Raw genomic sequence first — 57,671 nt, 5'->3', positions numbered from 1 at the left:
CAGCCCGCCTGCTCGTATTCGGCTCTGGCCGCGTCGATTTCGTCGATGTGCTCGATGGCCCAGGCCCGCAGCACATCGACGGCGGCACTCAAGCTATGGCCGAGCGGTGTCAGCGTGTATTCGACGGTGACCGGCACGGTCGGATACACCGTGCGCGACACCATGCCGTCGCGTTCCAGACCGCGCAACGTCTGGGTGAGCATCTTCTGCGTAATGCCCTGCACCTGCCTACGCAGCTGCGAGAAGCGCAGCGTTCCCGGCTTCAGGGCCAGCAGCACGAGCCCGGTCCAGCGTTCACCGAGCCGATCGAACACCGCGCGGGACGGACAGTTCAGGTTGAAGATGTCGTATGCCATGAGATCGTTGGTATCCACCAGGTACCTATACCACTAATTACTGCCTTCTTTCATCTGGAAACCAGCCCTCTTAGTGTCGTTTTCGTAGCAATGACCAGGAGGAAGTCAGATGAAGGCCCTTGCAGCAACCGGTGATCCGACCTTGGTGCGGTTCGTCGAGGTCACCGAACCCACGGCCGCCCCCGATGCGGCGGTCATCCGGGTCGAGGCGTTCTCGGTGAACCGCGGCGAGATTCTCGCCATGACCGGTGCCTACGGCACGCCGACCGTACCGGGCACCGTCATGGGACAGGACGTTGTCGGCCGGGTCGTCGCGGCCGCCGCCGACGGATCGGGGCCCGCCGTCGGAACCAGGGTGGTCGGCCATGCCGAGGGCGGCGGGTGGGCCGAGCGGGTAGCCGTCCCGACCTCCGCACTGGCCGAACTGCCCGACACCCTTGCCGCCACCAGTGCGGCCGCCTTGCCGCTCGCGGGTTTGACCGCATTGCGTCTGCTTCGGCACGTCGAGGCCCCGGCGGGCAAGCAGGCGCTGATCACCGGCGCATCCGGCGGCGTCGGTCATTACCTGGTGGAATTGGCAACGGCCGCAGGCATTTCGGTGACGGCGGTGGCAGCATCGCCCGAACGCGGCGCCCGGCTGGCCGAACTCGGCGCGGCCGTCGTCCATGATGTCGCGGACGCCGACGGTCGCTTCGATGTCATCTTCGAATCGGTCGGCGGCGATGTCTTCGCCGCCGCGCTCGCCCGGATCGCACCCGGCGGTACCGTGCTGTGGTTCGGTCAGGCCAGCCTGCAACCGATCCGGCTCAGCTTCTTCGAATACCTTGCGGTCACACCGTTCACGCTGCGGCATTTTCCGCACTGGGTCGCCGACACCACCGATGCCGAGGATCTGCGCGTGCTGGTCGACCTGACGGCTACCGGTCGCCTGCATCCGGAACTCGGTAGGGTCGCCGACTGGGCCGAAACGGCGAGCGTGCTCACCGATCTGAACAACCGCCGGATCCGCGGCAACGCGATCCTCACCATCGCCTGAAGGAGCGATCATGTCGACCACCGAGCAGACCCGCGCCACCATCCTGGCCTATATCGAGGCACTCGGATCCGGTGACGCCGCACGCGCCGCCGGGTTCTTCACCCCGGATTCGACCTGGACCCTGTTCGGCGAGCTGCCGACCGCGCGCACCTGGACCGGCCCCGAGGAGATCTTCGGGCAATTCGTCGCGCAGATGATCGAGCGGATGGACGTGTCGCAGCCGATCGGACAGGAGGTGCGGACCGTGCTGGCCGACGGTGCGCAGGCGGTCGCCGAATGGACCACCCGCGCGACCACCAAGGCGGGCGAACCGTATGCCAATAATGTGGCGATCGTCTTCCGGGTCGAGGACGGCAAGATCGCCGAAGCCCGTGAGTATTTCGATACGGGCTATGCCCAGCGCACGCTGTTCGCCTAGTTGCCCGTGACGGTCAGGTAGATAAGGGCCACGTTCAGCAGGCTGATGATGATGGCGACGAGCCAGGCCAGGCCGGTGGTTACGCGATGGTTGACGTCGGCGCCCATCAGGATGCGGTCGCTGGTGAAGCGGACCAGGGGGATCAGGGCGAAGGGGATGCCGAAGGACAGCACTACCTGCGAAATGATCAGTGCGCGAGTGGGATCGATGCCGATCGCCAGGATCAGGATGGCCGGGATCAGGGTGACCAGCCGCCGAACCAAGAGCGGAATCTTACGGTTCAGCAGGCCTTCCATGATCATTGCCCCGGCATATGCGCCGACCGACGTCGATGCCAGCCCGGAGGCCAGCAGGCCGATCGCGAGCAGTAGCGCGGCGACGGGACCGAGCGCATCGCCGACAGCGGCGTGCGCACCCTCGAGGGTGTCGACATTCTCGCGGCCGCGCAGGGTATTCGCGGCCATCAGCAGCATGGCCATATTGACCGTGCCCGCGAGCACCATGGCCAGTCCGACGTCGTATCTGGTGACCCGCAGCAGCCGTGCCCGCAGCGGACCCACTTCGGGCTGACCGTGCCGATCACGGGCCAATCCGGAGTGCAGGTACACCGCGTGCGGCATGACGGTCGCGCCGATCATGGCCGCCGCGAGCAGCACACTTTCCGCGCCCTGGAACCGCGGCAGCAGACCACCGACGGTGCCGGAGACCGACGGCGGCGAAATCACAACGCTGGCCAGGAAGCCGATGGCGATGACGGCGAGCAGACCGGTGATGACCCGCTCGAACGGCTTCTGCCCGCGCTGGTTCTGCACCAGCAGCAGTGCCATCGAAACCACACCGGTGATCAGTCCGCCGAGCAGCAGCGGCAGATCGAACAGTAGCTTCAGCGCGATCGCGCCGCCGACCACCTCGGCCAGGTCGGTGGCCACCGCTACGGTCTCGGCCTGCACCCAATAGGCAAGGCGTACCGGACGACTCGACTTGTACCGCACCGCCTCCGGTAGCGACATCCCGGTGACCAACCCCAGCTTCGCCGATAGGAACTGCACCAGTCCAGCCATCACATTGGCCATCACGATGACCCACACGAGTAGGTAGCCGAACTGAGCGCCCGCGCTGATATTCGACGCCACATTGCCGGGATCGACATAGGCGATGGCCGCTACGAAGGCTGGACCGAGCAAGACGGTGACGGATCTCGCCCGGGTCGTCACGTTCCGCGCCGACTCGACCAGGGTTGTACTCATAGAACAGAATTTTACGGGTTCCCGAACTTTTTGTTTAGCACTATCTATATAAAACAGACCGCCCCGGTTGTGTACAAGGTCACAATCGGGGCGGTCGGTTGGGAAGCGCGGGGATCGACTCAGAGACCGAGGCCCTTGGCGAGGGTGGGCCAGGAGGCGTGCAACTCGTCATTCCAGTAGCCCCAGGAGTGGGTGCCATTGGGACGGAAGTTGAAGGTGGCGGGGATGCCCAGCGAATCCAGCTTGGCCTTCATGTTGTTGGTGCAGTAGTTGGTGCCCGCCTCGATGACACCGCCGATCAGGATCTGGTTGGCCAGACCGCCCGAGCCGGGCAGTGCGTACTGACCGTCCAGGGTGTCGTACGGGCCGGGCAGACCGTTGCCGGTCGAGATGTAGAGGTCGGTGCCGCGCAGACCCTCGGCGTTCACGTAGGGATCGTTCGCCGTCCACTCCGGCCCACCGATCGGGCCCCACATGTTCTCGACATTGCCGCCGCCCCAGGTCTCGACGGTCAGCCTGACGAACTCCGAGCCGACCGGATCACTGGTCTGGGCGCAGCCGCTGTAGGCCGCGGCGGCCTTGTAGAGGCCCGGCTTGGCGATCGGCAGCGCGAGCACGGTGGTGCCCGAGGTGGACAGCCCCGCGATCGCGTTGGTGCCGTTGGTACCGAGCGCGCCGTCGATCAGCGGCGGCAGCTCCTCGGTGAAGAAGGTCTTCCACTTGTTGCGGCCGAGAACCGGATCGTCCTTGATCCAGTCGGTGTAGTAGCTCCACTTGCCGCCGATGGGCTGCACCACATTGACGTTCTTGTCGCCGAGGAACTTCAGCGCATCGGTCTTGGCCACCCAGGACGCGCTGTCCTCACCGCCGCCGGCACCGTTGAGCAGGTAGAGCACCGGGCGCGGCGCCGAGGCGTCGGCGGGGCGCTGCACGTCGACCGGGAAGGTCCGGTCCATGGCGGCGGAGTAGACATACAGGCGGATGCTGCGGTCGCCCTTGTACTCCGCCTTGGTGATCTTCGAGCCGTCCGGCGCGACCGGGTTCGCCAGCAGCGTCTTGGAATCCATGATCGGATCAGCCGTCGCGGTAGATGCGCCGAAGCCGGACATGACCCCCGCGAATACCGCGGTTGCCGCGATCACCGCCGCCGCACGTGTGCCGCGACGCCGGATCAGACTACGCATCAATTTCACACCTTCACTTCGTATTGTGATTACGGTAGGGCTTCCCCTTGCCGCGGGCATGCACCGCGGCCGACCATACGGCCTATTTAGTCGTGACGATAGTGGACATCGTTACCGCAATGTTGCTCCATCATGCCTGAACGGCCGGAATGTGATTATGGTCGCCCCGGATATCGCTGACCGTATTCGGCCAGCCCGCCGAGGGCTCGGATCCAATGTTCGGCGAAGGTCTTGACCTCGTCACCGCCGAATACCTCGGCCGCGTAGTCGAAGCGAACGAGCAGGCCCTCGGCGGTGGCGTCAGCGGTGATATCGAGCAGCAGATCCCCGGCCGGTGCGTCGGTGTGCACGCGCGCCGGGCGCAGATCTCGATAACGCAATCCGCACCGGCCGGTGGGGAGTGCGCTCAGGGCGGCGGCGGTATCCGGATTGAGATAACGCAGCAGGCCGTACCCGACGCCATAGGACGGCACGGCACCGGTGAGCCGTTTGACCTGCTCGATCGCGACACCCGCCGCGTGACCACCGACCAACGCCTCCTGGATGTTCACCCCCGCCAACTGCAGCGGGAGCGGGTAATCGGTGGTGAAGGCGCCGACGAGGGTATCGGTCTCGGCCATCGCCCGGCTATCGGCGTGCAGCCGGACCACCGGGCCGATGGCTTCGGTGACGGTTTCGCCCGCGGAGGTGATCTGGGCGAGCGCGAGGGCGGTGAGCAGGACTTCGTCGACGCTGACACCGTGTGCGGCGGCCGCGGCGACGACGGCGGCGGTGCCCTCGGTGGTGATCGTCAGCGAGACCCGGCGCCGCGAGCGCAGGTTCTTGTTCGTGGCACCTGCCTTGGCGGCGGGAACCACGCTCAGGGTGTGGTGCCACCACGCCATTTCCTCGATTGCCGCCGGGCCGCTCGCACCCTCGGACAGGACTCTCAGCAAGTCGGATAGTCCGGACTCGGGAACGGCGGGCGTGCGGTGTCTGCCGCGCGACCAGGCCAGTGACAGCTTGTCGATGATGGTGCGCCAGGAGGTGTCGTCCACGACGAGGCCATTGGCGACGATGACCATGCTCGTGGGCACCTCGCGGCCGCCGACCAGTACGAAGCGGATATTGCGGCCATGTGCCGGATCGAGTTCGCTGGCGACCGCGCGCACCACATCGTCGACCGGCGGCGGGGTCTGATCGATGCCGTACTCCAGGCCGAGGAAGGCCTCGTCGAGCCGCTGTGCCTCGGCCGGGATCTCGAAGACCGGATCAGTACCCGCACCGTCGCGGTGCAGGCGGACCCACAGCATCGGATGCTGTTCGAGCACCGTATCGACGGCGAATTGCACCGCCTCCGGTGAGTAGTTGGGCGGGATCTCGAGGGTGACGACGCGCAGTTCGACGCCGATATCCAACAGCCGCACGGCATTCGGGGTCAGCGATAGCGGGATGGGCGCGTCGTCGGGTTCGTCCGGGCGGTGCGGGACGGCGAATTCGATCGGGTCGTCGTCGTGGATGACCGCGAACGGGACGCGCTCGGGTTTCTCGGCAATCTCGGGTTCGTCGTCGTCGAGATCCAGTGCCGGGGCCTCGACCGTCGGGGGCAGCTCATCGGGCGCGGCCGTGTCCTCCGTCGGTTCCGGGACATCGATAGGTATCGGGACCAGGACCGATGTCGGGTAGTCGTGGTCGAACGCGGCCGGATCGGCGAGCGGTGCCGCGTACTCGTATCCCTCCGGTACGGCGGCGGGTTCGACCGGCGCGAATGCCTCGGCTTCGGTTGGCTCCGCGGCATCCTCGACCGGCTCCGGCGCTGCGAGCAAGGCGGCCAGGACCGGTCCGATTTCGGCGAAGGCCGCCGGAGACGTCATCAGCTCGTGGGTCGCCTCGACCGGATGCTCGTTGATCGTGCCGTCGACGTACGGCCGCCAGGCCCGGGATTCGGCGGTGTGGCCGGCGGCGCTGAAGAACTCGAGCGTGCCGTGGAAAACCTTGTGCTGATGGTTGATTCCGAGCTCTACCGAGCGCACCGCACCGCGGTAGCTCTGACGCAGTCGGTCCGGGGTCAGCAGCGCCAGTTCCGGCGGGATGTTGGCGTACAGCACCGCGAGCGCCTCTTCGGTGAGGTTGCGGATATTGCTGTCGCCCAGCATGTCCGGGCCGATGCCGAGTTCGGCGAAGGCCGAGCGCAGCTCCGCCCAGAAGTCGGCGATATTGCCGCCGGTGCGACTGTCCAGCATGGCGAGTAGCGCGACTTCGGCACCCGCGGACTGCAATTCAACCGCGACCGCATGGGCCAGCGCACCACCGAGCGACCAGCCGAGCAGCCGATACGGCCCCTCGGGCTGCACCGCGCGGATCTCCTCGACATAGCGCCGAGCCATCGCATCCAGCGAATCCGGCCGGAAGTCGGATTCGGACAGCGCGGGCGATTGCACACCGAAGATCGGGCGGTCGGCGGGCAGATACTGGGCGAGACCGGTGTAGCACCAGGACAATCCGGCCATCGGATGGATACAGAACAGGGCTTCGCCGGTGCCGTACCGGATCGGCAGCAGCACATCGAGTGCGGCCTCGGCGTTCAACCCGTATTCGTGGGCCTCGGTGTCATCGGCCGCCATGATGCGCTGGGTGAGCGCGGTGACGGTCGGATCGGTGAAGAACCACTGCACCTGGACCGCGATACCGGTCAGCTCGCGCAGCCTGTGCACCGCGCGCATGGCGGCCAGCGAACTGCCGCCGAGTGCGAAGAAATCGTCATCGGAGCCGACCCGATCGATGCCCGATCTCCGGAGATCCAGTACCTCGGCGTATACGTCGGCGACGGCCTGTTCCTGCGCGGTCGAGGGCGCGCGGTAGGGGCGCGGGGCGAGCTCGGGTGCGGGCAGCGCGGCGCGATCGAGCTTGCCGACCGGGGTCAGCGGCACCATATCGAGTACCACCACCGCCGAGGGCACCATATGCCGAGGCAGGCTGCGCGCGGCGTATTCGGTGAGCGCACCGGTGTCGATGGTCCGCCCCGCTACCGCAAGCACATAGGCGACGAGAATCTTCTCGCCCGTTGGGGTTTCCCGACCGATCGTGACTGCGAATTCGACATCGTCGTGGCCGCCGAGCACCGCGTCGATCTCACCGAGTTCGATGCGCATACCGCGGATCTTGAGCTGGAAGTCCGTACGACCGATGTATTCGAGCTCCCACTCCCCCGGTTCGCCGACCCAGCGCACCAGATCACCGGTGCGATACATCCGCGCACCGGGCGGACCCCACGGATCGGCGACGAAGCGTTCCGCGGTCAGCGTCGGACGGTCGTGATAGCCGCGTGCCAGTGCGGTGCCACCGAGATACAGCTCGCCGACGGCACCGGGCGGCACCGGGCGCAGCCGCGAATCCAGCACCACCATCGGCGTTCCCGGCACCGGGCCGCCGATCGTGATGCGCCCTCCGGCGATCATCTCGCTCCACGACGCGGCCACCGTCGCCTCGGTCGGCCCGTAGCCGTTGATGAAGTGCCGTCCCGGTTGCCATCTGGCGACCAGCTCGGGCGAGGTGGAATCGCCACCGCAGCACAGGTATCGAAATTCGTCCAGACCGGCCGGATCGACCGTGCCGAGGACAGCGGGAGTGAAGATCGCGTGCGTGACCCGCTCGGTGCGCAGCAGCGCGGCCAGATCCGGTCCGCCGAGGATGGTGGACGGCACGATGACCAGCGTCGCGCCGTTGTGGAAGGTGCAGAGCCACTCCAGAATCGACGGATCGAAGCTCGGCGAGCACAGATGCGCGAACCGATGCTGCGGGCCGAGCTGGAATACGGCGCTGGCGTTCTCGACGGCGCCGCCGACGCCGACATGGGTGACGGTGACGCCCTTCGGTGTGCCCGTCGAGCCGGAGGTGTAGATGACGTACGCCGGATGCTGCGGCAGCAGTGTCGCCAGCCGCTCGGCATCGGTGATCGGCGCTGGCGACTTACTGGCGACGGCGGCGTGGATCGCGGGATCGTCGAGCTGTAGCCAGCTGGTTTCGGTCGACTCGTCGGGCAGCCGCTCGCTGTAGGTGGAGGTGGTGATGCCGAGGACGACACCGGAATCGGTCACCATTTGCCGGATCCGGTCCGTCGGATACGTCGGGTCGATCGGCACATGCGCGCCACCGGCCTTGGCGACCGCCCAGAAGGCCGCGACCATCTCCAGCGAACGCGGGAAGGCTAGTGCGACAAGGCATTCCGGGCCGACACCGCGATCGATCAGCACCCGAGCCAGTCGCGAGGAGTATTCGTCCAGTTCGCGGTAGGAGATCGAGCGACCGGCCGTGCGCACCGCGACATGTTCGGGATCGACGCTGACCGCGCTGGTCAATAGGTCCGGCAGCAGCCGGACGGCGGGCGGCTCACCCCTCCGCACCGGTGTCAGAGCCTGCTCTTCGGCCGCGCCGAGCAGCCGCAGGTCACCGATCGGGGCGTCCGGGCGTGCGACGATCTCGGTGAGCAGCCGGGTGAACCGGGCGGCGAACATCTCGATCGTCTTGTCGTCGAACAGATCACGCGCGAAGTTGAACTCACCGCGCAGGCTTTCCGCGGCGGTACCGGGTGCCCACATGGTCAGCGAGAGATCGAATTTCGCGGTGTCGACGGCGAAATCGAAGGTCTGCGCGCGCAATCCGGGCAATTCGAAGGTGCTGGTCGGCAGGTTCAGATACGACATCGACACCTGGAACAGCGGGTGCCGAGCCGTGGAACGCGGCGGGGTCAGCAGTTCGACCAATCGCTCGAACGGCAGGTCGGCATGTGAAAAGGCTTGCAGGTCAGCGTCTTTGGCGTTGGCGAGCAGGTCACCGAAGGTGCGGTCGTCGGGCACCCGCAGTCGCAGCACCAGCGTATTGACGAACATGCCGATCATGTCGTCGAGTTCGGCCGCGCCACGACCGGCCACCGGGGTGCCGATGGCGATATCGTCGGTGCCGGACATGCGCGCCAGGAATACCGACAGCGCGGCGTGCACCACCATGAACATGGTGGCGTTGTGTCGGCGAGCCAACCGCACGAGACCGGCGTGCACCAGCGGATCGATCTCGAATTCGTGGCGCCCGCCGGTGAAGGTCCGCAGCGCCGGGCGCGGGCGATCCGCAGGTAGATTCAGTTCATCGGGCAGATCCGCCAGTGCGGTCCGCCAGTATTGGGCCTGTGCCGAGATCAAGCTCTCCGGATCATCCTCTGAGCCGAGCACCATACGTTGCCAGACACTGAAATCCGCGTACTGTACCGGCAGCGGCGACCATGAGGGAGGTTCACCCGCGCTGCGGGCGGAGTAGGCCAGCATGACATCGCGGACCAGCGGCGACATCGACCAGCCGTCGGCGCCGATGTGATGGGCGACGAATACCAGGATGTGATCACCGGTATCGAGCCGGAACAGGGTCGCGCGGAAGGGCACCTCGACCGTGACATCGAAGCCCGCCGCGACGATCTCCTGCACCTGCCGCACCGCATCCGATTCCGCGATCGGAATAGGGACCAGATCGATCGGCACCTCGTTGGGTGCGAGCACCTCTTGCACCGGCCCATCCGCGGTCAGCGGGTAGACGGTGCGCAGCACCTCGTGCCGCGCAACCATATCCTCGACCGCCGAACCCAGTGCGGCGATATCGAGTTCGCCGGACAGCCGGACCGCCACCGGGATGTGATAGGCCGCCGAGCCGGTATCGAACTGGTTGATGAACCACATCCGCAACTGCGCCAGCGACAGCGGGACCTGCTCCGGCCGCAGCCCGGCCAGTAGCGGCTGTCGCCGACCGGAACCGGCATGGGTCTCGACCTTGGCGGCGAGTCCGGCCACGATGGGTGTCTCGAAGATCGCGCGCACCAGCACCTTGGTATCCAGCGCGTCGCCCACCCGGGCCGCCACCTGCGTGGCCAGCAGCGAATTGCCGCCCATGGCGAAGAAATCGTCATCGCGCCCCACACGCTCGACACCGAGCACCTCGCCGTAGACACCGGCCACGATCTCCTCGACCGGGGTGGCAGGGGCGCGGAAGACTTGGGTCTCGAACTCCGGATCGGGCAGCGCGGCACGATCCAGCTTGCCATTCGCATTGCGCGGCAAGGACGTCAGCGTTACGAACGCATTGGGCATCATGTACGACGGCAGCACCGCGGCCAGCGCGGCCTTCAGTTCGGCGGCCTCGACCGAGCTCGCCTCGTCGGCCGGTACGACATAGGCCACCAGCCAATCACCGATCCGTGCATCGGATTTGACGAGCACCGCGGCCTGCGCGATCTCGGGCCGGGCGAGCAGCGCGCTCTCGATCTCGCCGAGTTCGATGCGGAAACCGCGGATCTTCACCTGGAAGTCGGTGCGGCCGTGGTACTCCAGTTCGCCCTGCTCATTCCAGGACACCAGGTCGCCGGTCCGGTACATCCGGGCACCGGATTCGAACGGGTTGGCCACGAACCGTTCCGCGGTCAGATCGGTCCGTCCGAAGTAGCCGCGCGCCAATTGGGCACCGGCCAGATACAACTCGCCGGATACGCCGACCGGCACCGGCCGCAGACGCGAATCCAGCACGTAGACATGGCTGTTCCACTGCGGCCTACCGATCGGCACGGTAACCGTGTCGGCGTCGGTCACCCGATGGTTGGTGATGGAGACCGCGGCCTCGGTCGGGCCGTACAGGTTGAACAGGTCCGCGCCATTGTCCTGACGGAATCGCTGTGCGGTGGCGGCCGGTAGCGTCTCACCGATGGCCAGCACCCGGCGCAGTGATCGGGACAGGTGACCCGTCGACAGCGCGTCCAGCATCGAGGGCACGACATGCAGGGTCGTCACCGACTCGCGAGCCATCAATTCGTTCAGATAGGCCGGATCCCGATGACCATCCGGAGCGGCGATGACCACCGTGCCACCGCATACCGCCGCCGTCCAGAACTCCCAGACCGAAAGGTCGAAGGTGGCCACCGTCTTGAGCAGCACCACCTCGTCGGCTCCGAGACCGAATTCGGCTGTCTCCCAGAGCAGTTGGTTGACGATCGCGCCGTGCGCCACCGCCACGCCCTTCGGCTGCCCGGTCGAACCCGACGTATAGACCACGTACGCGGTATTGCTCGGCAGCAGCGCACCGCGGCGTTCATGCGCGGCGAGCGGCGCGTCCGAGTAGTGCAACAGGTCGAGCTCATCGATCGTGACGGAATCGACGACATCGGTATGGAAGCCGTCGTGTACGGAGCTCAACAGGCAGACCGGTCCCGCGGTCCGCAGGATGTACTCGATGCGTTCGGCGGGTTGATCCGGATCGATGGGCACATACGCCGCACCGGACTTCGCCACGGCGTACATCGCGACGATCAGATCGACGCAACGGCGGATGCCCAATGCCACCCGGTCCTCCGGGCGCACGCCGCGTTCGATCAGATACCGCGCCAACCGGTTCACCCGGGCATCGAGTTCGCCGTAGCTGAGCTTGCGTCCCGGCTGATCGGATACCACCGCCACCGCATCCGGGTCGGCGGCCACGGTCGCATCCAGAAGTGACACCAGGGTCGCCGTCGTATCGATCGGGTGTGCGGTGGCATTCCAACTCGCGAGAATCCGCGCACTCTCGTCGCCGGCGAGCAGTTCGATCTCGCCGACCCGCACCGACACATCGGCGAGTACGGCATCGAGTACCCGGACGAACCGGTCGGCGAAGCCGCGCACTGTCGTCTCGTCGAACAGGTCGCTGGCATAACCGAAGTCGGCCACCATCCCGGCGGGCGCGCCGTCGTCGGTGTAGCGGTCGGCCAGTGAGATGTGCAGATCCGTCTTGGCCAGCTGCAAATCGAAATCGACCGGCGCGACGGAAAGTCCGGGCAGCTCCAGGGTAGTTTCGGCCAGGTTCTGGAAGGAAAGACCCACCTGGAACAGCGGATTGCGGGCGATCGAGCGAACCGGATTCAGCGCCTCGACGATTCGCTCGAAGGGCACATCGGCATTGGCGAAGGCCTCGAGATCGCGCTCGCGCACATCGGCGAGCAGAGCGGCGAAGCTATCACCGGGACGCACCCGCGTCCGGAACACCAGCGTGTTGACGAACATGCCGATCAGGTCATCGAGTTCGCGCTCACCACGACCCGCGATTGGCGTGCCGACCGCGATGTCGTCGGTGCCCGACAGTCGTGCCAGCAGCACCGCGAGCGCCGCATGCACGACCATGAACAGCGAGGCGTGGTTGGCCCGCGCCAGCGCATGCAGTCGCGCGTGCCGGTCCGCCGAGATCGCGAACCGCACCGACCTGCCCTGGAACGACTGGGCCGGCGGGCGCGGGCGGTCGGTCGGCAGCTCCAACTGGTCCGGCAACTGCGCCAAGGTCCGCCGCCAGTAGGCGATCTGCTGGGCGGCGGGCGATTGCGGATCGTCCTCGTCACCTAGCGCCTCGCGCTCCCACAGCGCGTAGTCGGCGTACTGCACCGGCAGCGGCTGCCACAGCGGCGCCTGCCCGTGCATCCGCGCGGCATAGGCGACCATCAGATCGCGGGCGAGCGGACCCATCGATGCGCCGTCGGCCGCGACATGATGCACGGTCAAGGCGATCACATGCTCGCGCGGCGCCAGGCGGAACAGTGCGACCGCGATCGGAACCTCGACGGTCACATCGAAGGTCAGCACGGCGAAGTCGATGAGCCGGCGCACCAGTTCGTCCTCGGCCACATCGACCGGCACCATGGCGAACCGCGTATCCGGCACCGGATGGATCACCTGATGCGGCCGCCCACCGATGCTCGGATAGGTGGTCCGCAGTACTTCGTGCCGGGACAGCACATCGCCGATGGCCAGCCCGAGCGCCGCCGCATCCAGCTCACCGGTGAGCCGCACGGCGAGCGGAATATTGTCCACCGCCGAGGTCTCGGTATCGAACTGGTTGAGGAACCAATACCGCTGCTGCGCCAGCGACAGCGGAATCAACTCGGGCCGCTCCCCCGCGACCAGCCGCGGTCGACTCCGGCCGGATCCGGCGGTCCGCTCGACGACGGCGGTGAAGGCGCCGACCGTCGAGGCATGGAACAGATCGCGGACCGCCAACTGCGTGTCCAGCGCGGCATCCAGTCGGGCGGTGACCTGGGTGGCCAGCAGCGAATTGCCGCCGAGCTCGAAGAAGTCGTCGTCCAGGCCGACGCGCGCGACACCGAGCACATCGCCGAAGGTGCCCGCGACGATCTCCTCGACCGGTGTCGTGGGTGCGCGGAATACCTTCGCCTCGAATACCGGCGCGGGCAGCGCCCTGCGGTCCAGTTTGCCCATGGGCGTCAGCGGCACCTGGTCGAGCACCGTGATGGACGCGGGCACCATATGTGCGGGCAATTTTCGCTCTACCAGGGCCTTCAGCTCCGCCATATCGACGTTCCGCCCGTCGACGGGGTGCACATACGAGGCCAATACGGTGGTACCGCTATCGAGTTCGTGCCCGACGGTCACCGCGAAATCCACGCGATCGTATGCACCCAGTACCGCGTCGATTTCGGTGAGCTCGATGCGGAAGCCGCGGATCTTCACCTGGGAGTCGTTGCGGCCGAGGTACTCCAGTTCACCGGTCGCGGTCCAGCGCACCAGATCGCCGGTGCGGTAGAGGCGGGTGCCCGGTTCGAACGGGTTGGCCACGAATCGGGTCGCGGTGAGCGCCTGTTGGCCCAGGTAACCGCGCGCCAGTTGCGCACCGGCGACATATAGTTCGCCGACCACCCGGTTCGGCACCGGCACCAGCCGATCATTGAGCACATAGGCGGCGATGCCGTGGATCGGCGGACCGAGGGTCACCGGCTCCCACGGCACCATCGGCGCGGTGATATTGGTGGCGATGGTGGCCTCGGTGGGACCGTAGGCATCGAAGAATTCGCGCAGCAGCCCGCCCGCGATCGGTAGTACCCAGCGCCGCACCAACTGCGGCGGACAGGCCTCACCACCGGTCACCACGACCCGCAGTTCGTCGAGTCCGTCGGGCTCCACCGAGGCCAGAGCCGCAGGCGTCACGAAGGCGTGGGTCACCCGCTCGCGCCGCAGCACCGCGGCCAGTTCCGCGCCGCCGTAGACAGTCGGCGAGACGACCACCATGGTGGCCGCGCCGCCCAACGCCAGCAGCAGTTCCAGCACCGACGCGTCGAAGGACGGGGAGGCGAAATGCAGTGTCCGGGCCGAACTCGTCACCCGGTATCGGGTCCGCTGCTCATCGCAGAAGCCGGATAATCCCTGGTGGGTGACCACGACGCCCTTGGGGACGCCGGTCGAGCCGGAGGTATAGATGACGTAGGCCGGATGTGCCCCGTGCAGTGGTCGCACCCGATCTTGATTGGTCACCCGGTCCACCGGATACCGCTGCAGCAGTTGCGCGGTGATGGGGCCGTCGAGGACCAGCCATTCGGCGAAATCGGGCAGGCCGCGGCGAACCGCGCCGACGGTCAGGCCGAAGCTCACAGCCGAGTCGGTCAGCATGTGCGCGACCCGATCCGCCGGATAGTGCGGGTCTACCGGCACGAATCCGGCGCCGGTCTTGGCCACCGCCCACACCGCGAGTACCGAATCCACCGATCGCGGAACGGCCACCGCGACCAGATCCTCCGGCCCCACACCACGATCGATGAGCAGCCGGGCCAGCCGGGTCGAACGCTCATCCAACTCGGCATAGCTGAGCCCACCGGAAGTGGCATCGACATCTGCGAATACGACGGCGAGGCCGCCGGGATTCGCCTCGACGGCGGCCGCCATCAACTGCGGCAGGGTGATGACGCGCGTCCGCTGTGTCCGTGTCCGAGCCGGCCGCACCCGAGCCTGGCGCGTCACTGGCTCACCGCTTGCGACTGCTCGCAGGTCGCTCGAAACAACGCAGCTTCCTCATGCCGACGTTGTGCAACCACCCGAAACATGAAGGAGCTCACCTACCCTGTAATCCCTAAAAAGTGCTCCCCTCCCAGCGCTTGCTCAGAAGCATCGCATGGTCAGACCCCGATCGTAACCGCAATGGCCGCTTGTTCCCGCCGCCGATCCACCTGCGTTCCCCGGCCGATCGCTACCGCTCAGGGGTTTCGAGCAGCTCAGCGAGCCGGGGACCGATCTCGGTCAACGCTTCAGCAGAGGTCATCAACTCGTGCGTCGACCCGATCGGGCGATCGATGATCTCATCGGAGACGAAAGGGTGCCAGTCGGCGGGGGTGCGATCGCCTCTGGCCTGGGCATCTACCGTGGCGCTGAAGAACTCGAGTGTCCCCTCGAATACCCCTGGCCGGTATTGCGACTGCAGCTCAACCGTGCGCACCCGATCCTGTCCCACCGACCGGTATCCCGGCATAGGAACTTTCCTCCCCTCGCTCATCGCCACTACCCGGACCGGTTGCTACCGGCAACGACCCGTGCGAGCACCTGCCGCCGAATCTTCCGGGTGGAAGATCAACCCGGGTCCGGGACGCCCAATAGCGCACCGAGGTCGACTACAACCGGGACGGCCCCGAATTCCGGCGCGGGCGCGCCATCATCGAGCACCACCGCGTGCAGATCCTCCAGCCCCGTCACCTCGACCGGCCCGAGTCCGGCCCGATCGATGAACAGATGCGTCACCCATTCGTCGGCCAATAATGCCGAAAGCGTTACGTTGTCCAGGTTACCGGCGGTCACCACAACCGACGCGCCGTTCTCACCGGCCGCGACCACTTCCAGCAGCGCCGCCGCCGAATCCGCGCGGCCGTGCCGGAACAGCCGGGACTCGAAGGTCAGCTCAGTGCGGGCTCGCAGCCGTTTGGTCGCGACGGAAATGTCGTTGTAGGACAAGGTAACTCCGGCGACGAAGGCCGGATCCTCACCGCGCAGCGCCTGGGTCCGGTTAGCGTAGGTCACCGGTCGCGGCGATTCGGCGGCTATCTCGGCGAGCACGTCCGGATCGTCCAGAACCAGCCAGTCGATACTGCTATCGGCGGGCCATGCACCGGCGGTAAGTCCGACCTTGACCTCGAGACCAACCGGTAGCGGACCGTTCAGGCCGGTCACCGGGGTCAATGCGGCACCGGCCTTGAGCACCGCCCAGGTGGCGACCACCGCGTCCACCCCGCGATCCAGCCGGATCACGACCCCGGTGCGCGGACCGCAGCCGCGGCCGATCAACACCCGCGCCAGTCGCGAGGACCGCGCGTCGAGATCCTGGAAGGACACCGCGTCCTCGCCGAAGACCACCGCGGGCCCGTCCGGATCCTCCTCCACCGCGGCGGCCAGCGCCTGAGTCAGGGCCGCACCGCTGGTGAGCGGTACGCCGTCGGCGGCGGGCTCCAGCACGGTTTCCGGCGCGGCCAACGCGCGATCGCGTTCGGCGGCATCGAGGATATCGATATCGCCCACGCTGACCTGCGGGTCCGCGACGACGGCGGCGCAGATCCGGGTCAGCCTGCGACCGAATGCCTGCACCGTCGATGCGTCGAAAAGGTCTGTGGCGTAATTGAATACCGTGACCAGCTCGCCGGGTGCGCCGTCCGCGCCGTGCCGTGGCTCGACGGTCAGCTGCAGATCGAACTTCGCCGCGACCGCACCGGTATCCAGTGCCGCGACCGTCAGACCTGGCAACTCCAGCTTCGGCGGCTCGAGATTGTCGAAGGACAGCACCACCTGGAACAGTGGGTTGTGCGAGGTCGCGCGGTTCGGCAACACCGCCTCGACCACCCGCTCGAACGGAATATCGGCATTGCCGAAGGCCGAGAGGTCGGTCTCGCGAACATGTTCGACGAGCGCGTCGAAGGTGGTTGCCGATTCGGTCGTGGTGCGCAGCGCCAAGGTGTTGACGAACATGCCGACCAGATCGTCGAGCGCGCGCTCACCGCGGCCCGCGATGGGAGTGCCGATCGTGATATCGGAACTGCCCGACAGCCGCGCCAGCAGCACCGCGAGCACAGCGTGCACCACCATGAACAGCGACGAATTGTGCTCCCGGGCAATGCGAATCAGTCCAGCGTGCACCTCGGGCGAAAGCGTGAAGGCCGTCGACGCACCGCGCATGGACGGCACGGCCGGCCGCGGCCGATCCAGCGGCAGCTCGAGCGCACCGGACAGTCCGGCCAATTGCTCGCGCCAGTAGGCCAATTGCTGTGCGGCTACGGAGTTCTCGTTGTCATCGGTGCCGATGACCTCGCGCTGCCAGATCGCGAAGTCGGCGTACTGCACCTCGAGCGGTGTCCAGGTCGGGACATCACCGGCACAGCGCGCGGCATAGGCGAGCATCAGGTCACGGGCCAGCGGTGCCATCGAGGCGCCGTCGGCCGAAATGTGGTGCACCACCATAGCGAGCAGATGACGCTCCGGGGTCCCACGCAGCAGCACGCCGCGCACCGGAACCTCTCGGGTCACATCGAATCCGGTCGACATCAGCTCGGTGATGCGGACGATCGGATCGCGGCTCGACTCGACCGCGAGCCCGCCCGGCCAGGCCTCGGCGACCGGCAGGATCTCCTGGTACGGCAGCCCGCCCGGTCCCGTCGACGGGTAGCGGGTGCGCAGCGCCTCGTGCCGTTCGAGCACATCAGCGATGGCATCGCGCAACGCTTGCACATCGAGTGCACCGGTCAGGCCGATGCCGAGCGGGATGTTGTAGGCCGCCGAGCGGGTATCGAACTGATTGAGCACCCACATGCGCTGCTGCGCCAGCGATAGCGGCACTCGTTCCGGACGCGCCGTCACAACCAGCGGGGTACGGGTTCCGGTCGAGGAGCCGGGCACGATTCGTGCGGCCAGTGCCGAAACGGTCGATGCCTCGAACAGTTCGCGCACCGAGACATTCGCGTCCAACGCTTCGTTGATTCTGCTGACCGCCCTGGTAGCCAGCAGTGAGTTACCGCCGAGGACGAAGAAATCGTCGTCCAGGCCGACATCGCGCACACCGAGCAGTCCGGCGAATACCCCGGCGACGGCCTGCTCGATCGGGGTCTGCGGGGCGCGGTAGATGGCGCTGCTGACGAATTCCGGTGCGGGCAGCGCCTTTCGGTCGAGCTTGCCGTTCAGGGTCAACGGCAATGTGTCCAGTACGACGATCGCGTCCGGAACCATATAGCTGGTGAGGAATTCGGCGATCGTGCTGCGCAACTCCGCGCCCTGCACCTGCGAATCCACCTCGGCCACAACATATCCGACCAGGCGATCACCCGCGTGTTCGTCGGAACGCACAAGCACCACAGCCTGGCTGACCGAGGGCTGGGCAAGCAGCGCCGATTCGATCTCACCGAGTTCGATGCGGAAGCCGCGCAGCTGCACCTGCTGGTCCGTGCGCCCGGCGTATTCGAGATTCGCGTGGCCCGCGAAACCAGCCCAGCGACCGAGGTCGCCGGTGCGGTACATGCGAGATCCCGCCGCCCCGAACGGATTCGCCACGAAACGGGTCGCGGCCAGACCGGGCCGACCGAGGTAGCCACGAGATAACTGCGCACCGCTGACATGGATTTCGCCCGCCACCCCGACCGGAGCCGGATGCAGCCGATCATCGAGCACATAGCTCTCCAGCCCGGGCAGTGCACGACCGATGGCACTGGCCGGATTCTCGGCGAGCTGCTCATCCAGCGCCAGGAACGACACGTGCACCGTGGTTTCGGTGATGCCGTACATATTGACCAGCCACGGCGCATCGAAGGGGTGCCGCTCGTACCAGCGCCGCAGCTGACGCAGGTCCAGTGCCTCACCACCGAATACGACATAGCGCAGCGCGAATTTGCCCTGGTCTCCGGCATGCGAGGCCCGGTCGGCCTCGGCGAGCTGGTAGAACGCGGACGGCGTCTGGTTCAGCACGGTGACCTGTTCGCGAATCAGCAAGTCGCGGAACTGTTCCGGGGAACGGGAGGTCAGGTAGTCGACCACTACCACGGTGCCGCCATTGGCGAGCGCGCACCACAGTTCCCACACCGAGAAGTCGAAGGCGAAGGAGTGGAACAGCGTCCACACATCGGTGTCGTCGAACTCGAACATCAACTGGGTGTTGGCGAACAGCTCGACCACATTGCGATGTGAAACGCCGACGCCCTTCGGAACACCCGTGGAGCCCGACGTGTAAATGACGTAGGCCAGGTTGTCCGGACGCAGCCGGGACGTGCGCTCGATATCGGTGATCGACGATTCGCCGAAGCCCGCGGTTTCGTCGAGCAGCACCACCGGAACGTCTGTCGCCGGAATGTCGCCCAGCAGATCCGATGTGGTCAGCACACAGGTCGGCTGCGCGTCGGTGAGCATGAACTCGAGTCGCTGCGCCGGATACGTGATGTCGATCGGAAGATATCCGGCACCGGCGGTGAGCACACCGAGCAGCGCGACGGGCAGCTGCTCGGACCGCTCGACAGCAACGGCGACCAGCGCTTCCGGTCCCGCGCCACGCGCCATCAGCGCCCGCGCCACCCGGTTCGCGCGCCGCTGCAGTTCACCGAAACTCAGTGCGGTATCACCGAATCGGACCGCGATCGCATCCGGGCGGCGGTGCGCCTGTGCCAGGATGAGGTCGACCAGCGTCACATCCGGCACCATCGCGCCAGCCGAATTCCATTCGTGCAGAACCAGATCGCGCTCGCCGGGCGCGAGCAGATCGATGTCGCCGAGCACCGCATCGGAATCGGCGGCCACCGCGGACAGCACCCGCAGGAAGCGATCGGCGAAGTCCTGCACGGTGGCGGCGTCGAACAAGTCGGTGGCGTAGGTGAATGTCGCCGACATGCCTTGCGCCGCAGTGTCTAATTCGCGGCGCTCCCGGTGCCCTCCGTGGATACGCTCCGCTACCGCCTCCGGGCCCGACGCTCGCGCCGCAGGGTCTAATTCGCGGCCCTCCCGGTGCCCTCCGTGGATACGCTCCGCTACCGCCTCCGGGCCCGACGCTCGCGCCGCAGTGTCTAATTCGCGGCGCTCCCGGTGCCCTCCGTGGATACGCTCCGCTACCGCCTCCGGGCCCGACGCTCGCGCCGCAGGGTTCTCCGCGATCTCGAGCTGCAGATCGAACTTGGCCAGCGCCACCCCGTGTTCCACACCCGCGACCGTCAGGCCGGGCAACTCCAGTTCGGTGCGCGCCAGGTTCTGGAAGACCAGCATCACCTGGAACAGCGGATGCCGCGCGGTCGAGCGCACCGGATCGAGCAGTTCGACCAACCGCTCGAACGGCACGTCGGCGTGTCCGAAGGCCGCGACATCGACCTTGCGCACCGCACGCAGCAGATCGTCGAAGGTCATGGCGGGATCGATCTCGGTGCGCAACACCAGGGTGTTGACGAACATGCCGATCAGATCGTCCAGTGCCGCCTCACCGCGACCGGCGGCCGGGGTGCCGATCGCGATATCGCGGGTGCCCGACAGCCGGGCGAGCAGTACCGCGAGCGCGGCGTGCACGACCATGAACAGCGTTGAATTATGTTCGTGCGCGAGTCGATCGAGTCGGGCGTGAATGTCGGCATCGATGTCGAAGGCGACGACGGCACCATTGTTGGATGACGTGGCGGGGCGCGGCCGATCCGCGGGCAGATCCAATTGTTCCGGCAGCGCGGCCAATTCGTTGCGCCAGAACTCGATCTGCTGCGCGAAGACCGATTCCGGATCGTATTCGCTGCCGAGGGTTTCGCGCTGCCAGAGGGCGTAGTCGGCGTATTGCACCGCCAGCGGCGGCCATTCGGGCCGCCCGCCGCGCACGTGATCGGAGTACGCCGCCATCAGATCGCGGGCCAGCGGGCCGAGCGAGAAACCGTCCCCTGCGATGTGGTGCACCACGCACACCAGCACATACTCGGATTCGCCGAGCTGGAACAGCCGCAGGCGCACCGGCGGCGCGGCCGTCACATCGAATCCGCCCAGCACCTCGACACTGATCAGATCCGAAAGTTCTTGTGTCACAGCGGTGGTCACCGGAAGGTCGGGTACCGCGCGCGCATCGGTGATCGGCAGGACGACCTGGAAGCCCTCACCATCGATGTCCGGATAGATAGTGCGCAGCACCTCGTGCCGCTCGATCAGATCGCGGGCCGCCGCGCGCAATGCGTCGACATCCAGTCGCCCGGAAAGTCGCACCGCCAGCGGAATGTTATTGACCGCGCTGGCCGTATCGAAACGGTTCAGGAACCACATCCGCTGCTGCGCATACGATAGCGGAATCCGGTCGGGCCGGGTCTGAGCGGTCAGCGCCCGTCCGACGGCCGAACCCGCGTGCTGCTCGACACGTTGGGCCAGTAGCGAAACCTTCGAGGCCTCGAAGATCAGCTGCACCGGCACCCGGAGACCGAGTGCGAAACCGATGCGCGCGGCGGCTTGGGTGGCCAGCAACGAATTGCCGCCGAGTTCGAAGAAGTCGTCATCGACACCGACGCGTGCGTCCGTATCGGGACCGAGCAGCAATGCCGCGAATACATCGGCGATGATCTCCTCGACCGGCGTTGCCGGAGCGCGGAACTGACGTGCCGCGAAGACCGGATCGGGCAGGGCCGCCCGGTCCAGCTTGCCGACCGGGGTCAGCGGAATCTCGCCCAACACCATGATGGCGGCCGGAATCATGTAGTCCGGCAACGATTCCCCGATATGCGCGGCAAGCTGACCGGTATCGAGGGTGGCACCCTGGCGCGGCATTACATACGCGACGAGGGCGGTCGTACCCGAGGGCAGCGTCTTGCCGAGCGTGGCCGCGAAGTCGACATCCGGATGTGTAGTGAGCGCGCTATCGATCTCGCCGAGTTCGATGCGCAGACCACGGATCTTGACCTGGAAATCAGATCGGCCGAAGTACTCCATCAGGCCGGTTTCGTTGCGCCGCACCAGATCTCCGGTGCGATAGAGGCGCGCACCCGGATTATCGACCTCCGCGCCGAACGGGCTGGCCACGAAGCGTTCTGCGGTCAGCGCCGGTCGACCGAGGTAGCCCTGTGCGAGTACCGCACCCGAGACGTAGAGCTCACCGACGACACCCGCGGGCACCGGCCGCAACCGCGCATCGAGAATGAAGGCGCCCACGCCCGCGATGGCCGAGCCAATGGTGACGGGCTCTCCGGCCGCGATGGCCTCGGTGGTGGTGACCATGACGGTCGCCTCGCTCGGCCCGTACGCATTGAATACCGAGCGGCCGTTATCCGCCCAGCGCGCCACCAACTCCGCGGGCAGTCGGTCCCCGCCCGCGACCACGACCTGCACGTCATCGAGATCGGCCGGATCCAGCGATTCCAGCGCACCCGGGGTGATCAGCAGATGGGTGACCTGCTCCCGGCGCAGCAGATCCGCGAGTTCGACACCGCCGAATACCGTCGGCGGCGCGATGACCAGCGTCGCGCCCACCGAGAAGGTGAACAGCGTCTCCATCATCGAGAAGTCGAAACTGGGCGAGCTGAGATGTGAGACGCAGGAATCCGCGTCGATCAGATAGTGCTCGCCGATTGCCGCCAATCCCGCCAGACCCGTGTGGGTGACCGCCACCCCCTTCGGCTTACCACTGGAACCGGAGGTGTAGATGACGTAGGCCGGATGGTTTTCGTTGACAGCCCGCACCCGATCGGCATAGGAGACCGGGTGATCGGGCCGGGCGGCGATGCGCTCGGAAACCACCGGGTCATCCAATTCGATCCAATAGGCCGAGGTGCCGAGCTTGGCGCGATGCGCCGAGGTGGTCAAACCGTGTGCGGCACCCGAATCGGTGACGATGTGCTGGATCCGCTCCGCCGGATAGTTCGGATCGACCGGCACATAGGCCGCACCCGTCTTCGCGATTGCCCACAGCGCGACCATCGATTCGACCGAACGGGTAATGCCCATCGCCACGTAATCGCCCGCGCCGATGCCGCGGTCGATCAGCTCGCGCGCGACCCTGGACGAGCGGGCATCGAGTTCGCGATAAGTGAGTTCACGCTGGTCCGCGGGATCACCGGTCGGATTGAAACGCAGTGCGATCGAGGTGGCCGCGGACTCCACCGCGGCCGTGAGCAGCTGAGCGAACAGCGGGCTGCCCGACCTACGTCGGCGACTACCTCGGGCGGAACGACGAGCAGTTTCCATTCGGGTGTAATCACCTCTCGGGTCGAGCTAAGACCTGCCCCCGACCCCGTCAAAGGCGTCGTGCACCGGGGGCCAAACCAGTCCGAGTCATCATATAAGTCTTGCAACATGCACTGATACGCCTGCGCCTCAGACGGCGCAGACGTGACAGCTATGTATCGGTCTCAGACGGTAGATGTTGCGACGCCCCACGACCCAGTGAACTACGTCACATAGCAGATGTGCATCGCCAGCGCGGATTCCCCATTGAAGAAACCCACCCGCACCTCATTCGTCGAGCCACCGCTCGATCTGGTCGAGGTCCGCGCGGCCGAATAGGTAGTCGCGCCGTCTTCGGCGTCGAGAAGCATCCAGTCGTAGGGCACCGTGGAAGCGCGTTCGAGCCGATACCCCGCCCGTCCCGCTCGGGCCGTGAGTTGCCGAATCCGCACCGCCGTGGGTTCGGTCGGCACCAACCGAAGCCGCCTGTCATCGTCCACTAGGCGAACCGTCCTCGTGAATTTCTCGGAGGCGGAGTGAATTCCGCCCAGTACTCATGCCGAATCGCATCCCACAACCGAGACAGCTCCGGAAATTGCTCTCGCATCTGCGCCAAGTCCGGTGCCGCAGCCGCCGTGCACGAAACCAACGGTTCCTCGGCCCCATTGCGTCCCAGCATCATTCGAATGTCGTGGTGGTCTATCCGCCACTCGGCCAGCCAGCCGTCTACCTCGGTGCGACGCGCGCCCACGCCTCCCCCTGCCCGTGCGGATCGCCTGCCAGGGACTCGAGCCTCTCCAGCACCTCACGCAATGTCCGCACCGACTGGCCGCCGGACGGTAGCGCGTCGACCTAGGACGCTCTCGGGAAATCGATCCCTCTGGCGGCGGCGCGTTCACGCGGGCTCATCGACTGCGGAACCAGCCGTCCGGCGAGAACGAGCGTCTGCTACGCCGCCGATTTCCACACGCACCGGTTGATTCGGCACGCGCGATGCCGTTGCCACAGCCCATGCGCCAGCATCACATCCGCCGCATCGCACACCGGTGGCACGGCGACGAGTACGGGCCGCAATTGCTTCGCCTCCTTCCGTCTCGCGCGCATCAGTTCGCACGCCACGCACGTTTTTGCCCACGATTTCGTGCGTGGCGTGAAAACACCTGCGCGGCAGAGGGTTCAGCGCATCAGGGACTTCCGGTCATGAGTCGGATGCGGATTTCCACCACAGCTCGGTCAGCAATTGCCGATTTCGGCGAGTCCAGCAGCGGCCGTCATCTGCCAGTGACTGGCCGATACTCCACGGCTGACCACCGCCCCCTCGACCCCCACCACCCTCATGGACGGCCCCGGTTGGACACATGATCACGTGGAAACTGGGGCGGCATCGCCCGAGAAGCCACCGCCACCAGCGCCACCTGATCTTGATCGTTGGGCGAGGTGCGGAGGGTCGCCAGAGGTTCGAGCGGGCGGGTTGGGGGGTTGTCGGTGGGGGTGGGGATAGTGGGGGGATGGGGGTATTGGATGAGCCGTTTGTGGGGTCTTGGGCGGTGGCGGCGGGGTTGGTTACGCGGTGGGAGCTGCGGCACAACTTTGTGCGGGTGTTTCCGGATGTCTATGTGCGCAAAGGGTGCTCGCTCGATGCGAGAGGGCGCGCCCGTGCCGCTGCGCACTGGGCGAAGGGTGATGGTGTGCTGATCGGGTGCTCGGCGGCCGCCATGCACGGCACTCGCTGGCTCGATGCAGATCAAGCAGCAGAGATCGCCAGGCGCGGACACTGTCGTCCGCCCTGCGGGATTCGTGCCGTCCGCTCGGTTATCGAGCCGAGCGAATGCTGTGAGGTCGACGGGTTCACGGTCACAACACCGGCGCGCACTGCATTCGACCTCGGTCGGCGGCTGCCACGCGAGCGGGCCGTACCGATCCTGGACGCACTGTGTGCGGCTACCGGACTCGAACCAGGTGAAGTCGCGGTCTTGGCATCGAAACATCCGGGCGCACGTTTCCTCAACCGTTTGCGCACAACGCTCGCCGTCGTGGATCCAGGCGCCGAATCCCCACCCGAGACCCACACACGCTTGCTCCTGATCGACGACGACTTACCCCGTCCCGCAACACAATTAGTGATCCGTAATCACTACGGCGAATTCGTCGCGCGCGTCGACCTCGGTTGGCGCAAATGGCAGGTAGCCGTCGAATACGACGGCGCCCAACACTGGACCGACCCCACCCAGCGCACCAAGGACATCGACCGCATAGCCCGCATCGAAGCCCTGGGCTGGCGCGTAATCCGCATCAACGCAACCCTCCTCTACGACCGCCCCCACGTAGTCCTCGACCGCGTCCGCACCGCCCTCACCACCCAAGGTGCACAACTGAACAAATGATCACGTAGAAACCGGGGGCGGCAAACCCCGAAAACCCACCGCCCCCGTCATCCTCAACCGCACCGCCCTCACCACCCAAGGTGCACAACTGAACAAATGATCACGTGCCGGATTCCGAGCATGCGGATCGGCCGCCGTTGACGCGGGCCGTGCGCCCGCAGCGCATCCCGCTGTCATTGACGCAGCGTCGGATGTGGGTACTCAACCAGGTCGATACAGAATCCCCGTGGAAACCAGGGCGGCATCCCCCGAGAGGCCAGCGCCGGAGTTTTCGCCACCCGCGCACCGCACCGCCCCAACCCGATCGGTCTGCACCACATCCATATCCGCACCGTCAGCGCATGTCCGCAACCTCGAAGCCGTGCACGGCACACCGATCCTCGACCTCAAACCCCTCCTCACCTCCAATCGCTGACGTGGCTGCGAGTTTCAGTCACGAGTCCGCGCTGCGACTTCCCGCCAAATGTCGGTCAGCACCCGGCCGATTTCGGCGAGTCCGTCGGCGGCCGTCATACGCCAGTGGGTGGTCGGCACCGCGCGGTTATCCACGGTTCCGTCGACCACATCAACCCAGATTCCCGCGCCGATCGAACCGGTGGGGTCGTCGAGCGCCGCAGTGAAGTAGATGACGTCGCCGTGGAATCGAACAGGCTGATAGGCATTGCGCAACACAACCGAATGCACAGCCGTATCCAGCACCCGGGTGAACCGCTCGGAGCCGAAGGAGGCGAACGGCTCCGGCAGTTCGACCAGCCGCTCGGCGAGTTGTGCCAAGTCAATATCGGCGGCGAAGCCGAGGTCACCGGCCTGTTCGCCGAGCAGGCCACCGATCAGCTCGGCCACCGGCACGGGTGAGCCCGCGCCCTGCGCGCGTTCGTCTGGCGGATCGGCCATATAGCTGTCCATCACCGCGAGCGTGGCCACCCGCTGTCCGGCCCGCTGCAATTGCACCGCGATCTCGTGCGCGAAGACACCGCCCATCGACCAGCCGATCAGGTGATACGGCCCAATCGGCTGGACCGAGCGGATCGCATCGACATAGATCGCGGCCCACTCCTCGATCGTGTCCGGCAGCTCTGCCGGTGCGGCCAGGGTGGGTGCTTGGATGCCGTAGATCGGCCGGTCGGAATCGAGGTAGGCCGCCAGTCCCGCGAACGACCATGCGATGCCGGAGACCGGATGGATGCAGAACAACGGATCGGCGGTACCCGTCGCGCGCAGCGGCAGCACCACATCGAAGGCCACCTCGCCCTCGACCTGCCCACCCGCCCGGCGGGCCAGCTCGGCCAAGAAGTCCGACGGGGTCGGTGCGGTGAATACCCGCATAACCGGGATCTTTTCACCGAGAAGCGAGCTCAGCCGTGCCGTCAGCTTCGTGGCGATCAGCGAATTGCCGCCGCGCTCGAAGAAGTTGTCGTCCATACCGAATCGGTCGAGGTCGAGCACCTCCGCGAAGGCGGCGGCGACGGTTTCCTCGATCGGCGTTGCCGGTGCGCGGTACTGCCGTGCCTCGAACGCGGGCTCCGGTAACGCGCGCCGGTCCAGCTTGCCGTTCGGGGTCAGCGGCATGACATCGAGCACCACGATGGCGGCGGGAACCATATAGCCGGTGAGGAATTCGGCCACCTGCACCCGCAATTCATCCGTATCGATGCCGGCACCGGCTGCGGGCACCACATACCCGACGAGCTGATCCCCGAGACGTTCGGTCGAGCGGACCAGCACCACCGCTTGGCTCACGCCCGGACAGCGCAGCAGCGCGGATTCGATCTCGCCGAGTTCGATTCGGAAGCCGCGCAACTGAACTTGCTGATCACTGCGCCCGGCGTAGGCGAGTCCGGCCTGGCCCCAACGACCAAGGTCACCGGTGCGGTACATACGAGATCCGGGTGCGCCGAAGGGATTCGCGACGAAACGTGTCGCCGCCAGCCCCGGCCTGCCGAGGTATCCCCTGGACAGCTGAGCTCCGGCCACATAGATCTCCCCCGGTGTTCCGACCGGCACCGGATGCAAGCGCTCGTCGAGCACATAGCCATCCAAACCCGGCAGCGCCCGTCCGATCAGGCTGTCCGGACTATCCGCGATCTGCTTGTCCAGCGCAAGGAACGACACGTGCACCGTGGTTTCGGTGATCCCATACATATTCACCAGCCGCGGCGCATCCACGTCATGGCGCTCATACCAGCGCCGCAACTGACGCAGATCCAATGCCTCGCCACCGAATACGACATGTCGCAGCGCGAATTCGCCATCGACATCGGAGGCGGCCCGATCGGCCTCGATGAGCTGATAGAAGGCCGACGGTGTCTGGTTCAGCACCGTCACCTTCTCGCGAATCAGCAACTCGCGGAACAGTTCCGGTGCCCGTGAGGTCGCGTAGTCCACCACGACCACGGCACCGCCGGTGGCCAAGGCGCACCACAGCTCCCACACCGAGAAGTCGAAGGCGAAGGAGTGGAACAGCGTCCACACATCGGCCTCGTCGAAACAGAACAGCGGCTGGGTATTCGCGCACAGCTCGACCACATTGCGGTGCGCCACACCAACACCCTTCGGCACGCCCGTCGAACCCGAGGTGTAGATGACGTAGGCGAGGTGATCCGGCAGCAGCGGCGCGATACGGTCGGCGTCGCTAACTGGACGATCATCGAATTCCGTTGTCTCTTCGAGCAATATCACCGGCAGCTCGCCGACCGGCACATCGGCACGCTGCTGCGCGGTGGTGAGCACACAGACCGGAACCGCATCGGAAAGCACGAAGGCCAACCGCTGCGCCGGATAGGTGATATCGATCGGCAGATACGCCGCACCCGCAGTGAGCACGCCGAGCAGCGCGACCGGCAGCTCCTCGGTACGCGGAACCGCAACGGCCACCAGCGATTCCGGACCGGCACCGGCGGCAATGAGCGCCCTCGCCACCCGGTTCGCCCGCCGCCGCAGCTCCGCGAAGCTGAGTGCGGTATCGCCGAAGCGAACCGCCACCGCATCGGGCCTACGCCTGGCCTGATCGGCGATCAGCTCGGGGAGTGTCGCGGCGGGCACCCACGCACCGCGCGAATTCCATTCGTGCAGCACCCGGGTGCGTTCGTTCGGTCCGAGCAGCTCGATATCGCCGACCGTCACCGCGGCGTCGGCGACGACCGCGGTGAGGATCCGGGCAAACCGATCAGCGAAGCCCTGCACAGTGACCGTGTCGAACAAGTCTGTCGCATAGGTGAATTCGGCCAGCACGCCCTGGGTTTCACCGCGCGGACCGATTCGCTCGTTCAGCGAAAGCCGCAGGTCCACCGTGAGCGGATCCGTTACGGCGCTGCGCTGCCCCATCGCGACCTGGAACAGCGGATGCCTGCCGGTCACCTGGACCGGATCGAATATCTCGACGAGTTGCGCGAATGGCACATCGACGTGCGCGAATGCGGCGGCGTCGACCGGGCCGACCGCGGCGAGCAGTTCGTCGAAAGTCGCACCCGGGTGGTATTCGGTACGCAGCACCACGGTGTTGTCGAAGGTTGTCCCAGGGACCCCGGCCGCGTCGGTCGGACCGACCGCGGCGTTCAGTTCACCGAAGGTCGCACTGGGATTGCTATCGGTGCGCAGCATCACGGCGTTGTCGAGGGTTGCCCACGAGGCCGGTGTACCGATCGCGATATCGGTCGTGCCGGACAACCGCGCCAACAGCACCACGAAAGCCGCATGCGACACCACGAATACCGAGGTATTCCTGGTCTCGGCAAGCCGACGCAGTTCGTGGTGCAGGTGTACACCGATCTGCAGCACGACCTGCCCGCCGTCATAGGAGGGCACGGTCGAGCGCGGACGATCCATGGGCAACGTCAACTCATCCGGCAGTCCTGCCAGCGTGCTGCGCCAGTATCGAACCTGCCCGAGTACGTCGGACCCCACACCGTCACGCACGGTTGCAACCGAATCCGCGGTGACGAATTCACCCAGCACAGTGCGCAACCGCCGGGTCAACGCCTGCGCCGCCGAATCCGCGACGGCATCGCCGCGATACAGCACCTCTACCCGCAGCTCGGCACCCAGTTCTGCTCGGACGGTAACCGGATAGTGGGTGTAGTCGACCGAACTCACGCCACCGACCACCAGTCCGTCGACCGCGCTACCCGCCTGCCGCAGGCCATCGGCATCGATCGGATACGACTCGTAGGCAACCAGCGTGTCGAACAACTCGGTGCCGCCCGCGATCGCCTGGACATCGGCCAGCCCGAGATAATGATGCTCCAGCAGTGCAGCCTGCCCGGCTTGCAGCTCGGTGAGCAGCTGCGAAACCGTTGTGGCCGAATCGAATCGGACGCGCACCGGGATGGTGTTCACGAACAAACCGACCATCGCGTCGACACCGTCGAGCTGCGGTGGACGTCCCGAAACGGTGACGCCGAAGACCACATCATCGCGGTCGGTGATACCGGCGAGGACCACACCCCACGCCGCTTGCAGCACCGTATTGACGGTGACCTCGGTCGCCGCGGCGAAGGACGTCAGCGCGGCCGTCTCGGTCGCCGACAGTTCGAATGCGGACCTGCCGAATCCATCGGCCGGCGCTGTGGGCCGCACCAACACGGGCGCGAGCAGCGTCGGCGCGAGCTTGGTCAGCGCGGTTTCCCACGCACGCAGTGTGACTTCACGGTCCTGGCGCGACAGCCACGCCAGATAATCGCGGTACGGCCGCGCGGCGGGCAGCAGCGCGGTATCGCTCCTGGTCGCATAGAGGATCAGCAGATCCTTCATCAGCAGCGGCATGGACCAGCCGTCGAGCAGGATGTGATGCGCCGTCAGCACCAGGTGCGTGCGCCCGGATGCGGTGCGGTACACCGTGAATCGCAGCAGCGGCGCCAGCGCGGAATCGAATCCGGTGCGCTGGTCGGCGGCGAGCAGATCTGGCAGGTCAGCGTCGGGCACCTCGGCGACCACTCGCCACGGCACCCGAACCCCTTCGGCAATGAGCTGCACGGGTTTGCCGTTCGCGCCGAAGGCAAAGGCGCTGCGCAGATTCGCGTGCCGGTCCAGCGCCGCCTGTGCGGCGCGGCGCAGGCGGTCGAGTTCGAATTCGCCCGAGAGTTCGACCGCCACCTGAATGACGTAGGGGTCCACCGACTCGGCCAGCATTTCCATCAGGAACAGCAGGCCGGTTTGCAGCGGCGATAGGGGCAGTACCTCGACCAGGCCCGGGTAGTTCGCCCGCCAGGTGTCGAGTTCGTGTTGGGTGGTCGATATGAGCGGCACATCTGATGGTGTGAGACCACCGGCATTCGGGTCGGCTACATGCCGGGCCACCGCCGTCAGGGCGGTGAGCCAGTCGTCGGCCAGTTCCTGTACTGCCGCCGCGTCGAGGATTTCACCGGCGTACTTGAAGGCCACATCCATCCGCGGTCCGGCATCGGTGTCGACGACGATCGCATTGATATCGACCACAGCCGATGCGGGCAGCGCCGGATCCTGGCCGTCGTCGAGGTCACCGAGGTCACCGGACGGGAGCCAGGCCGGATCGGTCAACTCCGGTGCGCCGCCGGTGGATACCCGGCCCAGATAGTTGAAGCCGATCTGCCCGATATCACCGGCCAGACTCGAATTCGACTGGCGCAGTAGCCCGAAGCCGATACCCCGATCCGGAACCGCGAGCAATTGCTCCTTCACCGACCGCAGCACCGCCGCGGTCTCGTCGGCAACGCCGGTGAGATCGAGCGCCACCGGATACACGCTGGTGAACCAACCGATCGTACGAGTCAGATCGGCGCCGGGCACAGTCGCTTCCTCGCGGCCGTGACCCTCCAGTCGAATCCTGGTGACCGGGAGGGCGATACCGCGTCGCGCCCGCCAAGTACGCACCGCCATGGCCAGCGCCGCGAGCAGACCGTCATTGACGCCGCCCCGGTACAGCGCGGGCACCGTGGTCAGCACCGCATCGGCCACATCGACAGGCACCTCGACCGTCAACTGCCGCACCGACGCGTGGGTATCCACAGTGGGATCGAGCGCACGTGTACCGAGCAAGGGATCCGGTGTGGCCAGCACGGTACGCCAGTAGTCGAGCTCGGCCATCCGCGACGGCGAGCCCGCTGCTTCGACGAGACCGTGCGCCCAACGCCGGAATGACGTTCCGACCGGCGGCAACGCGATGGCCATCCCGGCGCTGCGCTGTGCCCATGCGGTGATGAGGTCCGGGATCAGAATCCGCCACGACACGCCATCGATCACATAGTGGTGCGCCGCGAAGACCAGTAGATCGCGTGCATTCGACCTGCGCAGCCAGCTGAACGCGACCATCCGACCCGCGGCCGGATCCAGTGCCGCCAGCGCGGAAGCCACGGCGGCATTACCGATTCGGTTGAGCTCGGCCTCGTCCGGCACGTCCACCTCGGACAAGAGCACCGACGCGTCGAGCGTTCCGGGCGCGGCCACCTGCTGCCACCATCGGCCGTCGACCTGCCATACTCGCGCGCGCAACATGTCGTGGTGGTCGAGTACGGCGGTGAGCGTGGTGGTCAGTCCGGTGCTGTCGATGCCTTCCGGCAGCGCGAGCACGAGGGTCTGCGCGAAGCGGCCGAATGAACCGTTCTCGAGGAAGCCCGCGAGCACCGGGGTGAGCGGGATATCACCAACCCCGCCACCGGGCAACTCCGCCAGCACGACGGGCGCGGGATCCGTGCCGAGCACCGCGACCCGCGCTAATCCGGCGACGGTCTTCTGCTCGAAGACATCGCGCGGCGTGAAACCGATTCCGACCGACTTGGCCCGCGAAACCAACTGGATCGAGACGATGCTGTCACCGCCGATGGCGAAGAAGGAGTCATCGGCTCCGACCTGGCGCACGCCGAGCACCTGCGCGAACAACTCGGCGATCCGCGATTCCAGCGGGCTGGAAGGTGCCCGCGACACCGTGACTGCGAACTTCGGTTCGGGTAGTGCGTTGCGGTCGAGTTTGCCGTTGGTGGTCAGCGGCAACTCGTCGAGGACGACGATGGCCGAGGGCACCATATGCGAGGGCAGTACCCGCGCCGCGAATTCGGTGAGTCGGTCGGGCTCGACGACCCGGTCGGCCACCGGGAGCACGTACGAGACCAATACCGTTGCTCCAGCGGCCGTCTCACGGCCGAGGGTGACCGCGAATTCGACATCCTCGTGGCTGCCGAGCACCGCGTCGATCTCACCGAGTTCGACACGGAAGCCGCGGACCTTCACCTGGAAGTCGCTGCGCCCCACATAATCCAGCTCCCACGTTCCCGCCGGAGTCGCGTACCAGCGGACCAGATCGCCGGTGCGATACATCCGGGCACCCGGCTCACCCCACAGGTTGGCGACGAAACGCTCCGCGGACAGCCCGGCTCGATTGCGATAACCGCGCGCCAGCGCGCCGCCCGCCAGATACAGCTCACCCGTCACGCCGGGCGGTACCGGGTTCAACCGCGCGTCCAGCACCAGCGCGGACATACCGCGCACCGGAGAGCCGATCGTAATATGCTGTCCCGCAGTCAATTCCGCATACGACGAGATAATGGTCGTCTCGGTCGGGCCGTAGCCGTTGTAGTACCTGCGACCGGGCTGCCACTTGGCCAGCAGTTCCGGTGTGGTGACATCGCCACCGACGGAGAGCATTTCGAGGTGGTCCAGACCGGTCGGATCCACCGTGCCGAGGACCGCCGGGGTGATGATCGCGTGCGTCACCTGTTCGGTGCGCAGCAGGTCACCGAGCTCGTCCCCACCCGGCACGGTGGACGGCACGATCACCAGCGTCGCACCGACCGAGAAGGCGCACAGCCATTCCAATACCGACGGGTCGAAGCTCGGCGCGCAGATATGCAGGAAACGGCGTGTGGGCTCGAGCCGGTACAGCTCGATCGCATGGTCGAGCAGACCGCCGAGTCCGGCGTGGGTCACCGTGACACCCTTGGGCACACCGGTCGAACCCGACGTATAGATGACGTAGGCCGGGTTGTGCGGACGCAGCGGGGTGATCCGATCGGCGTCGGTGATCGGCGCGGCGGATCGGTTGGCGCACAACGCTTCCATTGCGTGGTCGTCGAGCCCGAGCCACTGCAGGTCATCGGGGAGCTCTGCTATGTACTCAGTCGAGGTCAGTCCGACGACCGCCGCCGAGTCGGTCAGCAGATGCCGAATCCGTTCCAGCGGATGGTTCGGATCGATCGGCACATGTGCGCCACCGGCCTTCGCGACGGCCAGCACCGCCGCGACCATCTCGTAGGAACGCGGCAATGCCAGCGCGACAAGACTTTCCGGGCCGACGCCACGTTCGATCAGCACCCTGGCCAACCGCGACGAGTACCGGTCGAGTTCGCGGTAGCTGATCGATCGGCCCGCATACCTGACCGCGGTACGGTCCGCACCGTGGCGCAGTCCGCGCAACAGCAGATCGGGCAGCAGCCCACCCGCCATCAGATGATCCGGGTGCACGCGAGTCAGGAATTCGACTTCGGATTCGGCCAGCAGCGGCAGATCACCCACCGGCGTCTCCGCATCCGCGACGATGGCGGTGAGCAGCCGCGCGAACCGATCCGCGAAGACGCGAACCGTCGCGTCGTCGAAAAGGTCGCGCGCATAGGTGAACGCGGCGAACATGCCCGCACTCGACTCGCGAATCGCCAACGACAGATCGAATTTCTCGGTAATGAGATCGAAATCCACTGGAGCGACCTGCAACCCGGGCAGCTCGAACGAGTTGTCCGGCAGGTTCTCGAACGAGAGCGCCACCTGGAACAGCGGATGCCGTGCCGTCGATCGTGCCGGTTCGAGCAGGTCCACCAACCGCTCGAACGGAATATCCGCGTGCGCGAAAGCCTGTAGATCCACATCCTTGGCGTGGGCAAGCAGTTCGGCGAAGGTGCGGCCACCCGGGACCTCGGTGCGCAGTACGAGAGTATTCACGAACATGCCGATGACATCGTCGAGTTCGGCCTCACCACGCCCGGCGACCGGCGTACCGATGGCGATATCGTCGGTGCCCGACAGGCGCGCCAGCAGTACCGCGAGCGCGGCGTGGACCACCATGAACAGGGTCGCATTGTGATCGCGGGCCAATCGCAGTAGCGCCACGTGCAACTGCGCATCGATCGGGATATCGCACCGGCCGCCGACGAACGACGGGACGGCAGGCCGAGTCCGATCCGATGGCAGGTTCAGCTCATCCGGCAGCTCGGCCAGGGCCTGTCGCCAATACGACACCTGTTGTCCGGCAAGTGAATCCGGATCGGATTCCGCGCCGAGTACGGCCCGCTGCCACAGCGCGAAGTCGGCGTACTGCACCGGCAATGGCGTCCAGTTCGGAGCGGATCCGCCGGTGCGCGCGATATACGCCAGCATCAGGTCACGAGTCAGCGGCCCCATGGACCAGCCATCCGCGCTGATGTGATGGGCCACGAGCACCAGCACGTAGTCGCTGTCGCAGCGCAGCAATTCGGCACGCACGGGCACGTCGGCGGTGACATCGAACCCGGTGCCGACCAGCTCGACGATCCGATCGCGCAGCTCACCCGCAGTGATGTCGACGACCGTAAGATCCGGAACCGCCTGTCCCACAGGCAGAATTACCTGATACGCGACACCGTCGCGCGACGGATACACGGTGCGCAGCACCTCATGCCGGGCCACCACGTCGGCGACCGCCAATCGCAGTGCATCAATATCGAGTGCACCGGACAATCGCACCGCGACCGGCACGTTGTAGGCGGCCGATTCGGTATCGAACTGGTTCAGGAACCACATCCGCTGCTGTGCCAGCGACAATGGCACCCGGTCCGGTCGCCTGCCCGCGGCCAATCGCGGCCGCCGACCGGAGCCGACCCGATTCTCGACCCGGACCGCCAATGTCGCGACGGTGGGCGCCTCGAACAACACCCGCACCGGCACCTGCGTATCCAGCGCGGCACCCAGCCGCGCCACCACCTGGGTGGCGATCAGTGAATTGCCGCCGAGTGCGAAGAAGTCGTCATCGATCCCGACCCGATCCACCCCGAGTACATCGGCGAACACCCCGGCGACAATCTCCTCGATCGGTGTCGACGGCGCACGGAACACCTGGGCCTCGAACTCGGGCGCGGGCAGAGCCTTTCGATCCAGCTTGCCGTTGGCGTTGCGCGGCAGCGCGGGCAGAACCACGTAGGCGGCGGGCAACATATAGGACGGCAGCACGCGGGCCAGCGCCGACTTCACCTGTGCCACATCGACATCGACGCCCACCAGATAGGCGACGAGCCGATCACCGGTCCGCTGATCCGCGTCCGCGATAACCGCCGCCTGCGCGATCTCCGGCAGCGCGACCAGGGCCGCCTCGATCTCACCCAATTCGATCCGGAAGCCACGGATCTTCACCTGGAAGTCGGTGCGCCCGCGATACGCCAGCTCACCGTGAGCATTCCAGGCCACCAGATCACCCGTGCGGTACATGCGCGCACCCGACTCGAACGGATTCGCCACGAACCGCTCCGCCGTCAGATCGACCCGCCCGAAGTAGCCGCGCGCCAACTGCGCACCGGCCAAATACAACTCACCCGAAACACCGACCGGCACGGGACGCAACCGCGAATCCAAGACATAGACCCGGCTGTTCCATTCCGGCGTACCGATCGACACCGATACCGCATCTTTGTCGGTCACCCGATGATTGGTGACCGACACCGCAGCCTCGGTCGGCCCGTACAGATTGAACAGTTCCTTCTGCGGATAGGTGTCCCGGAACCGCTGCGCCAGCTCTGCGGGCAGTGCCTCACCGATCACCAGCACCCGCCGCAAGGTGAACGGCAGCCGACCGGTCAACAGCGCGTCCAGCATCGACGGCACCACATGCAGCGTGGTCACCGACTCCCGCGCCATCAGATCGTTCAGATAGTCCGGATCGCGGTGCCCGTCCGGGTGGGCAAGCACCAATCGCCCGCCGAATACCGCCGCCGACCAGAACTCCCACACCGACAGATCGAAGGTGGCGGCCGTCTTCAGCAACACGGCATCACCTGGTCCGACCCCGAATTCAGCGGTCTTCCAGAGCAATTGGTTGATGATCGCGGCATGCGAAACCGCGACGCCCTTCGGCCGCCCGGTCGAACCCGAGGTGAAGATCACGTACGCGGTATTCGCCGCGCGCAACGGCCTGACCCGCTCATCATCCGCTATCGGTGTCGCGGGCAGCCAATCGAGGTCGAGCCGGTCCAGTCGCACCACCGGGGCCAGCTCGGTATCGAAACCCGCTGCGGCATTGGTCAATACGCAGACCGGCGCCGCGGTACCCAGAATGTAATCGGTTCGCGCCGCGGTCTGGTCCGGATCCACCGGCACATACGCGGCACCGGCCTTGGCCACCGCGTACATCGCGACGACCAGATCCACCGACCGGCGCAAGGCGAGCACGACCCGCGACTCCGGACCGACGCCCCGCGAAATCAGGTGTCGTGCGAGGCGGTTCACCCGCGCATCCAGTTCCGCATAGGTCACCGGTTCGCCGTCCGCGCCCATCAGCGCCACCCCGCCCGGTGTGGCGGCCACAGTCGCATCCAAGAGCGACACCAGCGTCGCCGCCGCATCCACCGCATGGTCGGTCGCATTGCGACCGGATACCAGCTCGGTCCGTTCCGCGGCGTCGAGCAGTTCCAGCTCACCGACGACCGTGTGCGGCGCCGCGGCGATCTCACCGAGCAACCGCGCGAACCGAGCCACGAAGCCCCGCACCGTCGGCTCGTCGAACAGATCGTGCGCATAGGTGACGGCACCGCTGATTCCCGCGGGCTGCCCTGTCTCGTTGTAGTGATCGCCGATGATCCAGTGCAGATCGAACTGCGATACCGCGGCATCGAAGTCCACCGCCGAGACGGTCAATCCAGGCAGCTCCAGACTCGTCGCAGCCAGATTCTGGAACGACAATCCCACCTGGAACAGCGGATGCCGCGCGGTCGAGCGGACCGGATTCAGCACCTCGACGAGTCGTTCGAACGGCACATCGGCATTCGCGAAGGCCCCGAGATCCGTCTCACGCTGCCGCGCGAGCAGTTCGGTGAACGGTCCGGATTCATCCACCCGGGTCCGGAACACCAGGGTATTGACGAACATGCCGATCAGCTCGTCCAGCGCCGCCTCACCGCGACCGGCCATAGGCGTGCCGACGGCAATGTCATCGGTGCCCGACAATCGGGCCAGCAATACCGCCAAGGCCGCGTGCACGACCATGAACAGTGTCGCGCCCTCGGCGCGCGCCAATTCGACCAGCGCCCGATGGGTTTCGGCATCGATATGCACCGGAACCTTGCCACCGGCGAACGACTGCACCGGGGGCCGCGGCCGATCCGTCGGCAGCTCCAGTTGATCGGGCAGCGCCGCGAGTGCATCACGCCAGTAGGCAATCTGTCCGGCTGCCAACGACTCCGGATCGTCCTCACTACCCAGCAACTCGCGCTGCCAGATGCTGTAGTCCGCGTATTGCACCGGCAGCGGTGTCCAGCCGGGCACGGAACCAGCCGTCCGTGCGGCGTAGGCGGTCATCAGATCACGCGTCAACGGCCCCATCGAGGTGCCGTCACCGGCGATATGGTGCACCACCAGCGCCAACACGAATTCGGCGGGCGAATCCTCGACCTCGAACAAGCCGACCCGCAGCGGCACTTCTGCGGTCACATCGAATGTCGTGGAAAGCAGTTCGCGCACAGCGGATTCGAGCTGCTGAGCGGCAACGGTCTGAACCGTCAGCTCCGGCACCGATTCGTCCGCGGGCAAAATCAGCTGTTCCGGACCGGCATCGGTGTGGGGATACACCGTCCGCAGAACCTCGTGTCGCGCAACCAGATCTGCGACCGCCGCCCGCAGCGCGGCCACATCGAGCGCACCGCTCAACCGCACCGCGATCGGAATGTTGTAGGCCGCCGACGCGGTGTCGAACCGGTTCAGGAACCACATCCGCTGCTGAGCCAGCGACAGCGGAATCGCCTCCGGACGGGGACCGGCAACCAATGCCTTGCGGTCACCGGCACCGGCATGTTCGGTCACGGCGGCGGCCAGTCCGGCGACGGTCGGTGTCTCGAAGAGCAGACGCACCGGGATCCTGGCATCCAGCGCAGCGCCGAGTCGCGCCATCAGCTGGGTGCCGATCAGTGAGTTGCCACCGAGTTCGAAGAAGTCGTCATCGGCACCGACCCGCACCTCGAGCGCAAGTACGTCGGCAAAGAGTTCGGCAACTATCGGCTCGATAGAACCCGACGGCGCGCGGAAAGTCTTGGTGCGTAACTGTGGTGCGGGCAGCGCCTGTCGATCCAATTTGCCGACCGGGGTCAGCGGGATCTCGTCGAGCACCATAATGGCGCTCGGCACCATATGGGCGGGCAGTTTGCTTGCGGCCAACCCGGTCAGTTCCGCCGTATCGATCGCGGCACCGGCGACGGCACGCACATACGACACCAGAATCGTTGCGCCACTGTCCTGTTCGTGACCGATGGTGACCACGAAATCGACGCCGTCGTGCGCGGCGAGCACCGCATCGATCTCGCCGAGTTCGATGCGGAAACCACGGATCTTCACCTGGAAATCATTGCGCCCCAGGTATTCCAACTCCCGCTCGGCCGTCCACCGCACCAGATCGCCGGTGCGGTAGAGCCGCGAACCCGGCGCACCGAACGGGTCGGCCACGAACCGAGCGGCGGTCAGACCCGGCCGGTCGTGATAGCCACGGGCCACCTGCGCACCGGAAATATAGAGCTCGCCGACAACCCGACCCGGCACCGGCGCGAGCTCCTCGTCCAGCACATATTCGGTGATCCCGCGGATCGGCGCACCGATGGTCACCGGTTCGCCCGGCACCAGCGGCGCGCTGATATTCGTCATGATCGTGGTCTCGGTCGGGCCGTATCCATTGAAGAATTCCCGGGTGCGGCCATCCGCGATCGGTAACACCCAGCGCCGCACCAACTCCGGTGGACAGGCCTCACCGCCCGCGACCACTACGCGCAGCTCGTCCAGTCCATCTGCGGGCAGCGAGGCGAGCGCGGCCGGGGTGATGAAGGCATGCGTCACCCGCTCCCGGCGCAACAGTGCGGCCAATTCCGCGCCGCCGTACACCGTCGGTGCCGCCACGACCATGGTCGCGCCCCGACTCAGCGCAAGCAGCAACTCCAATACCGATGCGTCGAAGGAGGGCGAGGCGAAATGCAGTGTGCGCGAATCGGCGGTCAGCGTATAGCGCTCGCGCTGCTCATCACAGAAATTCGACAACCCCGCCTGGGTGAGGACCACCCCCTTGGGCGTTCCGGTCGATCCTGAGGTGTAGATGACATAAGCCGGATGCTCGGCCCGCAGTTGCCGGATCCGATCCGCGTAGGTGATCGGTTCCGCCGAATATGCCGCGATGTCGGAGGTATCGATGGCGACCCATTCCGGGCCGTCCGGCAGATCCACCGCCGCGACGGTACGGTCCAGTGCCGCAACCGTAAGCCCCAGCGCCGCACCGGAATCCGACAGCATGTGCGCGACGCGATCGGTGGGATAGTTCGGGTCAACGGGTACGAATCCGGCACCGGCCTTAGCGATCGCCCACACCGCGACAATCGATTCCACCGACCGCGCAATGCCGACCGCGACCAAATCCTCCGGGCCGATACCGCGCTCGATCAGCAAGCGCGCCAAGCGGTTCGACCGATCATCGAGTTCGGCATAACTCAACTGCGCCAATGTCGCTGTGGCATCCGCGAACACGACCGCGGGTCCGGTCGGATTACCCTCCACAGCGGTGGTGAGCAATTGCGGCAAGGTCTTGATCCGTGGGCGTCGAGCCCGGTTGGGCCGCTCGCGATTCGGCCGCGTCATGCGCCCAACCCCTGTCGCGCACCGCGCGCGAACGCCAACACACCTTCGAACAAGCCGAGCATCTCCGGGACTACTTCCTAGCGTTTGTCGTTACATCTCAACCCCCCAGGCACCGTCATGTACTCAGCTCGACACCACCGGCAGCAGTTCATCCAACGGCACTATCTCGGCCGATTCGGGCACCACGACCTCGGCGGAGGTGACCTGTTCGAGCACCACCGCCCGCAGATCCGCCAGCTGGGCGGTATCGATGGCGGCCAGCGTGGCCCGATCGGCGATCAGATGCGTCACCCACCCCTCGGCGAGCGAGGCACCCAAGTCTTCGACGCTGCGTAGCACGATCCTGGGCACCACGATCAGTCCGGCACCGGTCGCACCGGCGCTCACCAGCTCGAGCAGCATCGCCGCCGAATCGGACCTGCCGTGCTGGAAGGTGCGCGATTCGAAGGTCAGGCCGGTGCGCAGGCGCAGGCGATCGGCCGCGGTGGCCAGCTCGTCGTAGCTCATCCGCACCCCGGTCGCGGCAATGACGAGGGCCGGATCGGATCCGCTGAGCACCCCGGTCCGATTGGCGTGGTTGACCGGTCGCAGCGACTGCGCGGAGATTTCGGCACTGGTCGCGGCATCGTCGAGACGCAGCCATTCGATGCCGTCACCAACCGGACCCGCACCAATGGTCAACCCGACCCGCACCGAAGGCTCATCCGGTATCGAAGCTTCCGCGGGCAGCAGTACCAGCGCCGCACCCGCCTTGAGTACCGCCCACGCGGCCACCGCCCAGTCGGCACCGCGATCCAGCCGGATCGCCACCCCCGCCCCCGGACCGCATCCACGCCCGATCAGCACCCTGGCCAGCTGAGACGACTTGGCGTCGAGTTTTCGGTAGGGCATTTCCTGCTCGCCCCACACCAGCGCGGGTGCGTCCGGATCGTCCTCCACGGCGGCGGTCAGCAGGTGGGTCAGCTCGGTGCCATCGGTGGTCGCCGTGGCATCGGTCGCGGTGGGCACCAGATCCTGCTCGTCGACAATATCGATGCCGCCGATACGCACGCCCGGATCGGCGACTACCGCGGTCAGAATGCGCTCCAGCATGCGTCCGAGTCCGCGCACCGTCGATTCTTCGAAAAGGTCTGTGGCGTAAGTGAATACCGTGACAAGCTCGTCCGGCGTCCCATCCGCCCGCAGGCGCGGTTCGACGACCACCTGCAAATCGAACTTCGCGACGACATCGCCCGCATCCAATGCCGCGACGGTCAGTCCCGGCAGTTCCAGACTCGGTTGTTCGAGATTCTGGAAGACGAGCATTACCTGGAACAACGGCCGCCCCGGGGAGACCACCTCGACCACCCGCTCGAACGGCAGATCCGCATGCGCGAATGCGGCCAGATCCGTCGCACGCGTCTGCTCGACCAACTCGTCGAATGCCATGCCGCGCTCGACCGATGTGCGCAGCGTCAGCGTATTGACGAACATGCCGACCAACTCGTCCAGCGCCCGCTGACCACGCCCGGCAACCGGCGTGCCGATGGCGATATCCGAACCACCCGACAGCCGGGCGAGCAGCACGGCCAGCGCCGCGTGCACCACCATGAACACCGAGGATCGATGCTCGCGTGCAATCCGGATCAGACCCTCGTGCACCTCGGCCGGCATGGTCCAGCCGATCGCCGCGCCGCGGCCCGACGACGCTACCGGACGTTGCCGATCCAGCGGCAGCACCGGTGCGTTCGAGAGTCCGGCGAGCTGCTGACGCCAGTACGCCAATTGTCCTGCGGCCACCGAGTTCTCGTCGTCATCGGTGCCGATGACCTTGCGCTGCCAGAGCGCGAAATCCGCGTACTGCACCGGCAGTGGCGACCAGCCGGGTGCCGCACCACCGACGCGGGCGAGATATGCGGTCACGAGATCACGGGCCAATGGGGCAAGCGAGGCACCGTCGGCCGAAATGTGGTGCACCACAACGACGAGCACATACTGGTCCCCGTCGGCCAATAGCCGAGCCCGCACCGGAACCTCTTCGGTCACATCGAATCCGGCCGACACCAGCTCGACGACCCGACCGAGCACATCGGTGACGGTCTCGACCTCCAGTCCATCGGGCAGCACCTCGGCGGCAGGCAGAATCTCCTGATACGCCTGTCCGCCGGTACCCGCCGTCGGGAACCGGGTGCGCAGCGCCTCGTGTCGCACCAACACGTCCTCGACGGCCTGTCGCAACGCCGCGACATCGAGCTCGCCGGTCAACCGGATCGCGAACGGCAGATTGTATGCCGGAGATTCCGGATCGATCCGATTGAGCACCCACATCCGTTGCTGGGCAAGGGAAAGCGGCACCAGCTCCGGGCGCTCGGTTCGGGTGAGCGGTACCCGCTCGGCGGTGGAACGGCCCGCACCGGGGATGATTCCGGCGGCGAGTGCGGCGACAGTCGGGGTCTCGAACAGGTCGCGCACGGCGACACCAGGGGAATGGCCGCCGGTGGGGTTGGTAAATACAGCATCGAGCGCATCGTTGATACGCGCGACGACCCGGGTGGCCAGCAGGGAATTACCGCCGAGTGCGAAATAGTCGTCATCGAGGCCGACCCGCTCGATGCCCAGCACCTCGGCGAAGACGGCGGCGACGATCTCCTCTGTCGCAGTGATCGGGGCGCGGAACTCGCGTGCGGCGAAGGTCGGCGCGGGTAGTGCCTTGCGATCCAGTTTGCCGCTGGTGTTGAGCGGGAAGGCATCCAGCACCACAATGGCGGCCGGAACCATATACGCCGGAAGCACTTCGGCCACCGCGGCCCGAAACTCCTGCGGTTCGACCTGTTGCCCCGGCCGCGGCACCACATATCCGACCAGCTGATCACCGGTCGCCACCAGCGCCGCAGCTTGGCTGACCGAAGGTTGGGCGAGTAGCGCGGTCTCGATCTCGCCGAGTTCGATGCGCTGACCACGGAACTTCACCTGGAAGTCGCTGCGGCCCAAGTACTCCAACCGGCGCGGATCTTCCCGCCACACCACGAGGTCACCGGTGCGATACATCCGAGCCCCAGCGGTGAACGGGTCGGCGACGAAACGATCCGCCGTGAGATCCGGTCTTGCGACGTACCCGCGCGCCAGCTGCACCCCGGCCAAATACAGCTCACCGACCGCTCCCGCCGGCACCGGTCGCAATCGCGAATCCAGCACGTAGACCTGCGAATTCCACTGCGGCAGGCCGATCGGCACGGTGGTCTGCTCGCTCGCGGACGCGCGCCATGCGGTAATCGACACCGTCGCCTCGGTCGGCCCGTACAGGTTGTGCACAGCCGCATCCGATACCGCACCCAGCGCGGTCACCGTCTCCGGCGGCAATGCCTCACCGATCACGAAGATATCGCGCAGTGTCGGGCAGGACCCGGGAGGTAGATGTGCGGCGAATACCGTCAGCATGGACGGCACGAAGTCGGTGACAGTGACACGTTGCGCGGCAATCGTTTCCGCGAGATACACCGGATCGCGGTGACCGTCGGCAGTGGCCACTACCAACTTCGCACCGGCCCGCAACGGCACGAAGTACCCCCACAGGGACACGTCGAATGTGGTGGCGGTCTTCTGCAGATACACATCGTCGGAACCGAGCGGGTAGTGCGCGAGCATCCACTCGATCTGGTTATTGATGGCCGCGTGGGTGACCGCAACACCTTTCGGGCGGCCGGTGGAACCCGAGGTGAAGATGACGTACGCGGGATTTTCCAGCGAAACCGGACGCAGCAGTTCCGTCGGCAGCACCGGATCGCCCGAGAATGCTGTCAGCTCACCGGTATCCAGGTAAACGAGCGGCGTATCCGATACCTCGACGACATCCGCGGTCGTGGTCAGCACACAGACGGGTGCGGCGGTATCGAGAATATGCGCTATCCGCTCCGCCGGATGGTCCGGATCCAACGGCACATACGCACCACCGGCCGTGACGATCGCATACATGCCGACCACCAGGTCGATCGAACGCCGAACCGCCAGTCCCACTAGTGCTTCCGCACCTACGCCCCGCTGGATCAACAGCCGTGCGAGCCGATTGACCCGCTCATCGAATTCGCGATAGGTGAGCTCGATCCCCTCGTAGGCCACCGCGATCGCATCCGGATGTGCCTGCACGGCACGGCGATATCCGTCGAGCAGCAGTTCCGGGACGACCGGGTGCGCGGTGTCGTTCCAGTCCCGCAGCATCCGCTGCCGCTCGGCGGGCGCGAGCAGTTCGATTTCCCCAACCACCCGGTGCGGATCCTCGGCCACCGCCGCCAGCACCCGATTCAGGCGCTGAGCGAACCCGGCCACCGTAGCTTCGTCGAAAAGGTCGGTGGCATAGGTGAACGATGCCGCAAGACCGTTCGCCGCACCATGGTCCTCGCGCGGCACGACGGTCAGCTCGAGATCGAACTTCGCCTGCACCACACCCAGATCGATGCCGGAAACGGTGAGGCCGGGCAACTCCAGCTCGGGCCGCTCCATGTTCTGGAACGTCAGCATCACCTGGAACAGCGGATGCCGGGCCATCGAACGCACCGGGTCGAGCAGCTCGACCAATCGCTCGAACGGCACATCCGCATGTCCGAAGGCCGCCACATCGGCGCGCCGGAAGTTACGCAGCAAATCGTCGAACGATAGTTCGGGGTCGACCTCGCCGCGTAGCACCAGCGTATTGACGAACATTCCGATGACATTGTCGAGTGCGGCATCCCCACGACCGGCAACAGGGGTTCCGATGGCGACATCGGTGGTTGCCGCCAGTCGGGACAGCAGCACCGCGAGCACCGCGTGCACCACCATGAATAGCGTCGAATGATGCTCGCGGGCAATCCGTTCGAGCGCGGTATGCACCTCGGCGTCGATCTCGAAAGCGAAGACGGCGCCGCTACTGGACAGCACCGCCGGACGCGGCCGATCGGTGGGTAGCGCCAATTGCTCGGGCAGTCCGGCCAATTCGGTGCGCCAGAAGGCGATCTGCTGCGCCAGCAGCGATTCCGCGTCGTCCTCCGCGCCGAGCATCGCACGCTGCCAGATCGCATAATCGGCGTACTGCACGTCGAGCTGCTGCCACTGCGGCCCGGCACCGCGCACCCGAGTCGAATAGGCGGACATCAGATCCCGCGCCAGCGGCCCCATGGAGAAACCGTCGGCCGCGATGTGGTGCACCACGCACACCAGCACCTGCTCGGTCTCACCCAGCTTTACCACGCGCAGCCGGATCGGCGGCGCGACGGCGACATCGAAACCCGCGACGGCGGCGCTGATGACCAGCTCGGGCAACTCGGCCGCGCTCGCGGACACCACCTCGAGCTCCGGCACCGCGCGAGCATCATCGATCGGCAAGACGACCTGCATCCCCGCGCCATCGATCTCCGGATACACCGTACGCAGTACCTCGTGGCGCGCCACCAGATCGCGCGCCGCCGCACGCAGCGCCTCGACATCGAGCACCCCGGACAAGCGCACCGCCAGCGGAATGTTGTTGACACCGCTGGTCGGATCGAAGCGGTTCAGGAACCACATGCGCTGCTGTGCGTAGGAGAGCGGAATCCGATCCGGGCGCGGTTGCGCGCGCAAAGTATGTCCGGCCGCCGCAAGTACTGTCACGCGCTGCGCGAGTTCGGCGACTCCGGGTGCCTCGAATACCAACTGCACCGGCACCCGGGTGCCCAGCGCGGTACCGATGCGCGCGGCGGCCTGCGCGGCCAGCAGCGAGTTGCCGCCGAGTTCGAAGAAGTCGTCATCAACACCGACTTCGAAGAAGTTGTTATCAACACCGACTTCCACACCGTCGGCACGCAATAGCTCCGCGTACACCTCGGCAACAACCTGCTCTTCTCGTGTGGACGGCGCACGGAACTCCCGCGCCTCGAAAACCGGATCGGGCAGCGCGGCGCGGTCCAGCTTGCCCACCGGCGTAAGCGGTAGTTCGTCGAGTACCACAATGGCCGTGGGCACCATGTACTTCGGCAGCTTTCGCTCCAGCGTGGCCACGAGCTCGGCGGTATCCACGATGGCATCGGTGCGGGGCAGCACATAGGAGACGAGCGCGGTCGTCCCAGAAGGCAATGTCTTGCCGAGCGTGGCCGCGAAATCCACATCCGGATGCGTGGTGAGCGCGTTATCGATCTCCCCGAGTTCGATGCGCAGACCGCGAATCTTCACCTGGAAATCGGACCGGCCCAGGTACTCGAGCACACCGGTTTCATTGCGCCGCACCAGATCTCCAGTCCGGTACAGTCGCGCACCCGGCGCACCGGCTTCCGCGCCGAACGGACTGGCCACGAACCGTTGCGCGGTCAGCTCGGGACGTCCGAGATAGCCCTGTGCGAGCGCGGGTCCGCCCAGATACAGCTCGCCGACGACTCCCGATGGCACCGGCCGCAAGCGCGAATCGAGCACAAAGGCCCCGACCCCGGCGACGGTGCCGCCGAGCGTGACCGGTGTGCCGGGTTCCATCTGACCGGTCGTGACCATGACAGTGACCTCGGTCGGGCCATAGGCATTGAAAACGGCCCGCCCGTCCCGCGCCCAGCGCTCGACGAGTTCGGCGCCGAGCTTGTCGCCACCGGTGACCACGACCCGCAGTTCGTCCAGTCCGGCCGGATCGACCGATCCCAGCGCACCCGGAGTGATCAGCAGATGGGTGACCCGTTCCCGGCGCAGCAGATCCGCGAGTTCGGCACCGCCGAATACCGTCGGCGGCGCGATCACCAGCGTCGCACCCGCCGAGAACGTGAAAAGTAGCTCCATCAGCGAGAAGTCGAAGCTCGGCGAACTCAGATGCGTCACCCGCGAATCGTCGTTCAGCGCATACCGCTGACCGATCGCGGCCAACCCGGCCAACCCGGCGTGCGTCACCACGACGCCCTTCGGTCGCCCGGTGGAACCGGAGGTGTAGATGACATAGGCCGGATGCCGCTCGTCCAAACGCCGCACCCGATCGGCATAGGAAACCGGCCGCTGCGGCTGTGCGGCAACCCGCTCGGCCACAACGGGATCATCGAGCTCGACCCAATCAACTGATGTGCCCAGCGCCGCGCGATGCGCCGCAGTGGTCAGACCGAGCGCAGCGCCGGAGTCCGCGACCATGTGCGCGATTCGCTCCGGGGGATAGGCCGGATCGACCGGGACATAGGCCGCACCCGTCTTCGCGATCGCCCATACCGCGAGCACGGACTCGACCGAGCGGGCCAGCGCGGTAGCGACAATGTCACCGGGTCCGATGCCCCGCGCAATCAGTTCCCAGGCCAGCCGCGAAGACGCCTCGTCGAATTCGCGATAGGTCAACTCACGCTGGTCGGCTGGATCGCCGGTCGGGTTGAAGCGAACCGCCACCGCATCGGCGGCGGATTCGACGGCCGCGGTGAGCAGCTGTCCGAAGAGTGGGGCGCTGGCACGGCGCCGACGGTTGGTCCGAACAGATCGACTCGCTCTATCCATTCTCAACCATTAACCTTTCACATCTAACATACGCCAGAGGCGATCTGCCGCACGCGGAATTCCGCCGCCGCATTCGCTTCCTGCGCAATGCAATCGGGTAACCGTAGCGATGAGAGCTAACTGTCCGCGAACACGAAGTGCATGGCGCTAGCTCCGAATCCGTTGTGACACAAGCCCTCAAACTTCCCGGGACATTGATCGTTCAGCATTCGTCCCATGTTGTCCACTCGAGCGTTCACTTGCCAGCGCTACAGCCATCCGCGCCTGGTCGCCTGCACGCCCGCCTGGAACCGGGTGCTCGCACCGAGCCGCTCCAGCAGCCGCGCGGTGCGCCGGACCACGGTTCGACGGGACATGCCGAGTCGGCGCGCGATGGTGTCATCGGTCGCACCCAGGCCCATCAGGGTCAGAATCGCTTTATCCCGCTCGTCGAGTTCGTCGGCGGCCGGATTCACCGAAATCGGCGCCGCCAGCGACCACAGCACATCGAAAGTCTTCACCAGCAACCGCAATCCGGGCGATCCGGTAATGCGCAAACCCATCGGATCCGGGCGGCGCTCATCCGCGTGCAACACCAGGCTCGCCCGCTCGTCATCGCTGATGATCAGCTTGAACGGCGGCTCGGGCAGGGTGCGCGCCTGCGCCCCACTGGCATTGGTGGACAACGCGTGCCGCAACCTTTCGGCATCCTGGTAAATAGTATCCTGATATAGCGTCTGGTAGCGGATGCCGTCACCGATCCGAGAGCGCTTGAGCAGGAACAGTTGTCGCTCGCGTTCCGGATCGCTGAGATAGGGACCGCGTTCGATCACCTTGACCGTGTGGCGGGCCGAGGTCTGGACCTGCTCGAAATCCGCGAGCATTTCCAGGCGTTCGAAAACCGGCACGATCGCGCCATTGGTGCGCGGTGAGCGGCGCACCGAGCGGAACGTCTCGCTCAGTCGCGCAGCCGCGGCGTGCATCTGGTTGATCTCGTGCTGCCTGCGCCGCGCCTCGGCCTCCGATAGCGATTCGGGGGCGTGCGCGTCCCAGATGGCCTCGCCGTCGGCGGAGAGTTGACTGACCGCGGCCTGCAGGTCGGTCAATACCTCCAGCGATGCGGCGGCGGTCTCCTTCGAGACGCCCAGATATTCGGCGACCTCGCCCAGGCTGGATCGCGGATGATGCACCAGCACGGCGTAGGTTCGCCCATGCGGTGATCCAGGCTCGAAGATATCGCCCAGCGCAGTCACAAAGCGAGCCTAACGACCGTACGGTCCCCACGGGGCCGTTGTGATCGTCGGAATATCAAGCCGGACAAGAAAATCAGTGCGCCGACGGGCCCCACTGCAGCGGCACACCCTTGGCCGCCAAGTACGGCATCGGGTCGACCTTGTTGCCGCCCTGATCCCAGATCTCCAGGTGCAGATGCGGTCCGGTCGAATTGCCGCGGTTGCCGACGGTGGCGATGACATCGCCCGCATTCACCCGCTGCCCGGCATGCACGAACATCTCATTGACGTGGCCGTAGACCGCGATGGTGCCGTCGTCCTGCTGGACCCGCACCCACAGGCCGAAGCCGGAAGCCGGGCCCGCCTCGATGACGGTGCCGCTGCTCACCGAGTGGATCGGCGCGCCGAGCTGATCGGCGAAGTCGAGGCCGTAGTGGAATTCGCCCCAGCGGGAACCGAATCCGGAGCTGATCTCACCGGCCACCGGACGCACCGCGGGTGCCGGGGTGAACTGCTGCTGCGCGCCCTTGAGGACCTGTTCGACCTGGGCGAGCGGGCCCGCGATCTCCGGCGGCAGATTGCTGATACCGAACGGAGTGGGGACGGGGTCCGCGATCGGCGCGGCCACCGGAGTGGCGAGGGCCTGCGCGGCTTCAGCGACCGGGGCAGCGGCCTTGACCTCTTCGACGGGTAACTCGGCCGTGCCCTTGAACGTGATGGGCGCGGCGGCTTCCTCGTCCCCGTCGTGCGCACCCGGCAGGAGTGGGGCGGCAATTGCAGGCGCGACCTGGGCTGCGGTGCCGATGAGGGCGCCGGCTGCGACGGCGACACCGGCCGCGACCTTCACCCTGTCGCTGGTCGACGGCCCGGCGCGATGCCGCGTCGGCCGACCCGCAACGCCGTCGCCGATGAGGCTCATGACGGTTATGGAACTGGGGCCTACCCGATGCTGCGACAAAGCTGGTCCTAGCGCTCGACCTACAGTTGCTCAACGGCTTCGGAAAGTTTGTAACGTTTCGGCATCCGTTGTGACGGGAACTCTACCCCGCCGTGACCATTTCGCAACCTTCTCGGCAAAAGTCGCCGTTTAGGGCCTGGTCAGACGCCTGGGCCGGTATCACGATGCCGTGACCGATACGCCACAATGGACCGGTGATCCTCAACGAGTTGAGCGTTCCGATCGTGCTTGCGCCGATGGCGGGCGGGCCATCAACGCCGGAGTTGACGGCGGCGGTCTCCGCGGCGGGCGGGCTCGGCCTGCTGGCCGCCGGATACCTGACCGCGACCGATACCGCGGCGCGACTCGCGGCCACCCGAGAACTGACCACCGCGCCGTTCGGCGTGAACCTCTTCACCCCGGGCTCCGCCACCACGCCCGCGGATTTCGCCGATTACCTCGCCGAATTGGGCCACACCCACGAGGTCGGCACGCCGAAGTACGACACCGACGATTGGGACGCCAAGCTGGAGCTGCTCATCAAGGCGCCGGTCGCGGTGGTCACCTTCACCTTCGGCTGCCCGAGCGCCGACGAGGTCGCGCGGTTGCACGAGGTCGGTTCGGAAGTGTGGGTGACGGTCACCTCGGCCGCCGAGGGCCGCATCGCGGTCGCGGCGGGGGCCGATGTGCTGGTCGCCCAGGGCGCGGAGGCGGGCGGGCATCGCGCCACCTTCATCGATCGCGTCGCCGATGACGCCACCGATCCGCTCACCTTGCTCGCGCTGCTGCAGATTCTGCGCGCGACCGTCGACCTGCCGATCGTGGCCACCGGCGGCATCACCACCGGTGCCGGGATCGCGGCGGCGCTCACGGCCGGTGCGGCGGGCGTGCAGCTAGGCACCGTCTTCCTGCGCTCGCCGGAGGCGGGCACCAATCCCGTGCACCGCGCGGCGCTCGGCGCCGACACTCCCACCATGCTGACCCGCGCCTTCACCGGTCGCCGGGCGCGTGGGCTGCGCAATCGGTTCATGGACGAACATTCCGCGACGGCACCGGTCGCATATCCGGAAATCCATTACGCCACAGCGCCATTGCGGGCCGCCGCACGAACAGCGAGCAATCCGGACGATGTGAACATGTGGGCTGGCCAGACCTACACGCTGGCACCCGAGCTACCGGCTGGTGAACTGGTCCGCACCTTGGCCGCAGATGCGAAAACCGCGCTGACCACAGCACTTTCGGGACGAATCCAGTCTTGTTGACAACAGTTTCCGTTTAGAATCGAGGGGCATCGCAACAGCCATCCAGGTCAGGAGAGCGCTATGTCCCTCGATGTTCCAACCGCCCTACTCGAACGCGCCGAACGCGGCGAGGTCGACGACGCCGACTTCGTCGAGGTCGTGCGGGTCTCCCTCCCCTACGCCTGGGAGGTCGTCAGCCGGGTGGCACGTGAGCTGCATTCCGGCACAGCCGAATTCGCCGACAATGTCGTTCCACCACCCGACGAGGCGGCCCGCGGACAACTCCTGCGCGCCATGGCCTCCGATGCCATCCGCGGCGGCCTGGAACGCCATTTCAAGGTGAAGCTCGCCTTCCAGAACTGCCACCGCGTAGCGGCCTTCCCAATCGCCGCCGTCGGCGGCGAAACCTACTCCACCTTCATTGGGACTCGCGCCCAACTGCTCAATCAGAGCCCGGAACTCCGCAACTGCTAGTCCCCCAGTCCAGATAGCTTCTGCCGTATCGAGCCTTGGCTCGGAGGGGCCATCGAACGCAGCATCGACTGCCACATCACCATGCTCGGCGAGCAGCGGAGCGGGTGGGCGGCAAGCTATCTGGACGGGCACTAGTCCCGAGGCCGCCAAAGTCGGCGCGGTCGAGATATCGGCCGCGTCGGCTTTGCGTTTGCGCGCAGCGTAGCGGGCGTGATCACGGGCTGGTGATATCTAGTTTTGAGAATAGATATCACCGATCGGGAGGTTCACGATGGCGCGAACAAGTGATCGATCTCGACAATGCCCCCTAACCGGGCAGATCGGTACGTGGGCGCCTCTACCAGTTGGAACACCGTCAACGCAGCCCTACACGAAATCATCGATCGCCTCGGCGAGCGGCTGCTGTCGCGCGAATGCGCGAGATGGTCACACCGGGCGAGATCGACTTCTCAATCCCCGAAGCGGGAGAGCGTCGTACCTGATATCACGCGTAGTGTGAACTGGCATGAGCGGCAACGATCTTCGCGACGAGATCGATCGGCGGCTGCATCCCTGGCTGCCGCAACTCGGCTCCGATCGCGGTGCGTACACCAACCATGTGCTGCGGGTGCTGGAGCTATGCGATCTGTTGGACAGTGGCGCGGGCAGCTTGCCGAGCACTCGCGAGGAGTTCCGTACTGCCGCGGCGTTTCACGATCTGGGGATCTGGACCGCGGGCACCTTCGACTACCTGGCTCCCTCCGCCGACCTGGCACTGCAATGGCTCGACCAGATCGACCGCCCCGACTTGGCCGATCTGGTCGTCGCGATGATCGACGAGCACCACAAAATTCGATCCGCGGGTCCAGCCACCGACCCGATCGAGATCTTCCGCCGAGCCGATGCGATCGACGTCGAATACGGCCTGCTCGGCCGCTTCGGGATACCTCGCTCCGCCTACCGCGAACTGGCGAAGCGGTACCCCGACAAGGGCTTCCACCGCCGGTTGGTCCGACTGGCCGCTGAACGAATCCGGACGCACCCCACGTCACCACTGCCGATGCTGAAGTGGTGACGCGGGTTCGGCGTTCTAGGACAGTGTGGTGACGGTCAGGTCACCGTCGGCGTACTGGGCGCGCAGGCGCTTCTTGTCGAATTTGCCGACGCTGGTCTTGGGGACCTCAGCAATGAAGGTCCACCGTTCCGGCAGTTGCCATTTGGCGAATTTGTCGGCGAGGAAGTCGCGCAGTTCCTCCGGTTTGGTCTCGGCCCCCTCGGCGAGCACGATCGCGACGAGCGGGCGCTCGTCCCACTTCTCGTCCGGCACACCGATAACCGCGGCCTCGGCGACGGCCGGGTGCCCCATGACCGCGTTCTCCAGATCGACCGAGGAGATCCATTCGCCGCCGGACTTGATGACATCCTTCGAGCGATCGACCAGGGTGAGATAGCCGTCCGGGCTGATCTTGCCGACATCGCCGGTGCGCAGCCAGCCATTGTCGAACTTATCGGGATCGATCACCGCACCATCCGGCGAGTAGTACGACCCGGTAATCCAGGGACCGCGAACTTCCAACTCGCCCAGCGACTCACCGTCATTGGGGACCACGCGGCCGTCATCGCCGACCAAGCGGGCCTGCACGCTCGCCGGGAAACGGCCCTGGGTGAAGCGGTACTCCCATTCGTCCTCGCCGGTCACCCCGGCGGGCGGATGCGCGACACTGCCGAGGGGGGAGGTCTCGGTCATTCCCCAGGCGTGCAGGATGCGAACGCCATGCTTTTCCTCGAAGGCGCGCATCATCGACGGCGGCACCGCCGAACCGCCGACGACCACCGAACGCAGATGCGAGATGTCCTGCGGCTTGGCGGCCAGTCCGGCGAGTACGCCGCCCCAGATGGTCGGAACCGCGGCGGCGAAGGTCGGCTTCTCGACAGCCATCAGCTCCAGCAGCGGACCGGGCTGCAGGAAGCGGTCGGGCATGAGGACATTCGCACCCGACATCAGCGCCGCATAGGGCAGACCCCAGGCATTGGCATGGAACAGTGGGACGATGGCGAGCACATAGTCGCGGTTGGAGAAGCCCATGCTGGTCGGCTGGCACACCTGCATGGCGTGCAACCAGTTGGAGCGGTGCGAATACACCACACCCTTGGGGTCGCCGGTGGTGCCGGAGGTGTAGCACATTGCGGCGGCGGATCGCTCATCGATCACCGGGTAGTCGAAGGTATCCGGCTGCGCGGCCAGCAATTCGGTGTAGGAGTGCACCTGGACGCCCTCGGGGGCCTGCAGCGCGGCGGCATCGCCATTGGCCACGATGACGTGGCGGACGGTCTTCAGATTGGGCAGGTACTGGGCGAACATCGGCACCAGCGTGCCGTCGACGATCACCACCTGATCCTCGGCGTGATTGGCAACGAAGACGAGTTGCTCCGGGAAGAGCCGGATATTGAGCGCGTGCAGCACCGCGCCCATCGCGGGTACCGCGATATAGGCGACCATATGCTCGTTGTTGTTCCACATGAAGGTGCCGACCCGATCGCCGTCACCAATCCCCAAGCCGCGCAACGCATTTGCCAGGCGAGCCGATTCGGTTCCGAGCTCGCGGTAGGTCATGGTGCGTACGCCGGTGCCGGTCCAGGTCGAGACGGTGGAATCGCCCATGAACGTCGATGCGTAGCGCAGCAACGTCGCCAGCGACAACGGCTCGTCCTGCATGGTGCTCAACATCGGTACTCCTTTTCTTCGGTGGCTACGGCGGCCTGCCGACCATGAGCCACATCACACCGGGGATGCTACCCAAGAGTAGGACGCCCCAGCGGCCCCCATCGCCGATACATCAGCAGGCAGGCGCCCTCAGTTTGTCCACCCGGCCGCGATCTCGCGAGGCGAGTCGAAAGGCGGTCCCCAGGGGTTTGGGTTCAAGCACGGCGGATTCACTGAGAGCCGCCATCCGACTTACGCTCGACGGCCTGTCAGACCGCGGAGTGAGCGGGGTAGGCGTGAACGAGGACGGTGTCGAGTTTGGGCACGGCATGGGTGAGGGTGTGCTCGGCACCGTGCGCCAGGCGGTGGGCGTCGGCCAAGGTGATGGTCGGAGCGACATCCAGTTCGACATCCGCGTGCAGGCGGTGGCCGATCCAGCGCATCCGAAGGCTGCGCACGCCGAGCACACCGGGTTCGGCGACCAACGCCCGCTCCGCGGTACTCACCAGGGCGGGCTCGACGCCATCCATCAAGCGGCGGAACACATCTCGCGCGGCTGTGCGCAATACCGCCAGGATCGCGACCGTAATCAGTAGTCCGACAAGCGGATCGGCGAGCGGAAAGCCGAGCGCGACACCGCCCGCACCGACCAACACCGCCAAAGAGGTGAATCCATCTGTCCGCGCATGCAATCCATCGGCCACCAGCGCCGCCGAGCCGATCCGACGCCCCACTCTGATCCGATACAGCGCAACGGTCTCGTTGCCGACAAACCCGATGAGCCCCGCCGCCGCAACCCAACTCAGATGCTGGATCTGCACCGGCTCGATCAGCCTGCGCACCGCCTCGTACCCGGCGATGATCGCGGACAACGTGATCATCCCGACCACGAACAACCCGGCCAGATCCTCGGCCCGCCCGAACCCATAGGTATACCGCCGCGTCGCCGCCCGCCGACCGAGCGCGAACGCGATCCACAGCGGCACGGCAGTCAGCGCATCGGAGAAGTTGTGAATAGTGTCCGCCGCCAACGCAACCGAACCGGAAACCACCACGATCAACACCTGCAGCACCGCGGTCAGCCCGAGCACCGCCAGGCTGATCTTCACCGCCCGAATTCCGACAGCACTGGACTCCAACGCATCGTCGACACTGTCGGCGGCATCGTGACTGTGCGGCACGAAGATCTCGCGCAGCGCACCCCGCAATCCACCCGGATGGTCGTGGTCACGATGCGCCCCGTGGGTGTGGTCATGACCATGGCCCGCACCCTGCGCATTCCCGTGGTCGCGGTCCGCACCGTCGGCATGGTCGTGGTCATCACCGGTACCGCGCGCATTCCCGTGATCACCGCCCGCACCGTGCCCGCGCCCACGGTCCACACTCTCCACATTCCCGCGATCATCGCCCGAACCCTGCGCACGCCCTCGGTCATCACCGATACCGTGCGCATCCCCGTGATCACTGTCCGCACCCCGCGCGTGCCCACGGTCCACACTCTGCGGCTGTCCGCGATCACCGCCCGCACCCTGCGCATTCCCGTGGTCGCGGTCCGCGTCCTGCGTGTGTCCACGGTCCGCACCCTGCGCATGGTCGTGGTCATCACCGGTACCGTGCACATTCCCGTGGTCGCCGTCCGCGCCCTGCGCTTGCCCGTGGTGGTAACGGCGCGAAATGCTTTGCCAGCGTTCGGGATTGCGTTCGTGACTCATTCCGCCACCGCCTGATCGCGAGCAGGCAGTTCGCGTACGGAACCAGCGCCGCGGTGATGCGCGGGTACGCCGGGGCCCGCGTGTTCGGCGTTGTACACCGCATCCACGACCAACTGGCGGACGTGTTCGTTCTCCAGGCTGTAGAAGATGGTGGTTCCGGCACGGCGGGTCCGAACCAGCCGAGCCATGCGCAGCTTGGCCAGGTGTTGCGATACCGAGGGGCCGGGTTTGCCGATGTGATCGGCCAGATCGTTGACCGAGAGTTCCCGGTCGACCAACGCCCACAGGATCTGTACGCGGGTCGAATCGGCCAGCATGCGGAAGACCTCGACGACAAGACGGACCTGGTCCTCCGCGATCGATGGTCGCAGCGGCTCACTATCTGCATTCATACGCAGATAATAGAACTATGCTGCCTTCGATGGAACCGGCCCCTTCGGATCGGCCCGACGGCGACACCCTCTGCTCGGCCGCCGACAGACCGGTCAACCTCAGCTCATTGGTTCAGCGTCAGTACCGACGGGCACCTGCGTAGGGCATCGAGGACATCGGCGACATGATCACACCGGTCCCATAGGTGGATGCGTGGATGACCTTGCCGTCACCGGCATAGAGGGCCGAGTGGCTGCCGTCGTAGAAGGACACCACGTCACCGGGCTCCAACTCGTCCCGGGAAACCGGGGTGCCCGAGGAAAGCTGCTCATAGCTGGTGCGCGGCACCTTCACCCCGGCCTGCCGGTACGACCACTGCACCAACCCGGAGCAGTCGAAGGCATCCGGCCCCGTCGCGCCCATGCTGTAGTCGGTGCCGACCTTGCCGCGTGCTGCCTCGACGGCGATCGCGCCGTGCGTGCGTTCCGGCGACACCGCGGGCGCGGTTGTCGTGGGAGGTGGCTTGATGCCGAGAACACCGCTGAGGAATGCGAGTTCGCTGCGGAACATGTCTGCGGGGACCGTAATCCCGGTTCCCGGAATCGTCGCCGGAAGCTCAGCGCCGGGCACCTCGGTGGGCACCGGCGGGGCGGAACGTTCGCCCCACGGAATAGCGAAGGGCAGTGAGCGTTTCACTCCTGGAGCCGCATGCGGCCCGTCCCGTTCCGCACCGGGTATCGCGAGCGGAGCCGGCCGCTCCAACCCGAGCACCCCGATGGGTATCGAGATTTCCGCACCCGGAAGCGCCAGCGGGATCGAAAGTTCCTGCCCGCGGATCTCGACAGGCGCGACCCCGGAGACACCGATGAGATTCTCGACCGCGGGGATCACTGGGAGCGCCGACCACTCGACACCCATGGCCCGCAGCGGAACCGCGAACTCAGGACCTGAAACTGTCAGCGGCTCAGAAAGCTCCTTGCCCGGCACCGCAACAGATGCGGCCCCCGAAGGAGCAATAGAGTTCTCAACCGCAGGAACCAGCGGAAGCATCGCCCGCTCGATACCCAAAGCCCGCAACGGCACCGCAAGTTCAAGACCCGAAAGCGGCGCAGCGAGCTCCTTGCCCCGCACCGCAACAGATGCGGCCCCCGAAGGAGCAATAGAGTTCTCAACCGCAGGAACCAGCGGAAGCATCGCCCGCTCGATACCCAAAGCCCGCAACGG

The 57,671-nt window shown here is 66.3% G+C and carries 21 protein-coding genes and 2 pseudogenes (1 of these 23 cut by a window edge); 8 read left to right on the top strand and 15 right to left on the bottom strand.

The features are described 5' to 3' along the window. Positions 1–374 carry the 5' portion of a helix-turn-helix domain-containing protein gene (locus ACIBI6_RS20580; protein WP_364355594.1) on the bottom strand. It extends 1 nt beyond the left edge of the window, so only the first 374 of its 375 coding nucleotides appear in the window; it begins with the start codon at positions 372–374; its stop codon straddles the left edge of the window (only 2 of its three bases are visible, at positions 1–2). A gap of 91 nt (positions 375–465) precedes the next feature. Between ACIBI6_RS20580 and ACIBI6_RS20575 the strand changes: the two genes are divergently transcribed. Further along, positions 466–1,392: a zinc-binding dehydrogenase gene (locus ACIBI6_RS20575; RefSeq protein WP_364355597.1), complete on the top strand. Its 927-nt coding sequence runs from the start codon at positions 466–468 to the stop codon at positions 1,390–1,392. A 10-nt stretch (positions 1,393–1,402) separates the two neighbouring features. Next, complete coding sequence (locus tag ACIBI6_RS20570; RefSeq protein WP_364355600.1) at positions 1,403–1,810, top strand: nuclear transport factor 2 family protein; 408 nt, start codon at positions 1,403–1,405, stop codon at positions 1,808–1,810. Here ACIBI6_RS20570 and ACIBI6_RS20565 read toward each other — a convergent pair. The 6 genes from ACIBI6_RS20565 to ACIBI6_RS20540 form a co-directional block, all read right to left on the bottom strand. Beyond that, on the bottom strand, positions 1,807–3,057 hold the full coding sequence (locus tag ACIBI6_RS20565) for an Nramp family divalent metal transporter (RefSeq protein ID WP_364355603.1): 1,251 nt from the start codon (positions 3,055–3,057) through the stop codon (positions 1,807–1,809). The two genes, ACIBI6_RS20570 and ACIBI6_RS20565, sit on opposite strands and share 4 nt — an antisense overlap. Positions 3,058–3,176: 119 nt before the next feature. Next, the gene (locus tag ACIBI6_RS20560; protein WP_364355624.1) at positions 3,177–4,166 is read right to left on the bottom strand and encodes an alpha/beta hydrolase family protein; all 990 of its coding nucleotides are present in this window, start codon (positions 4,164–4,166) and stop codon (positions 3,177–3,179) included. A 230-nt stretch (positions 4,167–4,396) separates the two neighbouring features. Next, on the bottom strand, positions 4,397–15,025 hold the full coding sequence (locus ACIBI6_RS20555) for an amino acid adenylation domain-containing protein (protein WP_396957387.1): 10,629 nt from the start codon (positions 15,023–15,025) through the stop codon (positions 4,397–4,399). Positions 15,026–15,251: 226 nt separating this feature from the next. Next, positions 15,252–15,530 carry a hypothetical protein gene (locus ACIBI6_RS20550; RefSeq protein ID WP_396957386.1) on the bottom strand — a complete coding sequence of 93 codons (279 nt, stop codon included), beginning with the start codon at positions 15,528–15,530 and terminating at the stop codon, positions 15,252–15,254. A gap of 98 nt (positions 15,531–15,628) precedes the next feature. Continuing rightward, on the bottom strand, positions 15,629–23,206 hold the full coding sequence (locus ACIBI6_RS20545; protein WP_396957385.1) for an amino acid adenylation domain-containing protein: 7,578 nt from the start codon (positions 23,204–23,206) through the stop codon (positions 15,629–15,631). A gap of 203 nt (positions 23,207–23,409) precedes the next feature. Continuing rightward, on the bottom strand, positions 23,410–23,685 hold the full coding sequence (locus ACIBI6_RS20540) for a hypothetical protein (RefSeq protein ID WP_396957384.1): 276 nt from the start codon (positions 23,683–23,685) through the stop codon (positions 23,410–23,412). A gap of 1,008 nt (positions 23,686–24,693) precedes the next feature. Between ACIBI6_RS20540 and ACIBI6_RS20535 the strand changes: the two genes are divergently transcribed. Next, positions 24,694–25,569: a DUF559 domain-containing protein gene (locus ACIBI6_RS20535; protein WP_364347348.1), complete on the top strand. Its 876-nt coding sequence runs from the start codon at positions 24,694–24,696 to the stop codon at positions 25,567–25,569. Positions 25,570–25,782: 213 nt separating this feature from the next. Continuing rightward, positions 25,783–25,896, top strand: a pseudogene (locus ACIBI6_RS20530) (TrmO family methyltransferase); the annotation flags it as partial. A 102-nt stretch (positions 25,897–25,998) separates the two neighbouring features. On the opposite strand, the pseudogene ACIBI6_RS20525 reads toward ACIBI6_RS20530, so the two are convergent. The 4 genes and pseudogenes from ACIBI6_RS20525 to ACIBI6_RS20510 form a co-directional block, all read right to left on the bottom strand. After that, a pseudogene (locus tag ACIBI6_RS20525) lies at positions 25,999–40,380 on the bottom strand (amino acid adenylation domain-containing protein); the annotation flags it as partial. Positions 40,381–40,503: 123 nt separating this feature from the next. Then, positions 40,504–47,817 carry an amino acid adenylation domain-containing protein gene (locus tag ACIBI6_RS20520; protein ID WP_396957383.1) on the bottom strand — a complete coding sequence of 2,438 codons (7,314 nt, stop codon included), beginning with the start codon at positions 47,815–47,817 and terminating at the stop codon, positions 40,504–40,506. Between the two features lie 248 nt (positions 47,818–48,065). Further along, on the bottom strand, positions 48,066–49,049 hold the full coding sequence (locus tag ACIBI6_RS20515; RefSeq protein ID WP_396957382.1) for a DNA-binding response regulator: 984 nt from the start codon (positions 49,047–49,049) through the stop codon (positions 48,066–48,068). Between the two features lie 73 nt (positions 49,050–49,122). Further along, the gene (locus tag ACIBI6_RS20510; protein ID WP_364347336.1) at positions 49,123–49,947 is read right to left on the bottom strand and encodes a M23 family metallopeptidase; all 825 of its coding nucleotides are present in this window, start codon (positions 49,945–49,947) and stop codon (positions 49,123–49,125) included. A 233-nt stretch (positions 49,948–50,180) separates the two neighbouring features. Between ACIBI6_RS20510 and ACIBI6_RS20505 the strand changes: the two genes are divergently transcribed. The 3 genes from ACIBI6_RS20505 to ACIBI6_RS20495 all read left to right on the top strand — a co-directional run bounded on the left by ACIBI6_RS20505 (position 50,181) and on the right by ACIBI6_RS20495 (position 52,734). Next, entirely contained in the window at positions 50,181–51,227 is a 1,047-nt protein-coding gene (locus ACIBI6_RS20505) for a nitronate monooxygenase (RefSeq protein ID WP_396957381.1), read from the top strand. Positions 51,228–51,287: 60 nt separating this feature from the next. Further along, the gene (locus ACIBI6_RS20500; RefSeq protein WP_396957380.1) at positions 51,288–51,680 is read left to right on the top strand and encodes an SCO5389 family protein; all 393 of its coding nucleotides are present in this window, start codon (positions 51,288–51,290) and stop codon (positions 51,678–51,680) included. A gap of 505 nt (positions 51,681–52,185) precedes the next feature. After that, a complete protein-coding gene (locus tag ACIBI6_RS20495; RefSeq protein WP_364347324.1) occupies positions 52,186–52,734 on the top strand; it encodes an HD domain-containing protein in 549 nt (182 codons plus the stop codon). 15 nt (positions 52,735–52,749) lie between these two features. On the opposite strand, the gene ACIBI6_RS20490 is transcribed toward ACIBI6_RS20495, so the two are convergent. Both ACIBI6_RS20490 and ACIBI6_RS20485 read right to left on the bottom strand, forming a co-directional pair. Further along, positions 52,750–54,387, bottom strand: coding sequence for a long-chain fatty acid--CoA ligase (locus ACIBI6_RS20490; RefSeq protein ID WP_396957379.1), 1,638 nt, complete (start codon positions 54,385–54,387; stop codon positions 52,750–52,752). Between the two features lie 245 nt (positions 54,388–54,632). Then, positions 54,633–55,571, bottom strand: coding sequence for a cation diffusion facilitator family transporter (locus ACIBI6_RS20485; RefSeq protein WP_364347318.1), 939 nt, complete (start codon positions 55,569–55,571; stop codon positions 54,633–54,635). On the opposite strand from ACIBI6_RS20485, the gene ACIBI6_RS20480 reads away from it, so the two are divergent. Then, positions 55,530–56,090 carry a hypothetical protein gene (locus tag ACIBI6_RS20480; RefSeq protein WP_396957621.1) on the top strand — a complete coding sequence of 187 codons (561 nt, stop codon included), beginning with the start codon at positions 55,530–55,532 and terminating at the stop codon, positions 56,088–56,090. The two genes, ACIBI6_RS20485 and ACIBI6_RS20480, sit on opposite strands and share 42 nt — an antisense overlap. On the opposite strand, the gene ACIBI6_RS20475 is transcribed toward ACIBI6_RS20480, so the two are convergent. Further along, positions 56,072–56,467, bottom strand: coding sequence for a metalloregulator ArsR/SmtB family transcription factor (locus tag ACIBI6_RS20475; RefSeq protein ID WP_364347312.1), 396 nt, complete (start codon positions 56,465–56,467; stop codon positions 56,072–56,074). The two genes, ACIBI6_RS20480 and ACIBI6_RS20475, sit on opposite strands and share 19 nt — an antisense overlap. A 118-nt stretch (positions 56,468–56,585) precedes the next feature. Further along, the coding region (locus ACIBI6_RS20470; protein WP_396957378.1) for a C40 family peptidase at positions 56,586–57,671 on the bottom strand (1,086 nt) is incomplete at its 5' end.

The organism is Nocardia sp. NPDC050412, assembly GCF_044458825.1.
Classification (GTDB): Bacteria; Actinomycetota; Actinomycetes; order Mycobacteriales; family Mycobacteriaceae; genus Nocardia.
The sequence above is the reverse complement of the archived record's forward strand: the minus strand, read 5'-3'. Positions and strand labels throughout refer to the sequence as shown.

Excerpts from the sequence above, each read along its gene's own strand:
- ACIBI6_RS20570 (WP_364355600.1), top strand. The coding sequence starts at position 1,403 with ATGTCGACCACCGAGCAGACCCGCGCCACCATCCTGGCCTATATCGAG.
- ACIBI6_RS20565 (WP_364355603.1), bottom strand. The coding sequence starts at position 3,057 with ATGAGTACAACCCTGGTCGAGTCGGCGCGGAACGTGACGACCCGGGCG.
- ACIBI6_RS20520 (WP_396957383.1), bottom strand. The coding sequence starts at position 47,817 with ATGGATAGAGCGAGTCGATCTGTTCGGACCAACCGTCGGCGCCGTGCC.
- ACIBI6_RS20475 (WP_364347312.1), bottom strand. The coding sequence starts at position 56,467 with ATGAATGCAGATAGTGAGCCGCTGCGACCATCGATCGCGGAGGACCAG.
- ACIBI6_RS20500 (WP_396957380.1), top strand. The coding sequence starts at position 51,288 with ATGTCCCTCGATGTTCCAACCGCCCTACTCGAACGCGCCGAACGCGGC.
- ACIBI6_RS20575 (WP_364355597.1), top strand. The coding sequence starts at position 466 with ATGAAGGCCCTTGCAGCAACCGGTGATCCGACCTTGGTGCGGTTCGTC.
- ACIBI6_RS20545 (WP_396957385.1), bottom strand. The coding sequence starts at position 23,206 with ATGGAAACTGCTCGTCGTTCCGCCCGAGGTAGTCGCCGACGTAGGTCG.
- ACIBI6_RS20550 (WP_396957386.1), bottom strand. The coding sequence starts at position 15,530 with ATGCCGGGATACCGGTCGGTGGGACAGGATCGGGTGCGCACGGTTGAG.
- ACIBI6_RS20495 (WP_364347324.1), top strand. The coding sequence starts at position 52,186 with ATGAGCGGCAACGATCTTCGCGACGAGATCGATCGGCGGCTGCATCCC.
- ACIBI6_RS20490 (WP_396957379.1), bottom strand. The coding sequence starts at position 54,387 with ATGTTGAGCACCATGCAGGACGAGCCGTTGTCGCTGGCGACGTTGCTG.
- ACIBI6_RS20535 (WP_364347348.1), top strand. The coding sequence starts at position 24,694 with ATGGGGGTATTGGATGAGCCGTTTGTGGGGTCTTGGGCGGTGGCGGCG.
- ACIBI6_RS20560 (WP_364355624.1), bottom strand. The coding sequence starts at position 4,166 with ATGTCCGGCTTCGGCGCATCTACCGCGACGGCTGATCCGATCATGGAT.
- ACIBI6_RS20510 (WP_364347336.1), bottom strand. The coding sequence starts at position 49,947 with ATGAGCCTCATCGGCGACGGCGTTGCGGGTCGGCCGACGCGGCATCGC.